Here is a 57,671-nt window from a genome sequence, read left to right on the forward strand (position 1 = left end):
GTATTAAACGATCAAACCATTATAGATATTGCTAATAAACACGATGCAACGCCAGCGCAAGTGGTTATTGCATGGGAAAATGCGAACGGCATGACCACAATTCCATCATCGACCAAGCGTAAAAACTTAGAAGATAACTTTAACGACAAGGTAAAACTTGATGATGAAGATATAGCGCGAATTGATGGCCTTGATTGCAACGACCGCCAAGCAACGCCTGACTTTGCACCACAGTGGGATCAATAACCAAAAAGCCAGAACCAAAACAGGTGCAGTTGAGCTGCACCTTTATTTTTGAAACAAGGAACACCCATGTTAACGGTAATTGCTACACTATCGAGTGAAAATAGCGATGCAGAGCGTCTATTAACCGAGCTCGAAAACTCACAACAGTCCTCGCGCCAAGAAGTAGGCTGCCTGCGTTACGAGCTATCAGTTAAAAACGATGCTGAGCAAACCACCTATTTAGTGAGTGAGCAATGGGCGTCTAATGAGCATTTTGAAGCCCATAAAAACGCGCCCCACTTTAAAGCGTTTGGTGATGCAGTAGGTGAATTTATCACCTCTATTAATATTGATGTGTATAAAACCATTGGTTAAATGACACTCAGTTAATAGCAAAGCAGGAGCTGTAACTTACAGCTCCTTTTTTGAAATATCATCTACAAATACTCCCTTCAAATATCATCCTTTTCAGCTGTTCTTTTAAACCCAATACCGTTTCATAATAAAGGCGATTTCATAATAGCCATCTTTAATAAGATACTGCTGTTTGCATCGATAGCAGTGATTTGTCTGATATTACTGAGCACACCCTTGTTGGTGTAGCTTTGCACTACCATAAACAGGCCTGAAGCTAACTACTTGTTTACATATATTTTTTGGTGGTTAATATAAATACAAAAGGAATGTATGGACATTTGACGGTTTATAAAACGACAATTTAGCTAGATTAGATTGTTGAGTTTTTTGACTCTATTGTAATCAACTAAAAGGAATTAAAAATGGCAAGTTCACTCTATGATAAATACGACCATCTTACTGATGATGAGAAGTCTTATATCAAAACACATCCTCATCATGTAACTGCGATTATGAAGTCCCGTGATATAGCGTACTCATAGACTACCAAGCGTTTTGGACATAATGGACGAAATGATAAAAGTGATGCCTTTAGGCATTGCTTTTGGTCAGCGACTCTATCACGAGATATCGGTTATAAGAATGCTTTAGAATTCACTAATGCTCATGAAAGTAGCCCTTTAAATATAGCTGAAGAGAAGACTATGGATCTTCATAATAATAGTGTCGGTCTGAGGATTGGTATTTCAAACTCAGATAATACTAAATTATCCAAAATGTGTAATGATGCGTTGAACGCTGGAAAATTAAAAGTGATTAAAAAATGAAATACATCTTAATAGCTTTTTCTTTGGTTCTCTTTGCATGCTCTGAACCAACAAAGGATTCCAGTTTAATTGAAATATCATTCAATCAGGCTATGTGGCAAAATAACATATCGAATCGAAGGGTAATGTTAAACGACTTTTTAGCTAAATATGATGTACAAAAGCAAAATCGTTCTAGTATTAAAAAGCTCCTAGGTGAGCCAGATGGCTATTACTTATATGACGAGTTTCCCGCATATAGGCTTAAAGAAAAAGGAGATTGCGTTGTTGCTTTTCCAATTGATAGAAAAACTGGAAAAGTAAAAAGAGCTCTGATTGAGCCAGAAAATTGCCTAATACAAGGTAATTAGCCAAGCACTTAAACATTAAAGGTATAATTGGCTCGAGATCTGTTAGTTTAGGCTGACTTTATTTTGCGCTTAACTCAGCGTTAGGCGTTTAGTCGAAATATTTACTTTTTGGAGAGAATATTGAGTAACGAATGGGATGAGTATGCTGAAAACTGGGATGTAGATCCTAGTGTTGAACAGTATGCAAAAAATGCATTTTCAGAGCTCTTAGATAGCATTAATATTAATGGTCTAACCGTTCTAGATTTTGGCTGTGGTACAGGCGCCTTGACTCAGCTAATGAGTCCATCGGTTGAAAGTATCGTAGCGATAGATCCATCTTCTGAAATGATAAAGCTATTGGATAAAAAGGCACTAAATAATGTAACGTCTATTTGTGATTACCTATCTAGTGAATTGGTTAAAAACTCTCCTGAGCTAGAAAATAAATTTGATCTAATAGTCGCATCGTCTGTTTGCGGTTTTCTGCCTGATTATGAAATGACATTAAGTTTATTAAAATCTTTATTAAAAAAAGACGGTCTGTTTGTTCAATGGGATTGGCTTTCTAAGGATGATTCATCGGGTATGGGGTTGTCAGAGAAAAGAGTTAAACAAGCATTTGCGGCAAGTGGCTTTGTAAGCATTAAAGTGAATAGTCCTTTTATAATGAATAGTTCAAAAGGAAATATGCCTGTTTTAATGGCTATTGGTAAAAAATGATTAATAAGGCAATAAGCTCAAACAAAGACGGATTAATTGATGTCGCTTTATTCAATATTTGAGCGCTATTAGCCTAGTAAAAAATGATAATTATCTCGAAATTTCTAAATAAGACTGAAAAAGTAGAGTATTACTTTGCAATCATGCCAGACAATATGGAACGCCCGTTTATTTTTGGAGCTCAAAGTGCTGTTCCTAAGCTGCCTTCAATTGCTCAGTGGGGGGCATCTTCAAGATTTGGACTTGATAGTCTTGATACCATTGAAGGAAAGTTATGGAAAGATTGGCGCTTTTCTTTAGAAATGCTTGGTGCCTCATGGGTAATACCAATTATTGAAGAGTCAGTAATAAAAGATGATGTATCTCATGCGGTTAATGAAATCATATCTAAATCGTAAATCTGCAATTAACAAGGCGTAGTTGTCGGACTGTTTGTCTCGTTGCACTAAAAATAAGCCGCAAAGCACAGTGTTGGCATTGTTTAATAAAACCAACAATCCATACATAGCTAAACTCCTCAGCCAAACACGACCCTTTACTTAATCGATAAATCGTATTTTAAAATAAGAGCATCAATATAGCGGCTACGTAATGTGAGTTGCTTTTCGTGATCGGCGCCATGGCTAAGGGCTTTATTTAAAAGCTTCATAGCGGGGTGAATACGGGTGCGTTCCTCTTTATCTAAACTGGCTTTACTTCGCAGTTCGGTTATATCGTCTACTAATAATCTGCCAATATCCACAGCCACAATTTCATCGATTAAGCCATTTTGGGTGAGCACGCCATATTTGCTGCATAAAAATTGTTGCCATACTTGCTGTAAATGTTCTTCTATTTCACAGCCAAACAATTCTTCGTTAAATATAAAGCCTTGCTGTGCAAGCTTTGCCAAACATTGGGTATAGTGCTGGGCAAACAGATTAAAAGCTTGGTTAGATGATTCAATTTTTTGTTTAACTAATCCTTGCCCCCAATTTACACAACCTCGGGGATAATAATCGTCGTATTCTTCACATTCATATAACCCTGAATAAGAGCTGCAGCTCATTTGATTTTTAATGCAATAACTGGGTTTAGGGAAAATGCTCTGTGCTTGCCAATTTTCAAGAGTTTCAGTGTCTATGTTGAGTGCTTGGCATAACTCATCAGTGTGATAAAAGTGAGTGCTTAAATAGTCAGATAAACGCATAGTGGCTCGCTTAATAGTAAAAAACAAAATACTGTTTATTTATACAGTTATTTATTTTGTATCATCAAACTCAATAACACAAGCCATTTTATAATTAAATACTGGCTATCACTGCAAATAGCGCGGTAAATATGGTACAAATAGGGCAAGTATTAATAACAATGATTTTTTTATGCGCACCCTAGAACAAATTAAACAAGCAAGCCTTATTACTGCAATTAAAACACCTTACTTAGCCAATGGTGAGATAGATCTTGCAAAGTATGATGAACTCGTTGAAATACAAATTGCAGCGGGTGTTGACGGTATTGTCGTTGGTGGCACAACCGGTGAAGGCCAGTTAATGAACTGGGAAGAGCATTTAATGCTAATTGCGCACAGTGCCAACAAATTTGGCGATAAATTACTAATTATAGGTAACACCGGTAGTAACAATACGCGCGAAGCAATTAAAGCAACAAAATATGGTTTTGCCAGCGGCATGCATGCCTCATTGCAAATTAACCCTTACTACGGGCGTACCTCTATTGCGGGTGTTAAAGAGCATTTTAAACGTGTGCTTGATATTGGTCCGGCGTTTATTTACAACGTAGCAGGGCGCACAGGTCAAGACCTCACCCCTGATATTATTGAACCACTGGCCCAGCATGAGCATTTTATTGGTGTTAAAGAATGTGGTGGCAATGAGCGTATAGCGCACTATGAACAACAAGGTATTGCGTGTTGGTCTGGTAATGATGACGAAGCACACGATGCACGCCATACTCATAAAGCACATGGCGTTATTTCAGTTACGTCTAACCTGATCCCGGGTTTGTTCCGTCAATTAATGGATAGCAAAAATGATGCGCTAAATAATTCATTACAACCATTAATGAACTGGCTGTTTTGCGAGCCAAACCCAATTGCCATTAACACCGCGATGATCATGACAGGCGCGGTTAACCCAGTGTTTAGAATGCCTTATGTGCCGCTTAGCGATGAGCAACAGCAACAAGGTGAAACCCTAATTAATCAGCTTAATGAGCAAGATTTTGTCGGTAGTCGAGCGCAGTGTGTGGATATTAGTAAGGTTTTGATTTTATCTTAAACTGTTAGACTATTTATTAAATACTAAATTTTCAAAGCAGCCTACTGTATACACAGAGGCTGCTTTTTTATGTCACTGCCAATAGTAGTTGAGTTTAAGCTGCCACATAGCTGAATTAGCGCGAGTGACCGCTAATCTAATATCAATATCTTGGCTTAAAGGCACTGCCAGTTCTAGTTTGGTTTGCGCAGGGTTTTTGGCATTTAAGAATGACTTTTCGTAAGATGCTTTAAGTTTAATACCTGAGTCAGTACCAGTAATAATCCCCACTTCTACCGACGAATCATAAAAGTGGCTGTTTTTAGCTAAATCACCTAAATAACCATTAATTAAGCTATAGGCTAAGGTGTTGTTGCTAAATTGCCAAGCTTGTCCGGCTCCCCCCATAACAAAGCTACGTTTACAGGTTCTGCACAGTGCTGGTTGTCTGTCGAATCCAACATTAATTTTCCACGACCACTTAGATTCATTAGCCCAAGATAATTGGTTTGGATTGAATGACTCTAAATCTAATAAATGAACTTTGTTTATGTAAGTTTCGCCATTTGTAAACATCAGCTCGGTATCTAACATTTCTAAATTAGAAAAAGGAATGCGGGCAATATCAGAGGCAAGGATATCAAAATAGCTCAGCCTAAAACCCATAGTGTACTGTGTTTGCTCAGCCGTGTGCATCGCAGAAATTGAGCTGTTAGAGGGCTTTTGGCCTTTATGTGGTGGCTGCTGGGTAAATTGAAATTTAACTTTGTTTTCGCCCATTGGCAGCTTTAAGCGCGCTTTGATTAGCGCATTTTTTAACTCACTTATTTTTACTGGGGTTTGCTTTTGAATTTGTTTTACTTGTACGAGTTCAAATAAAGCCCCAATAATGGCTTTTTGAGACTGTACTGGCAAAGCTAAAAAAGATTTGCTTTTAAGTACTGCTGATTCAGCAAAGATTTGTTTAGCAAAGCTGAGCTCTTTTTCACTTAAAGATTGAACGTGCTTGGCAAATACAGTGTCGCGCGAGGGGGTAAATGTGATATTTTTAACCGCCGATTGGCCTTGGTAAGTGGCCGTGTTTAATCTTGAAAAAATAGTGGCTGGTATTACCCAAGGAGCGCCTTCGCTGGTTAGTTGATCGCCAATAACAAGTTCAATAATTTGCGCAAGATGAAATGCACAGTTTTCATCGGCAAAGTAATAATCAAATTCAGTGCCTAAAATTTCCCATAAGTGATTAGCAATAAAAACCACATCGCGCTCGTTTAGATTGAGGGTATATTCCCATAAATCTCTTAATTCTATTTCACCATAGTTGTGCTGGTGGCGATAAAACAATTGATCTGAAAAACCGGCTTTATAACCACCAAACAAGCCCTTGAGAATATACACCAAGCCGTTTTCATTATCTGGAACGTGTGCGCCATAGTTAATACTGTAATCTAATAATTTGTTTTTTGATTCGGTCGAGCGATTAAGTTTAAGTAATAAATGACCATATAACGATGCGGGATTACTCATATAACCAGATGCAAATACTAAACTAACAGAGTGAATTGCTTGTTGCTCTCGCCATTGCTTTAATTTTGGGCACTCTGCAGCTGGCATTGAAAAGGTTAAACCTTGCTCTTTGAGCCATTGGTAACGAGCAGGGTAGCGACATGGCATTGAGGGCAGGTTATTAAAAGCATGGATTGTTGCTTTTAATTCGGCAGCCGGATCAGTACGTCCGTTATCTGCAATAAAAAATGATGCGTTAGTAATATAACTGATGGTAGCTGGTTGGTTTTTGTAATGCCCTAATTTCAACCATATTGGGTGTTTGGCTAAAACAGAGATAGATTGCGTGGCAGAGCTTGAGAAAGAGATGAATAAAAAAGCACTAATTAAATAAAATAGAGGTTTCATTGTTTAACCAAAAAAAAGGGCTGTTAAGCCCTTTAATTATTAGATTGCAGCGCATTGAGATGAAAAGTTAGTTGTAATTTTACCTTCAACTAATTCATAAAATGCTTGTGCATTGTCTATTGGCGCGTTTGCGTAATCGTTACGTACCGAAGTGATAATTTGTTGATGTGCAGTTACATCACAACCACGTACGTTAAGCATTGCAGCGATATACTCGCCTTCACCCTGTGCTATTTCTTGTTCTAATACAGGAAAAGTTTGTTGAATAAACTGCGCTGTTTTTACGTTAGCGCCTTCACAACTTTCTACTGAAGAGATGTTAGAAGACACTGCAGTTGTGCCTAAATCCCAAATAATATTAGAAATTGCTGCAGCAACGCCATTATCTGGGAAAACCATCGCGCCAATACCACATTGTTGCCATGGGTTGATGCCACTTTTTGCTTGTGACGGCATTGAAACAAAAGCGCTTACTAATACCGCAGCAGTTAAACATCTTTTTATCATTATTAATTTCCTTTAATTTATATTCACCCAATAAAATGGGCGGGAAAGTGTACCTGCTTTTTTTATTTAAATGCAAATGGTTATGTAACACAATGTAAAAGAACGGTGTAAAGTTTATAAAATCGCAATAAAGAAGTGAATAAGCGAGGATTAATATTGCGAGTTAAAATCATTTAGCTAACTCAAACAGCGTCTGATAATAGCTAATTACCCCGCATTTTATAAATTAGTGGTTTCTGGTGTTTAAAACTAACTGTTTAAGCGATTTTACTGTATAATTTGCGACCCTTGATAATGTGGCCGCAGGTTATACAGCAATGAATTTTAAATCTTTTAGTTTTGCCCCTGAACTTATTCAGGCGTTAGACGAACTTAATTACCACACCCTTACGCCCATTCAGCGCGCAGCTATTCCGGCTGTTCGTAAAGGTAAAGACGTTTTAGCGAGTGCTCAAACCGGCACAGGTAAAACCGCTGCCTTTGCACTCCCTATTATCCAAAAGTTATTTGAGTCAGATAGCAGTACTACGAATGCGCCAAGCGCCTTAGTCCTTGCACCTACGCGTGAGCTTGCTGAGCAAATAGCGAATAACTTTAAAGACTTTGCTAAGTACACTTCGCTAAAAGTAGTGAGTTTATTTGGTGGTGTTAATACTGCAGGACAAGAAATTGCACTCAAAGAAGGTGTGGATATTGTAGTAGCAACACCAGGGCGTTTACTTGATCATATTCGTTTAGGTAACTTAAGCCTTGCCCAAGTAAAACACTTAGTACTTGATGAAGCTGACCGTATGCTCGATATGGGCTTTATTAATGACATGCAAAGCGTGATAAAAAGCTGTGCTGATGAGCGTCAAATCTTATTGTTTTCAGCAACTTTCCCAGCAGCAATTAAACAATTTGCCTCTAAAGTGCTAAAGCAACCTGAAATTGTGCGTGTTGATCAAACTAACAGCACCGCAAGCACAGTACAACACGTGGTTTACCCGGTAGAAGAGCGCCGTAAGCAAGAGTTACTTTCTGAGCTAATTGGTAAGAAAAACTGGCAGCAAGTGCTGGTGTTTGTAAACATGAAAGAAACCGCAGATGAGCTAGTCACTGAGCTTAACCTAGACGGTATCCCAGCGGCAGTGTGTCATGGTGATAAATCGCAGGGTAACCGTCGTCGTGCGTTACGTGAATTCAAAGAAGGCAAAGTACGCGTTCTAGTTGCAACAGAAGTTGCAGCACGTGGTATTGATATTGACGGTTTACCGCGCGTTATTAATATTGATTTACCTTGGCTTGCTGAAGATTACGTACACCGCATTGGCCGTACAGGCCGTGCTGGTAACCAAGGACAAGCAATTTCGTTTGTTAGCCGCGAAGAAGAAAATATGTTGTTTGAAATTGAAACCTTAATTGGTCAAAAAATTAAACGTGTTTACTTAGAAGGTTACGAAGTAAGTAATCGTGAAGTACTGATTGATAAAATTGGTAAAAAGCCAGCGCATTTACGCCGCACCCGTGCTAATAAGCCATCAGGCCAAGCTACCGGTGAAGCGAGAGCGAAGAACCGTTCGCGTATTTCTAATGTACGTAAAAGCTTAAAAGGCGAAAAGCTATCACTTAAAAAGTAAGATAGCTAAGCCATTAAAAAAACCTGAGTTTACTCAGGTTTTTTTATGCCTAATACATTATCGATAATAGCAGCGTACGCATAAGCAGCCGCTTCAGCATTTTGATTAGCAATAACCGACAATCCAACCGGTAAGTGGCTTACTTTACCAACCGGTAAAGTAATATGAGTCGTCCCTGAAATGGCAGGCAATGAACTACTACTGCCTTTAAAGTTATCGCCGTTAATTAAATCGGTTTTCCATGCCGGCGAAACGGTGGGGGCAATTACAATATCGAGCTTATTATTGCTGTATAAATTGCTAATAGCGCGGTTTGCAAGTGCTTGATATCGCGCTTTGGTTTTCTGATATTGTTGTTTCTCACTCAAATCAACCGCGTTGGCTTGTTGTAAAATATCTTGCTCAAAGTAGGGCATTTCCTGCTGTTTATTTGCGCTATTAAATGCGATTAACTCATCTAAACTTTTTACGGCTACCTGTGCTGGTGTTTGGCTTAAATAGTGATTAATTTCGGCTTTAAAGTCGTAAAGCAAGATGGCGTATTCATCAACGTAAAGTGTGCTTAAATCATCTTTTACTTCAACATTGACAACGGTATGACCTGCGTCTTTTAATGCTTGTAGCTGTTTAGCGTAAAGTTTTTGTGTTTCCACAGTAAACTTACTGGCAGGTAGCGCACCTATTTTCAGTGACGGCTTAGGCGCTATACTATCAAGCTTTCTATTTACGTTGAGTGTTGATACATCATTAGGGTCTTCCCCTTGAATGACGGACAATACCGCGAGTGCATCTATTAAAGAATGTGCCATGGGGCCTACCGAATCTTGGCTACTAGAAAGTGGGATCACGCCTGCGCGCGAAACTTGTCCCATACTGGGTTTAATGGCGTACACCCCATTAACAGATGCAGGGCAGGTAATTGAGCCGTCTGTTTCTGTGCCCAGCGCAATAGGTGCAAAATTTAAAGCAACCGCGACAGCAGAGCCCGAGCTTGAACCACACGGATTACGCGTTACATCATGGGCGTTATGGGTTTGCCCACCTATTGCACTCCAACCAGATGACGAATACGATGAGCGAAAATTAGCCCATTCACTTAAGTTCGCTTTGCCTAAAATAATAGCGCCTGCTTGGCGTAATTGTTTAACCACAAAGGCATCTTTATTGGTAATGTTATTTTTAAGTGCTAATGAGCCCGCTGTAGTGGGTAATGTACCTGTTGTTTCAATGTTATCTTTTAGTAATACCGCAATACCATGTAAAGGGCCTGCCCATTTTCCGGCTTTAAACAATGCATCGAGTTGTTTGGCTTGTTCAATTGCAGTGGGCTCAATACTAATTACTGCATTATATTTAGGATTGAGCGCGTTTATTCTGTCGATATAAGTGCGGGTAAGCTGTTCAGCCGTGGTGGTGTTATTTTTATAGGCATTGTGAATGTCACTAATGGTTTTAAGCTCTGTATTGTTAGTCGCTGCGTGTAAGTTAGTTATTGTACAAACACATAAGGTTAAAAGTAGCCGTTTTATACTCATTGTTATTATCTATTTTATGGAAACACAGGTTATTTTTAGCACAAAAAAACCTCACATTGTGAGGTTTTTCGATAAAGGTCGATTAAATCGAGTTAGGCGTTTTCTAACATCGATAACGCAACCGCCTCTGCGGCTTTAATACCATCAATACCCGCTGATAAAATACCACCCGCATAACCCGCGCCTTCACCTGCAGGGTAAAGCCCTTTAGTATTAATACTTTGGAAGGTTTTATCGCGCTTGATACTTATTGGTGATGAAGTACGCGTTTCTACCCCAGTGAGTAAGCCATCATTAGTTGAAAAACCACGAATTTGCTTGTTAAAGGCTGGAATTGCTTCACGCAAGGCTTCAATCGCAAAAGGAGGTAATACGTTGCTCAAATCAGTCAGTTTTATGCCCGGCGTATACGAAGGCTGTACATCGCCTAAATTAGCCGATGATTTACCTTTTAAAAAGTCGCCAATAAGCTGTGCAGGGGCATCGTAGTTTTTACCACCAAGTTCATAGGCTTGCTCTTCTAGTTTACGCTGTAAATCAATGCCGGCTAGGGGATGCCCAGGGAAGTCTTTTTCTGGCGAAATACCCACTACAATAGCGCTGTTAGCATTACGTTCACTACGTGAATATTGGCTCATGCCATTGGTGACGACTCGGCCTTCTTCAGATGTTGCGGCAACTACTGTGCCGCCAGGGCACATACAAAAGCTATATACAGTACGGCCGTTATTACAATGGTGTACTAATTTGTAATCTGCAGAGCCTAAAATAGGGTTACCCGCATTATCGCCAAAGCGGCATTCATCAATCATTGATTGCTTATGTTCTATTCTAAAGCCCACTGAAAAGGGTTTAGCTTCAACATAAATGCCTTTATCGTGGATCATTTTAAACGTATCGCGGGCACTGTGGCCAACCGCTAATATCACATGGCGAGTTTCGAGCTGTTCACCATTAGAAAGCGTAAGCCCAGTCACTTGGCCGTTGTCTGAATGGATATCGTCAACGCGCGTGCTAAAACGAATTTCTCCACCAAGTTCAATAATACGTGCACGCATTTTTTCAATCATGGTTACCAGTTTAAAGGTACCAATATGCGGCTTACTCACGTATAAAATTTCTTCAGGAGCGCCGGCCTCTACAAACTCAGTAATGACTTTACGACCATAATGTTTAGGGTCTTTTACTTGGCTGTAGAGCTTACCGTCTGAGAACGTGCCTGCGCCACCTTCACCAAACTGTACGTTTGATTCTGTATTAAGGGCCTTTTTACGCCAAAAGCCAAAGGTGTCTTTGGTGCGCTCACGCACTTCTTTACCGCGCTCTAAAATAATTGGGTTAAAGCCCATTTGTGCCAACACTAAACCGGCAAATAAGCCACAAGGGCCAAAGCCAATTACCACAGGGCGTTCTTTAATACTGCTATTGGCGTGCGCTACAAATTTGTAGTTGGTGTCAGGGGAGACTTTAACGTGTTGGTCTTTTTCAAACGAGGTTAACAGTTGTGCTTCGTTATCCACTTCAACATCAAGCGTGTAAATCAGTAAAATGGCGCTTTTTTTACGTGCATCGTAACCGCGTTTAAACACATTGTAGCTGTGTAGCTGCTCTGGGCTTATATTTAATTTATTGATGATGGCTTGGCCAATGGCATTTTCGTCATGGTCAAGCGGCAGCTTTATTTCGGTTAAACGTATCATTAATATCTCTTTAGGTGTCATAGCGGGGATTAAATTCCGCTCACAATAAGGGGTGTGCACAAAGCGCTGATTTATAAGCGCCATATGTTACGTTAAATTGCCCACTTTTGGCACTTATTTATTGTGTTTTGGTAAGGGTTGGGTATGATCCGCAGCTGTTATTGTGAAACATTAGGTATTAAACCATTATGGCGTTTGTAGTCACCGAAAATTGTATAAAATGTAAGTACACTGATTGCGTATCAGTATGCCCTGCAGATGCATTTTTTGAAGGTCCTAATTTTTTGGCTATTAGTCCTATTGACTGTATTGACTGTGGTTTATGCGTACCTGAGTGTGCCGCTGATGCTATTTTTCAAGAAGATGAATTACCTGAATCGCAAAAAGAGTTTACCCAATTAAATGCGGAGCTAGCAGAAATATGGCCACGCATCACCCAAGTTAAACCCGCCCCGGAAGATGCCGATAGCTGGAATGGTGTGGCTAATAAATTAAAACTTCTCGACACATAATCATTCCACTTCGTTGTGTATTAGTTTTTTGTTAATTTTATTGCAAATAATAGCGCGCAACTATTAACAAATGTACCTGTATAATTTACACTCCTGAGCAAAGTTTACTTTTAACAAGTAAATAAACCTAAATGGATGTTTATGCAGTACTTTATACCTATAAAAATAACAACATTGCTGTTTTTTATCAGCTTCAGCCTCGGTTTAACTCTCAGCCCTAATGCACTTGCCGATAAGCTTAATTATCAACTCGCGCACATTAATAAAAATATTGATGTAGATGGCGTGCTTAACGAGCCACATTGGCAACAAGCAACACATGTTGCGGTAAATTACCAAGATGAGCCGAATGAAAAAGGCACACCGCCAGTAAAAACAGATGCATACCTTTATGACGATGGTCATAATTTATATGTGGCGTTTGTAGCTTATGACCCCGATCCGAGTAAAATTCGCGCGGCGCTTCGTGACAGAGATACCCTCTGGCAAGATGATACTGTCGGTTTGGTGATTGATACCTTTAACGATGAACGTACAGGCTATGAGTTTTATGTAAACCCACTGGGCGCTCAAGGTGACCTTCGCATGACGGATACCGATGAATGGGTGTCAGACTTATCGTGGGATGCCATTTGGGACAGTGCCGGTACCATAAACGAGCAAGGTTACGTAGTTGAAATGCGTATTCCGTTTAAAGCGCTGCGATTTGCGCAAAATAAAGATCAATCTACCTGGGGTTTTGCTGTAATGCGAAACTATCAGCGTGATGTGTTGTATCAATTATCAAGCACAGGCTTTGACCGTGATATTAAATGTAGTTTATGTCAGTTTGACAAAATAAGCGGATTTAATAATTTAGCACCAAGTAAAAACCTGCAATTAACGCCAACATTAACCGCACTGAGAAACGATCAAAAAACACAAGTACCTGGTGCGTGGGATAATGGCGATGTAGACACTGAGGTTGGGCTTGATCTTCGTTGGGGGGTTACCAAAGATGCAGTAATTAATGCCACCATAAATCCAGACTTTTCTCAGGTAGAAACCGATTCGTTAGAACTGGATGTAAACACCACTTACTCTATTTATTACGCTGAAAAGCGTCCGTTTTTCTTAGATGGCGCGTCTTATTTTAAAAGTAATTTATTTGAACTCCTTTATACACGTACCATAGCTGAGCCAAATATTGGCGCCAAGCTCACCGGTAAAACCGACAGTCACAGTTATGCGCTGATGTTTGCAGATGACGATAACAGTAATATTTTATTGCCAAGTAACCAAGGCTCGGGCTTTGCTAACTTAAATGATAAAACCAAAGCGGCGGTGGCGCGTTATCAATATGATATTGGCCAACAAGGCACTATTGGTGTTACTTCAACGCATCGCGAAAGTAGCGACTACCATAATACGGTGCTATCGGTTGATGGCAGCTATTGGTTTAATCAGTCAGATACGCTCAATTATCAAATAGCGAATGCTGATACCAATAACTCGCCGTTTTTAGTTGATAACTACAATTTAGCAGACACTCAATCGGATATGGCGTATGCATTAAAGCTGACTCGCGATAAGCGCGATTATAAGCTTTACGCTACCTATGACAATATTGGTGAGGATTACCGTACCGACTTAGGTTATCAAGAAAAGGTAGACTACGAAAAAGTAGGCTTTGGTGGCGGTCAAACTTGGTATGGTGATGAGCATGACATGCTAACAACCTGGTCATACACCGCCGATTGGGATAAAACCTGGGCGCAGAATGGCGAGTTACTTGAAGAAGAATACGAAGGTTACATGACCTTTCAAGGTCAAAAGCAGTCTGTATTTGAGCTGGGTTTGTTAAATCGCTATGAAAATTATAACGGCAAGTTTTATAACCAAAATATTGGTTATTTTTATACGGCTTTTAGACCGTCAAAAGATCTGAGATTATCGTTATATGCCGAATATGCAAGCCGTATAGATTACACTAATGAGCAGCTAGGCGATGTTTTAACCACACAATCGCAGGCTGTTTGGGATATTAATAACCATTGGCAGGTCGATGTTAGGCATAATTATAGCCATTTAGATGATTACCAAGGGCGACGTGTTTTTACCGCAAACCTTATTGATTTTAGGCTTTATTATAAGTTTAGTATGCGCGCTATGCTTAAACTGATTTTACAGTTTGAAGATATAGACAGAAATGAAGATGCTTATTTTTATCAGGTTAGCGAAATCAACAAAGATTACGGTAGTCAGCTGGTGTACTCATACAAAATTAACGCACAAACCTTATTTTACTTAGGGTATTCAGATAAAGGTTATCAGGATGACTCGTTAAAAAGCATTGAGCGAGACCAACGTACTTTCTTTACTAAAGTCAGTTATGCGTGGCAATTATAACGCTATAAATAATATAAAAGTAAGATTTTGCTAGGCAATAAAAAAACACGCTAACCAGTAGCGTGTTTTTTTATATTTACTAGGGTCTGTTGACCTTTGTGGATTGAAATTTGTTCAAACTAGGGGGTGTTTAATCGCGGCGCGAGGTTTGTAACCTAGTGGGCTAAGTAAAAACCGAGCAACAAAGAGTAAATCGCCCCTAGGAAGAACCCTTTGGGCATCGCCTGTTTGGCATTAATGCTATGTTATCGCCTATTTATGGGGAATAACACTACATAGGCTCTGCTTTGCCTAAATACCAAACAGGCTGCTGCAAATTCAATCTTAAAAGTACAACAGACCCTGCTAACTATTACAAATCAAATGTACGTGAGATAGCAAGTACAATTCGCTCATCTGCGTAATCGTAATCTAGGCTGGTATTCTCAGCAGCCACTTCAATGCCAAACCCTTCATAGCTCGTTTGGTATGCTAAGCGGTAGTGATAATACGATTTGTCGCCCTTAGCTTCATCCCATTGGAACTTATTGCCATCGAGTGAGTTTGAAATATCAAAGCTGGCACGAATCGCATGATTTGGCGCAAGCTCGTAAGTGTGCGCAATCATAGAAATCACATGGCCAGTATCGTAGCCAAAGTAATCCCAGCTGTACCAAAAGTTAAGCTCTGTTTGGCCGTAGTCACTGGCGTAACCAAATTTAGTATACGCTTCTGCGTAGTTACCATCGCTGTTATTACCTTGGTAAGTGTAATAAGCAATACCGTAATCCAGGCTTACTTGTTCGTTTAACTGAATGTATCGGCCTACGTAAGCATCTAGTTCAAAGTCGGTGTCATCACCAAAATCTACGTTTGATGCCCATACACCGGCATAAACACCGTTATCATACGCGTAGTCAAGGCTTGCTTGTAGTGCCGGATCGTTATCTGTTTGTGATACACCATTAAAGGTGTAATCAGATGCAGCCGTAATCGTTGTTGACCAGTTAGCCGCTGCCGTTGTTGATAAAACAGTTAATGGTAAAGCGATAAAAAGTTGTTTTAATTTATTGTTCATGTGATTTCCTAGCTGATAGTTTCTATTTTTGTGTAATCAATTTTATTCGCTTTAGGCGATCCTTCGATATTGCTGACTGTTTTAAGTTTGCTGTACGCAATAAAACCAATGCAAATAAAGAATAACCCTATAACTAAAGTACCAACCCACTGAATTTGCAAAAACTCAAGTTTAAATAACAGTGTTAATAATGATAAAGCGACGACATTCATGGCAATATACTTAAATTTACCAAAGCGTTTTACAGTTAAGTTTAAATTATCTGTGTATAGACGGATCAGGGAATCGAGCGAATTAATAACAAACACAATACCTACAAACACCATGGCAAAGTTTTTAATGCCTGCAGTTGGAATGCCCGCTTCGTGGTAGTGATATAACACACTGAACCAGGTAGCGATTGGTATTGACGGGAAAATTAACATAGCGCCGAGTACTTGATAGGTTTTTAAACCACCCACAAAACGTGATGTAAACTGGCCAATCATAATGCTCCACGCAAACCACCAAAATAGGTAAAACTCATGGTAATCATTCAGTGGTAATACAAACTCATTGATGTTGGCAAAGTAATTACCAATTAATCCGATGTTTTTAGTAAATGCAGAGAGTTCACTGTCGCCAAATAAGAAGGCATCAGCCCACATAAAGCCAATTAGGGCTATAAACAACCAAGTAGTTGCTATACTTAAAAAGCGTACATATTTAATATCGGTACTTGAATACACCGCAAAGCAAATAGCGGCAAGCACGATTAAGTAAAACGCAGGAATAACATTTGAGCCATCACCGAGTTCAGGTAAATACCACGGCAAGTTACTCAGTAATAAGTAAGCGGTAAACGCACAAGTACCAATAATGACCACGTTGTTTAAAAACTTAACCCATGGAATTTCAAAAAACTTCACTTTGGGTTCTATTACACAGAAATAAAAGCACGTAAGAAAATAAAATCCCCAAATTAAAAATCCCCAATAACCAAACTCAATTGAGAGAGGATTGGCAAATGCATATTCTGGGCTTGCTTTTATGTCTGCATAACCGGCAAATTCGGTTAAAGGAAACATAATAAGGCCAACGTCTAGGCCTGAGGTAAACAGGATTGCTATAAAAGTGAATGTTCTCACTGGTGTGACGCCTACTACGCGTACATTGCCCCATTTAATTAAAATAGTAACAATGGCAAGTAAGGTGAAAATAATGCCTGCATTAAGCCAAATAGTCATTATCGCCCTCCCAGAATGAATAAAAATAACACATATATACTCCGTTTTTTATTGTGCTTGCATTAACACAGGCATAACCTATTTATGCTTGTGAGCCACTGCAAGGCGCATAAAGGCACTCCTTAAAGCATTTTGCTTAAAAGAGTGGCCTTTATGGCAGGCTAAATTAAAGGGTTTTATTTCGTTGTGTAGTTTGCCAATTAGAGGCATTCACAACATCAACTCCTGTATGAGTTAAGGGATTATTACCTAAAATAATGTCAGCGGCTTTTTCGGCCACCATAATTGTAGGGGCATTCAAATTACCATTAGGTATGGTTGGAAAAATCGACGAGTCAACTACACGCAAGCTTTGCATGCCATGCACTTGGGTATTTGAGTTAACTACAGCCATGTCGTCTTCACCCATTTTACAAGAGCAAGAAGGGTGGTAAGCACTTTCCACTGCTTGGCGAACAAAGGCATCAATTTGCTCATCAGTTTGAACTTGTTGCCCTGGTTGAATTTCTTCACCACGAAACTCGTCAAAGGCAGGTTGTTCAATAATTTCACGCGTTAAACGTACGCACGCCCTAAAGCCTTCAATGTCGTCTTGATGCTCAAGATAATTAAACACAATCTTTGGCGGCTGCGTCGGATCAGCTGAGGCAATAGTGACACTGCCACGACTTTTAGGTTTGTTATGACCTACATGCACTTGAAAACCATGCCCTGCAAAAGCACTGCGTCCATCATAACGCATCGCTGCCGGTAAAAAGTGATACTGAATATCTGGCCACTCTACACCGGGTTTTGAGCGAATAAAGGCACACGATTCAAAGTGATTAGTTGAGCCTAAACCTTTTCGAGTAAGCAGCCATTTTGCACCAATTAAACCTTTAGAAAACAAGCCTAATTTACCGTTTAAGGTAATGGGTTGTTTACACTTATATTGAAAGTAAAACTCTAAATGGTCTTGCAAGTTTTGACCAACACCTGGTAGGTGATGTTTTACTTCAACACCTGCTTTTTCAAGTATTTGTGTATCACCAATACCTGACAGTTGTAACAGATGAGGTGAACCGATAGAGCCCGCACTTAAAATAACCTCTTTACTTGCTTTGGCTGTTTTAACTGCGCCATTGAGTTTGTATTCAACACCGGTTGCTTTTTTACCGTCTAAAATAACGCGCTGCGCAAGTGCACCGGTTACAATTGTTAGATTACTGCGATGCTTAATCGGATCTAAATATTCACGAGAGGCTGAGCTGCGCACACCGTTTTTAACGGTCATGTGCATAGGGCCAAAGCCTTCTTGTTGAGCACTATTATAATCAGCTGTAGTGGCATAACCCGCTTGAGCACCAGCATCAATAAAGGCGCTATACAAAGGGTTTTCCATGTTATTACCGTTATTAACGCCAAGGGGGCCTTTTCCACCACGATGGCTGTTTTCACCTAGATAAAAGCTTTCTGCTTTTTTAAAATACGGTAAACAGGCTTGATAATCCCAGCCATTAGCGCCATGTTGCTGCCATTCATCAAAATCTTTAGCATGGCCACGTACATACACCATGCCATTAATAGATGATGAGCCGCCAAGCACTTTACCGCGTGGGCAGTGCATTTCACGGTTATCTAAGTACTTTTCTGGCTGCGTATGAAATTGCCACGCATACTTATCGGTATTCATTGGAATCGACAGAGCAGTGGGCATTTTAATAAAGATGCTTTTATCGCTGCCGCCGGTTTCAAGTAACAATACCTTGTTACTTGAATCTTCAGACAAGCGATTTGCTAACACACAGCCTGCCGAGCCCGCGCCTACAATAATATAATCAAAAGAGTGGTTCATAATGATTCCTTAAAATGGGCTTTCTATGTCAGCCATACCAACATAAACAGACTTAGTTTGCGTGTAATGATCAAGCGTTTGTATGCCGTTTTCGCGGCCGATACCTGATTGCTTATAGCCACCTACAGGCATTTCTGCCGGCGAGTTACCGTAAGCATTGATCCAACAAATACCCGCTTGTAGCTGATGAATAACGCGATGAGCACGTTTAATGTCGCTAGTGAATACGCCAGCAGCTAAACCTAAGTGAGTGCCGTTAGCACGTGCAATTACATCATCTTCGTCATCAAATACTAAAACGCTCATTACTGGGCCAAAAATTTCTTCTTTAACAATCGTCATCTCATCGTTGCAATCAACAAATACGGTTGGCGCTACAAAATAACCATTTGGCGCAGATGCTGGTGAAAGCGTTGAACCACCCGTTAATAATGTTGCACCTTCTTTAAGGCCTTTGTCGATGTAACTCATCACTAAATCTTGATGCTTTTTAGAAATAAGCGCGCCAAAGTTAGTGTTTAAATCTTGTGGATCGCCGGCAATAATATTGTTTTCGGTGCGAGTTTTAAGCTCATCAATAAACTGCTGGTACACATTTTTGTGAACATAGATACGAGTGCAATTAGTACAAATTTCACCTTGGGTATAAAAGTTCCCTAACATTGCCGCGCTTACTGCTTGCTCAATGTTGGCGTCATCAAATACTAATAATGGCGATTTACCACCTAGTTCCATAGTCACATCTTTTAATGTACCTGCAGCACTGGCGACAACTTTTTTACCGGTACCTACTTCACCTGTAAACGATACTTTTTCAATATCTTGGTGTGCAGTAAGCCATTGGCCTACTTCACTCGCGCCTTGAACTACATTGAATACGCCAGCGGGTACACCTGCTTCAATAAACACCTCGGCTAATTTAATTGCGCCAAGCGGGGTTTCTTCTGAAGGTTTAAAAATAAATGCATTACCTGCTGCAAGGGCAGGGCCAGACTTCCAACATGCAATTTGTAATGGGTAGTTCCATGCACCAATACCAGCACAAATACCTAAAGGCTCTTTGCGTGTGTAGTAAAAGTCATCGCCAACCATTTGTTGTTGACCAACTTGTGCAGGGGCAAGGCCTGCAAAATATTCAATTACATCTGCACCTGTTTCAACATCTACGCAGTTAGCTTCTTGCATTGGTTTACCGGTATCGAGCACTTCAACTAGTGCAAGCTCATCATTACGCTTGCGTAAAATAGCAACGGCGTTTAATAAAATACGGCTGCGCTCAATAGGGGTCATGGCTGACCAAACTTTAAAGCCTTGTTTTGCACTTTCAATTGCTGCGTTTTGAACGTATTCATCGGCAACTTCAACGGCATAAATTACTTGGCCGGTTGCAGGATTTACTACATCAAATGTTTCGCCGCTTTTGTTTGCAAGGAATTGACCGTTGATAAAGTTTTGATAGATAGGTGTAGTCACGTTAGGCTCCATATTGCTTGATAAGTGAATGCACGTAGTTTTTAGCCAGTGATTCACTGTGTTTAAACTGATTTTCGTCTGATTGGCTTAATACGGCTCGTAGCCATAAACCATCGATCATTGCTGCGGTTAACTCTGCCGCGAGATTTGCTTGCGCTAAAGGCATTAATTGCTTAAATGAAACGGTTAAATTGCTTTGCAAGCGTTTGCTGTTTACATTTTGTAAACGATGAAGTTCCTTATCGTGCATTGATTGCGCCCAAAAACTTAACCACGTCCGAGTGGTGTCTTTTCGTTGTTGTACTAGCGCAAAGTTTGATTCAACAATAAACATTAACCTTTGAGTTGCTGTGGTATTTTCATTAACCTTACTAATTAAGTCGTCTTTCAAGTTCGAGAGTAAGTAACGCACAGTTGCTTCAATTAGCCCCTGTTTCCCACCAAAGTAATGGCTAATTATGCCTGATGACATCCCCGCATTTTTACTAATACTATTGATCGTAGTCGCCTGTAATCCTTTTTGAGCAACTGACTCTATAGTCGCGTCAATTAGCTGCTGACGCCTTACAGGTTCCATTCCAACTTTAGGCATAATTTTTATTAATTGATCGTTCAATAAAGATAAGCTTAAGGTAATAGCTCTAACAATTCAAGGTTCGTGCAAATGGTGAGTGTCTGAAATGTGGATAAATAATTAATAAAATAAGTCTAAAATGAAGTTATATTAACAAGCTGGATTTTTATAAAATATCATTTAATAACAATTTGTTACGCATGTTTTTTTGATTGCCCTTTTCGGTGTAATTATTTGTTTACATAATTGTTGAAACTTTTAGTGATTTATTTATTAGTGTGATAACTATTAGAGTACTAATTGTATTTTTTGTGGGCAGGTTACTTTAAAAAGCGGTAAGGCGAGTTTGTGGGAAGATCCAAGAAAAAAGATTTAGGAAGTGAAATATGAGATTAATTTACAGAAATGTTAACTTAGTGAAGAGATAAATAAAGACGCTGTTTAGGTTTCAACAACGCCTTTAAAGAGCAAAGGATAACGTCTTAAACGGTTGCCAATATAATCGTCAGCCATAATCTGCTCACAAATTTCGTCGATGTTATCAGTAGCTTCAAACACCCAATCAAAACGTTCAATCGCGAGCAAAAAACCGCGCTTTAAATGCGTTTGCGCCCGGTAATAAGCAAGGTTGTTTTTGATGAGTTGCAGTTTTTCAGGCTCTGCTTTTAATTGCGCGATAACTTGGTTAATAAACTGCAAATTGCGCGAACTGGTTGGTCTGTTTCGTCGGTGTGTTGAACGCATTACTCTTCGTTAGCTATGTTGTAAAGTTTTTTCAAAAAGTCGTCTTTGTGTTTGTCATGTTCATAATCAAGGTGATAAGTATTATGAAACCCAAAGCGAAGTAAAACACCACTGCCTTGTAAATAGACGGTATAGCCATCTATGTCAGAATATGCAGTGATCCCTTGATAAAACTTACCTTCTTCTGTGGTTTCCCCGCGTTGTTGGATACGTTCGTATACCGCTAGAATTTGTTTATTATCGATTTCATTTTTCATTGTTTGTCCCTTTTATTTAATCACTTATACGCTATAGAAGTGAGGGTCGATCATCATAAAAACAATAGCCTAAAAATTATGATATTGCTTTGTTATTTTTCATTTATAAATTATGCTCAAAGTTCACTTTTTGTTGAGCTTTTACCATGATAGACAAAGCGTTACTTTTGAAAACTCGTGAATTATCCGACCAACTCATTGCATTGCAAACACCCATTAGAATACTCGATGCAATTAATTGGGATAAACAAATTAAAGAGGAATTTTTTAGACAAAAATGTCAAAAAAACCCTTTAATTGACCGTGCTTATTATCAACAGCGCGATTTAGGGTTTGTTCCTAGCGAGTTGCGCCAAGCATTTTCAACACTGCATCGTAATATTATTAATCAGTTGGGGCAATTAAACCCAATTGCACAATATATGGGTAAAATGTGTACCGAATATAAAACGGTTCTGAGCATGCTTGAATACCGCGGTACTGCCGAATTTCACGACTTATCAGTAGAGCTATTTGGTCATCCTAAAGATTTGTTTCATGCTGGTGAGCCCTCGCTATCAGAATTGGCAAATATGCTCGAACAGCCTTTAAAAAATTTACTTGCAGCGGATATTTTGCCTGAAGATCCCAAAAATATTGATGCCAGCGACGCGGTGCGAATTTTGTCTGAACAGGTCAATGCCAGCATGCCGGGAATAAACGTAGAAGTGATGCTAAGTGATGGTATAGTCAGCGATGCGGCAGCAGGTGCCAATAATATTAAGCTCAATCAAGATGTTAAGTTTTCTCAGCGCGAATTAGATATTTTAGAAGTGCACGAGGGCTGGATCCATGTAGGCACCACTCAAAATGGCTTAGCGCAACCTTATTTAACTTGCTTGAGTAAAGGCACACCAAGCTCTACGGTGACCCAAGAGGGGCTTGCAGTACTGACGGAAATTATTACTCTTAAATCAACACCACGTCGCTTATCCAAATTAGTAAACCGTATTCAAGCGGTGACGAAAGTGATTGATGGTGCTGAGTTTATCGATATTTACCGAGATTACGTTGCTCAAGGTTTATCAAAAGACGACAGCTATACCCTTGCACAGCGCGTTTTTAGAGGCAGTACCGCAACCGGCTTACCGTTTACCAAAGATATTGCTTACATAAAAGGCTTTGTTTTAGTTTACAACTTAATTAGGGTGGCGATACAGCTTGGTCGAATTGATCAGTTGCCATTATTGCTGGTGGGTAAAATATCAATTGATGACTTTAGATTAATATCGCAATTGCATGACTTAGGTGTCATTGAAAATCCGCAATTTGTGCCGCCTCATTTTAAAGATTTAAGAGGCCTTGCTACGTGGCTCAGCTTTGGTCGATTTATTGGCGATTTGTCTTTTGAACAATTAGAAAATGACTATAAGCCGTTGTTTTTATAATTTTAAAAAGGAAAGCGGCTCCTTTTTTAGCAAAAAAACGCAGTGGGAATAAGCAACTGCGTTTAAGTTTACACACATAAGCCTGCATGCCCATAAGGGGGCAATTGATTATTCTCATTTTTTATTGTTTTATCGATACATAAAATTGTTTTAAACCATTCATTAGGCATAAAAAAAGCCCAAAAGTGGGCTTTTTAAATTCAACACATTTTGGTTATCGTGCGTTGGTGCTTTCAAATATTTTGTCTGCAGAGGCAGCGACAAAACCGGTGTAAATTTCACCGTCAGGTTTTGGATAACGAATAGCAAACTCGTAAAAACAGCTAGGTATGCGCATATCGCCATCGCTAAAGGTTACGGCGTACTCATCAGCTAATGTTGATGATTGCTCTAATAGCACCTCTGGTGAGCCTTTTACTTCGCCTCCTGAGGTATTAAGTGAAAAACCTGCATCTTTAAGAGCTTGGTTTACATCATGGATGTTATCAAACTTAGCTAAGGTATTAATGTTCACGGTGAAGTGATTGGCACGATAACCCCACGCAGACATCCACGCCGCATATTCGCTCTCTGCTAATAGCTTTTTGTAAGTATCAGTGCTTACTTGCCAATGTGTACCTGAATATAAAAAGTTATCGGCAGTCACCGCACTTTCGTCAATTTGTGCAACCATATCAGTAACAATTGCTTGAAGCTCAGGCGAGCATTTTTCAACTAATAACTCAGAAATAAACACTTTAGGTTGCGTTGGATCGCTGTGCTCGTAGTGCTTAGCGTAGAGTTTTTTTGCTTCAAAATGGTACTCACCAAATTCTTTGTAGCCAATGGCTAAAAAGTGTGCAGCTAGTTTTTCAAGGCCTACTTTTTCAATATTAAAAGTACGCAGCGCAATATGATCGTTGATTATGTCGTCTTTTTGCGTTGAGCCTAATAGGTCATGAATTTTGTCAGCCGATGGCGTTACGCTTAGGTAGTTTTGCCACAGGTTATCAAATAATGTGTTTACATCAGTATGCATGGTAAATCCTTAAATCTATTTAAATTGTTATTCAATTATTAAGCCCGGCGCGAGGGTTTGCGGTAAGTTAACTTTTTCTGACTCTACAGAGGCCACTGGGTATGCGCAATAATCTGCAGCGTAGTATGCACTGGCTCTGTGGTTGCCACTGGCACCTATACCACCAAATGGCGCTGCGCTTGATGCGCCTGTAATAGGGCGGTTCCAGTTAACAATGCCGGCACGAATACGTTTTAAAAAGTGAATGTAATCATCTTCGCTATCAGCAAGTAAACCAGCAGATAAACCAAAGCTGGTGTTGTTTGCTTCTGTTATAGCGCTATTGAAATCAGTGTAACGATATACTTTTATAAGCGGGCCAAAGTGTTCTTCATCGGCAATTTCGCTAATGTTAGTGACATCAATAATGCCTGGGCTTACAAACCCAGTGCCTGATTTTAACTGTTTAAGCTCAACAAGAATCTCAGCACCTTGTTTAACTAGCTCAGCTTGCGCTGCCACCATGCCTAATGCGGCTTTTTCACTGATCATAGCACCCATAAAAGGTTGCTCGTCCGCAAAGCTATCGTCTACTAAGATATTTTTGGTGGCGCTGATCAGCTTTTCTAAAATAGCATCGCCATTGGGCGACTTTTCAATAAATAAACGGCGTGCACAAGTACAGCGTTGGCCCGAAGTAATAAAGCCCGATTGAATAATATCGTGAACGGCTGCGCTCACATCAGCAACATCTTTAACCACTAGCGGGTTATTACCGCCCATTTCAAGCGCTAAGATTTTACCTGGATGGCCTGCAAATTGTTTATGTAATAAATGCCCTGTGTTTGAGCTACCAGTAAAAAATAAGCCATCGATATCTTGATGTGAAGCAAGTGCTTTACCTGTTTCTAGTTCACCTTGAACAAGGTTTATAACCCCTGCAGGTAACCCTGCTTTTAACCATAGTTCTAGCGTAAACTGCGCTACATGAGGAGTTAATTCTGATGGTTTAAATACCACGGTATTACCGGCTAGTATGGCTGGTACAATATGGCCGTTTGGTAAATGCCCAGGGAAATTATACGGACCAAAAATAGCGACCACACCGTGAGGTTTGTGGCGAATAAAGGCTTTTGCACCAGGCATTGGGTTTTCGGTTGTACCAGTACGTTCATTGTAAGCACGAATAGCAATAGCCACTTTGCCTGTCATCGCGCCCACTTCTGTGCGTGTTTCCCATAGCGGTTTACCTGTTTCACGAGCAATAATAGTGGCAAACTCTTCGCTGTGTTCTTTTAGTTGGGCTACGAAGTTTTCTAAAATAGTAATACGTTGCTCAATTGGCATATCTGCCCATTGAACTTGCGCGGCTCTTGCCGCTTTAATGGCACTGTCAACTTGCTCTGCGTTGGCGCCATTACCTTGCCATACAATTTCACCATTACTTGGGTTAATAGAATCAAACGCAGGGCCTTTTCCTGCAAGCCATTGATTATTAATTAGTTGTGTGTTCATAAATAATGTTACAGGCGGAAAAATCGCGCTGCATCTCCTTGTTTTAAATGAAGTGCATCAGCTACTTCTTGGCTGATGATTAAGGTGTGCTTTGCCTGATTGTAATGAGCATGTTTGGTGAATGTGGCTCTGAAATCACTAACCCCTTGATTACAAATAGCAAGGGTGTCTGAGCTTTGCTCATTGATATGTTCAAGCTCGCCAATAGTAATAGGGCACACCTGTGAATCACGAATACTGCGAATATTACCGAGCTTTGCTTCTACTGTGGGGCCTGCGTCAAATAAATCAACGTATCCGCGGTGTTCAAAACCTTCTTTTTCAAGCAGTTTAAGTGCTGGTTTGGTTTTATCATGCACATGGCCAATCACCGCTTGTGCTTTTTTGCTCAGTAAATTCACATAGATAGGGTATTTAGGCATGAGTTCGCTAATAAACACTTTATCGCCTAACCCCACTAAATGGTCGGCTTGTGGGAATTCAATGCTAAAAAAGTGTTCCTGCAACCATTGCCAAAATGGCGAGTGACCGTCTTCATCGCTAACACCACGCATCTCAGCAATTACTGTGTCGGCAAAGCGCTCACTGTGTTGCGCCATAAATAAAAAACGTGAACGTGATAAAAAACGTCCCGTTAAGCCTTTTCTACTGTCTTCACGTAAAAATAAAGTACATATTTCTGAGCAGCCAGTGTAGTCATTACACATACTCAAAATATCTACGGTATTGTAAACGTTTAAAGTGGGTGAATGGTGAACGGTTTTACCTAGATGATAATGATACAAAGGTACAGATAACCCGACGGCCGCTTCTATGGCGGTAGTACCAATTACCTTGCCGGTTTCACTGTCTTCTAAAACAAATAGATAGCTTTCGTCGATGGGCTTATCTACGTTTTTAGTAAAACTGTTTTGCGCACGATCAATTTTTTCTTGTAGTTGCCCATCATCGACAGGTAAAGAGGTAAAGCCATGGCCAGACTCAATAGCAATCTCTTTAAGTGCTGCAAAATCATTGACAGTAATAGGACGTAATACTTGCATTAACTACTTGCTCCAACAACATATAAAATCCTGAGGTAAACGTGTGTTTGCCTCAGGACTTAGTTATGTTTTACTTAGTTATTAACCGTTTACTACATCGCTTACTGCTTTTTCAAAGCGAGCTAAGCCTTCTTTAATGTCCTCAAATGGGATCACTAATGAAGGTGTAAAACGAATAACGTTCATACCGGCTACTAAGTTCATTAAGCCGTTATTTGCACTTGCTACTAAAAAGTCACGAGCACGGCCTTCAAATTTCTCATTTAATACCGCACCGATTAGTAAGCCTTTACCACGGACTTCGCTAAATACATGGTATTTTTCATTAATTGCATTTAAACCATCACGGAACATTTGTTCACGCTCTTTTACGCCATCTAATACAGCAGGCGTATTAACAGTATCAAATGCCGCTTCTGCAACAGCACAAGCTAACGGGTTACCACCATATGTAGAACCATGCGTGCCTACTTTTAGGTGTGCTGCAATTTCAGTGGTGGTGATCATAGCGCCAATTGGAAAACCGCCACCTAAGGCTTTAGCCGTCGTTAAGATATCAGGAACAACATCTAACCCTTCGTATGCGTATAAGTGACCTGTACGGCCAACGCCGGTTTGCACTTCATCAAAAATAAGTAGTGCGTTGTGTTTAGTGCACAGTTCACGTACTTTTTGTGCAAATTCATTAGTTGGTGGCACAATGCCGCCTTCACCTTGTAATGGCTCCATCATTACCGCACAGGTATCATCACCAATTAAGGCTTCAAAAGCGGCAATATCATTGTAGTCACAATGCACAATATCAGCAGGTTTTGGACCAAAACCGTCAGAATAAGCAGCTTGGCCACCCACTGTTACAGTGAAAAATGTACGACCATGAAAACCTTTATTGAAAGCAATAATTTTAGTTTTTTCAGCACCAAATTTATCCAGTGCAAAGCGACGTGCTAATTTTAATGCTGCTTCGTTTGCTTCAGCCCCTGAGTTTGCAAAGTAAACTTTTTCAGCAAACGTGGCATCAACCATTTTTTTAGCTAGACGAAGAGCTGGCTCATTGGTCATTACATTTGATAAGTGCCAAATTTTCTCGCCTTGCTCTTTAAGTGCACCGACTAATGCAGGATGGCAATGCCCTAAACAATTAACTGCAATACCACCGGCAAAATCGATAAATTCGTTATTGTTCTGATCCCACACACGTGAGCCTTCACCGCGAACAGGAACAACAGCTGAAGGGTTGTAATTAGGGACCATTACGTCGTTAAATAAATCTCTGGTTACTTGCATTTTTACACCTAAATTATTCACATAAAAAATACGTTGCTGAAAAAATAACGATAAGGTCAGGATGATTCAGCAATACAATGTGTTTTACTTGTTAAAAAAGTCATTATCAAAGGTTATGAATGAAATTTGCAGTGCTATTTTGTGAAAAATGATTAGAATAATAGTCAAATTAACGAATTTAATTAGCATTATGATAACTCCCCAAGACGAAAAACTACTGTCAGTATTAAAAATGAACGCCCGTGCTAGTATTTCTGACTTAGCAAGGCATTTAAATTTATCTCGTTCAACGGTGCAAAGCCGCATGCTGAAATTAGAGCAAAGTGGGGTCATTAAGGGATATAGCGTTGACTTTGGGGATGATTTTTTAAACAGCTTGGTCTCTGCGCATGTTTCAATAAAAGTAAAACAGAAGCTAACAACAAAAACTAATATTGAATTAAAGCAAATTGATGCGATTTCTCAGCTGTACGCAATTAGTGGAGAGTTTGATTTAATTGCCGTTGTTGAGGCTCAAAACCTTGAGCAGTTGAGCCATTTACTGGACGATATAGGTAATTTAGATGGGGTAGAGCGCACTCGTTCATCGGTTATTTTAGAGACTAAATTTAAGCGTTAATTCGATTTATTTAGTACATTCAGTGAGCATTAATTATTTGCATTTAAGCTAACTTGATTGTAGTCTACTTGATATTAGGAACAAGGAATGTTTTTAACCAAATCAATAGGTTTATTGCCCTGCATTTGTTGCAATCTTCCATTACTTAATAAATCTCATCAATACAGTTATTAATCTTATTAGCATTGGCTAATAAGGTGTGAGTGAAATAGGACGTTTTTGGCACCACTGGGCTAAGACTTTACAAGGAAATGTTATGAAATACACAACAATGGCTGCTGTGGTATTATTAATAGGTGGCTCATATTTAAGTGCAAAAGCGACTTTATTTGACCCTGCACAGAGCATAACGGTTGAAACTTACAGCGATATATTCTTCAAATTAGAATCCTCTCCTGTCAGCATTAATGAAATTATTACCGGGGCGAGTCAATTTGCCGATAGCTTGTGTGATGAAAGCATCTACCAAGAAGTAATTGGTGAGTCGGTAAACTCATGTAAGCAAAAATTCAAACAATCTCAAGCACAATGTGCTGAATTTATAATAAAAAATAACGAGCCTATGTACACTGATAAAGTGGCAATAACACAGCTCTCTGAGAAGTTTATTAATTGCATGACCAATAGCTAAAATAGCGCTTACAGTTCTTAATTTATTAAAAATGCGGCTCCTAAACTGGATGAGCATTGATGCTTTAATTTTTATTTAGCATATTCCACTGCGTGGTCTATGCTAAATTTTATTAATGCTCAAACGCCCAGTTTGCTTTAGGGAGTACAATGCAAGAAAATTTACTGAATTCAGTCATCAAAATAACAAAAAATAGAGATGTAGATTCTCTTGAATATAGTTTGATATCGACCATCCAAGAATTTATAGGCTGTAAAGAAGTCTCAGTTTATAAAGATATAGAAGTTCAAGGTCAACTGACTATTGAGCAAAGTCTTTGCTTAAAAGCCACGGGTGAAAAGCAATTCGAGTGGGTACAACGACAAATTGTTGCACAGCCTGAGGATTAACTTCTATCGTGTTTACGTTCTGCCTGTATTATTACTGTTCAGTCTGCCGATGGAATTGAACGCCGTTGGCTCCCCATTACCCGCCAAGAAAAAACAGTTGCTGCCATTTCTGTGGTTTCAAAAAGTTTAGATAGTTCGGCTCAAGTGATGCTAAATGCTTTTTGCCGCATATTTGAAAACTATTTAGTGATACTCCATGAAAACGAAAGAGACAAATTAACGGGTCTGTTAAATAGACAGACCTTTGAGAAAAAAATAAAACAGCTAATTGAAAAACAAGTATTAAAAATGCATGGTTCATCCCGAGATAAGGATAAAAGGCAACAAAAACAGGCGTCAACATCTTGGCTGGCTATTTTAGATATTGATCATTTTAAAAATATAAATGATCAATACGGTCATATCTGTGGAGATGAAGTGTTACTCGTATTAGCGCAAAAAATGCGTCACTTTTTTCGCTCAACAGATTTAATTTTTCGTTTTGGTGGGGAAGAATTCGTGATTGTTTTTGAGCCCACAGATGCTGACTCAATCAGTAATAAAATGGCTGAATTTATACAGCTCATTAGAGATACATCGTTTCCTTTTGTTGAAAATATGACGATCAGTGCTGGTTTAGTGCGTATTAGTCCTTATGATTTTCCAATTGCAGTGCTAGAAAGCGCAGATAAAGCGCTTTATTATGCAAAAAATAATGGCCGAAATAAATTTTGTATCTATGAAGATTTACTTGCCGAGAACTTAATCAGTGTACAAGTTAATTCCTCAGAAATAGATTTATTTTAAACTACTGCGGCTGAGGATGGCTTCGCTGCACTTTCACTTTGGTTACTTGGTCGAGCTTTATAAAATAAACATTGCCGCCAATGCCTTTAAACTCCTCATCGGTAAAGGCGATGGTATTGTCATCATAAAAGGTGATTGCCTCTTTTTGGGTTACAATACCTAAGTCAATTTTAAATACATCGCCAGAGAAAAACTTATCGTCTTTAAAGTTTTCAAACAGCCAAATACTGGTTGAATCTAATAATGCGAGCTTTTTTCTATCTGGGCTAAGTGCTGCGGATGTGATCCAGCAAAGCTTTTCCATGGTGGTGCACGTTTTAAATGAATCTATCAGCTGGGCATCAAAATTCGCTGCATGGTCGCCTACTTTGTAAACGTTAGTAATTCCATCAAATGGCTCTGTGCGATTTTTAGTAAACAAGTATAAATGTCGACCAAAAGCCACAAACGCTTCTAAGTCATAATTACGTTGATCAGGTTGTATTGGGCTGCCATCTAATTCTGGGTAGGTAAACTTTATAATTTCAGCTTCTGTTGTATTGGTTTTTATATCTATAGGGTTTTCTATTTTATAAATTGTTAGCCATTTACGTTCATTTTTATTATTACCAAAGTCGCCTAAAAAGAAATGACCAAACTTATTTTGCGTCATATCTTCCCAATCTATATTTTTTGCATTCGTGACGAGTACTTCTTTTGCAATTGAACCATCGTCATTGAGCCTATAAAGCTTAGGCTCGTCGCCACTGTCGTTAATAGCCCAAAGCCGTTTATGTTTATCAAACTCAATGCCTGAAATTTCTTTTAGTTTTGGGTCTACAGAGACCACCTTTTTACTATATAGTGTATAAATTGAACTGCCTACAACAGCCGTAATGATGTTAAAGACGATAACAGAAGTAATAAGGATGCTTTTTTTCAACATTGTATTTAAGTGTTCATCGGGTTGGCTGAGTAGATAGTTATTATCGCTGATGATGTTGTTAAGCTAAAGGTTTTTATAGTTTTAATGTAGTAATAAAAATTAATAAGTATGTGTATAAGGACAAAAGCAAATTAATTAGCTGTTATGGTGTAGTTGGTTTAAAAGTTGCTCAGTTGCAGTGCTTACTTAAAAATCAGTTTTAATGGTTAAAATTGCACCAAACCAGTGCGGTAAAATAAATAACGCACTGTAATAATGCGTAAATAAAGTTTTGATTAACTTTAAAGCTGTTTTTATGTGAATGAATGGATTCCACATCGCCTTTTTAAGCTGTTTGGCCTGTGGCAAAGATGAATAACCCTTATGGTTTAGTTGGAGCCTATTATGTTGAATAAACGCTTTTTTAAAACAAAAAATGAAGCAGAAGTAACCTTTGAATTTTCTCACCCAGATGCAGATGATGTCTGTTTACTTGGAGAATTTAATGATTGGCAGCCGGTGCCAATGAAGCACAACAAAAAGCTTGGCGTATTTAAATGCAAGCAACGTCTTCCCGTTGATAAAGAGTTTCATTTTCGCTATTTAATAAATGGTAAACAGTGGGATAACGATCATCAGGCCGATGGGTATATTGCTAATAATTTTGGTACAGAAAATAGTATAGTAAATACACAACGCATTAATTAAGGTCGCTGAATGGACGCACTATCGCAATTGTTTTATTTGCATGGTATTGGTTACGAATACACTAAGTATACGGGTGAACACGTTATATTTAGCGAAGACACCCGTAAATCTGCTTTGCACTGCTGTGGCGTTGACACACGTGATACGGCGCAAATAACCCAGTTAAATTATCAATTGGATGCGGCTACATGGTTAACACTCGCACCTGCTGTTAGCATAATAGATCAGGCTAGTAATGTGCTAAAGGTGCGTGTTAATGAAGCTGATACGCATCATAAAATTACATTAACTGTGGCAGCATTAAATATAAAGCTGCAATTTGAACACATTGCTCAGTATGCAGCATTAGGTGAGTACTTTGTAAATGGGTGTCGTTATATAGAAATAGCGCTACCACTGACGCATTTACCAACCGGCTATTATGATGCGTTATTAACGATGGGTGAGCAATCAGCTAAAACACAAATTTGGTCTACCCCTGAACAAGCCTACCAAATAGCGGATAAAAAACGCTTTGGCTTATCAATTCAGTTATATACATTAAAAAATAAAGCCGGACTCGGGATTGGCGATTTTAGTGATTTACTTGAGTTGGCAACCTTATGTGCAAAGCAAAATATGGACTATATTTTACTTAACCCATTGCACTTATTGTTTGCAGATAACCCTGAGTGCGCCAGCCCCTACAACCCAAACAATCGTGCCTTACTCAATCCGCTATATATCGCAATTAATTTATCGCCAGACAGCTTTAACAATCCGGATTTAACTAAGTTGTTATCTGCTAATACCTCAAGTAAATACAGCGACCAAGGTGTAGCCTTTATTGATTATAAAACGGTTACTGAGTTTAAATATGCTGCTTTTAAGCTGCTTTTTAAGCATTTTCAACAACAGGGCAGTCAAGCACGGCAAAACGAATTTACTGCGTTTTGTAAACAGTACAGTGATGTACTGGCTCTGTTAGAAACCACAGAACCCACATTTGAATATTACCTCCAATGGCAAGCACACAGCCAACTTACGCAATGCCAACAGCATTGTATTGACCAAGGGATGGCGATTGGTTTAATTAATGATTTAGCGGTGGGCTGTGCTAATGAGGGCACTGAATTTAAATATCAGCAGGGATTATTTAGTCAAGATGCAACCCTTGGTGCACCACCAGATCCTTGGGCACCTAACGGCCAAAATTGGGGGCTGCCAGCAATAAACCCGCAGCGCCTTGCTGACAATAACTATCAGTTTTATCGCTCACTTATACGCGCAAATATGGATGCAATAGGCGGGTTACGAATCGACCATGTAATGGCGATTAGGCGTTTGTGGTGGTGTTTCATAAACAATAATACCCAAGATGGCTGTTATGTGTACTACCCATTTGAGCATTTATTAGCAATTTTAAAAATTGAATCTCATCTTAATCAGGCCATCGTAATAGGCGAAGATTTAGGGGTTGTTCCACCGGAGGTAAAAGAGGCACTGGTTGATAGTGGCATTTTCTCAAACAGCTTATTTTATTTTGAAAAACAACAAAATGATGAATTTGTAAATAGCGAAGACCTTAGCGATCAATGCCTGCTGATGATAGCCAATCATGATGTACCGCCATTTGTGGGCTGGTGGCAGCATAGCGATTTAAAAATTAAACAGCAGTATGGGCTGATTGATACTGATGAGTATCAGCAGTTAGTTCAGCAGCGAGAGCAAGAGCAACACCGGTTATTACGCTTTTTAAATCCACAAAACACTTCCTTTTCACTTAACACGGATGCTTTTGACGTTTATAGCGCTTTGGCTGTATGTTTAGCTAAATCGCCGTCTCGTTTATTTGCATTACAGCTTGATGATTTAGACAAGCAACACTACCCAGTCAATATTCCTGGCACCGATAAAGAGTATCCTAATTGGCGACGGGTACTCACACATACATGCGACGATATTTTTAAAGATAATGCTGCTCTTTTGGCTGCAATACATTCAATAAGGAATGCGTAAATGGGCAGTACTAAAAATAGGGTATCAACGCAATTAGTTGATTATGACGCACAGGTAAACGCATTAACTGCAGGGCGATTTAAAGACCCGTTTAGTTTTTTAGGCGCGCACAACACCCAAAGTGGCACTGAAATACGCGTGTATTTGCCAGCGGCATTACGCGTCGAACTGTTAATTGATGGTCAAGTTATTAGCGCGTTACGCTATAAACACAGTGATTTATTTATCGCTGAGTTATCAAGCATGCCTAGCAGTGTTTACCAATGCCAGGTTAGTTATGAAAATAGCGATGTTACATTTTATGATGAATACAGTTTCAGCAGTACATTGGATGAACAGGCTATGTACTTGTTTAACGAAGGTAGCCTTGAGCATGCTTATACTCACCTAGGTGCGCAATTTACTACACAACAAGGGGTAGAAGGTGTTCGTTTTTGTGTGTGGGCGCCTAATGCCGCCAGTGTATCGGTTATTGGTGAGTTTAATTTTTGGCAAGCGAATCGCCATTTTATGCGATTTCATCCGGCAAGTGGGGTATGGGAATTATTTATCCCCGACTTAAGTGCAGACATGTGCTACAAATTTGCTATTACTACGCTCAGTGGCGAAGTTTTAGATAAAGCCGATCCTTTTGCATTTAAAATGCAGCAAGCACCGGGTACTGCCAGTATATTACAGTACAAACCAGCGCCTATTTTGCTAAGTGAACAAGCGATTATAAATCGCCAAAAGCGTAATCATATTGATGCCGCTATTAGTATTTATGAAGTGCACTTAGGCTCTTGGCAACGCGCTGAGCATAACCGTTACTTAAGCTACACCGAGCTTGCAGATAAGCTTGTAGGCTACGTGATTGAAATGGGGTTCACGCATTTACAACTTTTGCCGATCAGTGAATACCCGTTTGATGGCTCTTGGGGTTATCAGCCAGTAGGGCTGTTTGCACCTACGAGCCGCTTTGGTGATTACAACAGCTTTAAATACTTAGTTGAACAATGCCACAAAGCTAACATAGGCATATTACTTGATTGGGTCCCTGGGCACTTTCCAAGCGACCCACATGGCTTACATTGCTTTGATGGTACCCATTTATACGAGCACGCTGATATGCGCCAAGGGTTTCATCCTGATTGGAACACCTATATTTATAATTATGACCGCCCTGAAGTAAAAAGCTTTTTAATTTCTAATGCGATGTATTGGCTTAGCCAATTTGGCATAGATGGACTGCGTGTAGATGCGGTGGCGTCAATGCTTTACCTTGATTACAGTCGTAAAGAAGGACAGTGGGTAGCTAATTGTTATGGCGGTCGAGAAAACTTAGGGGCAATAGAGTGCCTAAAACAAGTGAACTTACGCAGTTATAAAAATAACCCCGGCATTATGATGGTTGCCGAGGAGTCAACGGCTTGGCCTGGGGTCACGCAAAGTGTTGAACACAATGGCTTAGGTTTTGGTTATAAATGGAATATGGGCTGGATGAATGACAGCTTAGATTATATGCAGCAAGATCCGTTATTTAGAAAATATCACCATCATAAAATGACATTTTCTATGGTGTATGCATTTAGTGAAAATTATATTTTACCGCTCAGTCATGATGAAGTGGTGCATGGTAAGGGATCACTACTAAACAAAATGCCCGGTGACGATTGGCAGCAGTTTGCAAACTTACGTGCTTATTATGCGTTTATGTGGGCACATCCAGGCAAAAAATTACTGTTTATGGGAGCCGAAATAGCACAGCGTAAAGAGTGGGATCATGACCATTCATTGGACTGGCACTTGCTTGAGCATCAAAGTCATCAAGGTATTCAGCATACGGTTAAACGCCTTAATCAAGTGTATCAAGCGCATCCATCTTTATATGAGCTTGATAGCTGTGCAACGGGCTTTTCATGGATAGATAATAATAACAGCCAGCAGAGTATGTTTAGTTTTATTCGTTATGCTAAAAATGCTGACCACTTTATGGTTATTGTCGCTAACTTTACACCAACGGCTTATCAACACTACACCTTAGGTGTGCCAGCGAAGGGCACATATAAAGTGGTATTAAATACCGATGAAGTTTGCTTTTTTGGCTCAGGTTATCGTGTCACAGAGGATAAAAACCAGCTTATCCATTCAGTCGTTCAGCCAAGTCATGGGTTTGATCACAGTATTACAGTTAATATTGGTGGCTTAACCACACTTTACTTAGAAAAGGTGAATGATGAGTAATTGCTTTGAGGTTACTCAGGGTGCGCCTTTGCCACTGGGTTCGAGTGTACAAAACCAAGGCGTTAACTTTGCCTTGTATGCCCCTAATGCAAGCCAAGCTTTTGTGTGCTTATTTGATAAAAGTGGTCATACAGAAATATTAAAAATAGCCATGAATATTAATGAAGGCGGCGTATGGAGCATTCACATAGCCCCATTAAGCACAGGCGCATTGTATGGCTTTAGGGTTGATGGCGAATACTGCCCAGAAAAAGGCATGTTGTTTAATGAGCATAAATTACTGATTGATCCGTATGCAAAAGACTTGTTTAACGAATTTACTTGGAGCGAACGTCATTACGGGCAAATGCCCATTGGCACTAAAAGCGTGGTTAATAATGCGATAGATATGCCTAAATCAAAAGTGACTGCGCCGGTTGCTTATTCAAATAATAAGCCACAGCATAGTTGGGCCAATACCGTTATTTATGAGTGCCATGTTAAAGGTGCTACCTGTCGCCATCCTGATATCCCTAAAGCGCTACAAGGGACATTTTTAGGTTTGAGTCATCCCAGTTTTATTGAGCATTTAAAAAGTTTAGGGGTAACGGCTATTGAGCTTTTGCCTGTGCATGCTTTTATAAGCGAACAGTTTTTAACCGCTAAAGGACTGCAAAATTACTGGGGCTATAATAGTCTTAATTTTTTTACTCCTCATAAAGACTATTTGGTTAATGACGATATAAACGAATTTAAACAAATGGTGAGCGAGTTACACGGTGCCAATATTGAAGTTATTTTAGATGTGGTATACAACCACACTGCAGAGGGAGGAAATGATGGCCCTATTTTATCTCTGCGAGGGCTCGACAACCTGACATATTACCGCACCATTGACGGGCAACCCCATGTTTATATTAATGATACAGGCTGTGGCAATACGTTAAATACCGATCACCCTAAAACCTTACAATTGGTACTCGACAGCTTACGTTACTGGGTTGAAGTTATGGGCGTTGATGGCTTTCGATTTGATTTAGCCACCATTTTAGCGCGTTCAAATACGGGGTTTAGTGCGTCTCACACGTTTTTACAAGCAATTGCCCAAGATCCGGTGTTAAATAAAGTGAAACTGATCAGTGAGCCGTGGGATATAGGCCCTGGTGGTTATCAGCTTGGTGCATTTCCTTCACCTTGGCGAGAATGGAACGATCAATATCGTGATGTGATTAAACGCTTTTGGCAAAGTGAAAAAGGCATTATTAGTGATGTGGCAAAGCGTTTACATGGCTCGTTTGATATTTTTGAACACAGTAACCGAGGCCCGCTAAACAGCATAAACTTTATTACCAGCCATGATGGGTTTACGTTAGCCGACCTAGTCAGTTATGAGCAAAAACATAACCAGGCCAATGGTGAAAACAACCAAGATGGCCATAGCGCTAATTACTCGTTTAACTGCGGGGTTGAGGGATTTACCAGCGACCCAGAAGTAATGAGTTTGCGCTTACAACAGCAAAAAAACTTTCTACTCACCTTATTACTCTCCAAAGGCGTGCCAATGATAGCCGCTGGCAGTGAGATGGCGCACTCGCAAGGCGGTAATAATAACGCCTATTGTCAAAATAATCGCACCAGCTGGCTTGCATGGAAAGACTCACAACTGAATCATTCATTGATTCAGTTTATTGATGATGCGCTAAAAATCAGGCGTGGTCACAGTGCGTTTAAACACAGTGTGTTTTTGGATGATATTGATGAGCGCTTCACCGTTAAGTGGTTTACCGAGCAAGGTAAAAAAATGGATGAAACTCATTGGCATGAAGATACACGACAATTTTTAATGTATAGCTTACTTGATAAGCAAAATAAGCATGCGTTATTAATTATTCTTAATGCCAGTAAACAGCATGTGGTCTGCCAATTACCACAATCGCCCATTATCGCGCCATGGACGTTAGTGTTATCAAGTGTAAATAACGCATCAACCGTTCTTCAAGAAGATGCAACCGTGAATATTTCAGCACAAAGTAGTTGGGTTTTTAGTGCCAATTTAGAAGGCGATGATTATGAGTAAGCAAGACGAGCAAGTGTGTGTAGTAAAAGGCTGGCAAGCAGGCCCAGTGATTGACGAAAGTACCTTAAGTGATGATTTAACACGGCATTTTTATTACACTTTAGGGCGTGATGTGGTGGGCGAGTCACAGCTGTATTTGTATCATGCATTAGCACTGACGATCAGAGATAGATTAGTGGCTCGTTGTCGAGAAACCAATCAACAAATAAAACAACAAAAACGCCGTAAAACAGCCTATTTATCGTTAGAGTTTTTAATGGGCAGAGCGCTGGGTAATGCAGTATTAAATTTAGATTTAGAATCACAAGTTACAAAGGCACTGCAAGCTTACTGTACTGAGCTTGAAAGTGTGGAACAAGCTGAGCATGATGCCGGTTTAGGCAATGGCGGCTTAGGGCGACTAGCGGCTTGCTTTTTAGATAGCTGTGCCAGTTTAGCGCTACCAGTGGTCGGTTACGGTATTCGCTATGAATACGGTATGTTTAATCAGTCAATAAAAGAAGGCAATCAGATTGAGCAACCAGATAACTGGTTACGAGAAGGTCATCCTTGGGAATTGAGCGCACCGGAGCAAGCTAAACGAGTTAAGTTTTCTGGTTATGTACAAAGCTACACCGATAAATTTGGCCGTGAGCATCGCCAATGGATCAGTTCTCAAGATGTATTAGCAGTGCCTTATGATGTACCTATTCCGGGCTATAAAAATAATATTGTTAATACCCTTAGACTTTGGAAGTCTGAAGCAACGGACGAATTTAATTTAACAGAATTTAATGCCGGAAGTTATTCTGAAGCAGTAGCACAAAAAAATCTCGCTGAGCAAATAACCATGGTGTTGTACCCTAACGACAGCAGTGAAAATGGTAAAGAGCTGAGATTACGTCAACAATACTTTTTATCATCGGCAAGTATTCAAGATGTACTTACACAATGGATTGAACAATACGGTAATGATTTTACTGAATTTGCTCAGCATCATGTGTTTCAGCTTAACGATACCCACCCAAGTATTGCGGTTGCCGAGCTGATGCGAATTTTAGTTGATGACCATGAACTGGATTGGGATCAGGCATGGAATATCACCACCAAAACCATGGCGTACACAAATCATACCTTACTACCAGAGGCATTAGAGAAGTGGTCGGTATCGTTATTTGCTAAATTATTACCGCGTATTTTAGAGATTATTTATGAAATTAATGCCCGCTTTTTAGCCGAGGTGGCCATGCATTGGCCAGGTGATGTGCAAAAACAACGGGATTTATCATTAATTGAAGAAGGGGACGAGCCGCAAATACGTATGGCCTTTTTAGCCATTGTCGGCAGCTATTCTGTTAATGGTGTGGCAGCGCTACACACGCAGTTATTAACCGCGGGTTTGTTTAAAGATTTTTACGCGTTATGGCCTGATAAATTTAACAACAAAACCAATGGTGTTACTCCACGGCGCTGGCTTGCATACTGCAATCCGAGTTTAAGCCAGATCATTAGCGAAAAAATAGGCAAAGACTGGATAGGTGATTTTGCACAAATTAGCCAATTACGTCGTTACTACGATGACCCGCAGTTTCATATAAAGTGGCAGCAAGCAAAACAGCAAAACAAACAACGCTTAGTTGATTTAGTAAAACAAAGATGTGGCGTAGAGTTTGATATCAACATGCTATTTGATGTGCAGGTAAAACGTATTCACGAATATAAGCGCCAGTTACTTAACATTTTACACGTTATTCATTTATATGACCGCATACGCCGTGGCGACACACAAGGCATGGTGCCTCGTTGCGTTTTATTAGGTGGTAAAGCAGCACCGGGTTACATGATGGCTAAAAAAATCATTAAACTTGTTAATAATGTTGCTGAGGTGATCAATAAAGACCCACAGGTATCTGCTTTTCTAAGAGTCGCGTTTTTACCTAATTATAATGTAACCGCCATGGAAACCATTTGCCCTGCAACGGACTTATCGGAGCAAGTATCAACCGCGGGCAAAGAGGCCTCAGGTACCGGCAACATGAAGTTTATGATGAATGGCGCGCTAACAATAGGCACCCTAGATGGCGCTAATATCGAAATACGTGACGCTGTTGGGGCTGAGAACTTTTTCTTATTTGGCGCACAAGCTGAGCACATTGACGATATAAAAGCGCATTATAACCCCAGTGAAATAATTGCGAATAACCCTGATTTGAATAGTGTGATGCACTTACTCGAAAGTGGCCATTTCAATCTATTTGAACCTGGCTTATTTGACGATGTGATTAATGGCATTAAAAGTAACAACGATCCTTGGTTAACCGCCCATGACTTTGCCAGCTATATAGCTGCGCAACGTGATGTTGATAAAGCCTATGCAGATCAAACATACTGGACTCAAATGAGTATTTTAAATACTGCCGCCAGTGGCTCATTTTCTAGTGACAGAACAATTAGTCAATATTGTGATGATATATGGCATTTAACTCCACTAGATACCACACACCAAACAGTAAAAACAAACACTGACACTAACAGCTGACACTAAACGGAGAGAGTAATATGCCCAGTTATGCAAATCGTTATATAAGTAATTTAACAAGAGAAACCTACGCTTTAATTCTTGCCGGAGGTCGCGGTTCTCGCTTGCATGAGCTAACCGACTGGCGTGCTAAACCCGCCGTTTATTTTGGTGGTAAACATCGTATTATTGATTTTCCACTATCAAATTGCATTAACTCAGGTGTAAGACGTGTCGGAATTGCAACGCAATATAAATCACACTCACTGATTCGCCATGTAAATCGAGCGTGGGGGCATTTTAAAAAGGAATTAGGTGAGTCAGTTGAAATATTACCTGCGTCACAGCGCCATGGTGATGAATGGTATTGCGGTACTGCCGATGCGGTATTTCAAAATATGGATATTATTCGCCATGAGTTACCTAAATATGTGATGATTTTATCTGGCGACCATGTGTATCGTATGGATTATGGCGGGCTGTTGGCAAAGCATGTAGAAAATGGCGCTGACATGACGGTATGCTGTTTAGAAGTACCGGTTGAAGAAGCTGCGGGTACCTTTGGTGTGATGACGGTTGATGAAGAAAGTCGTGTATGTCGGTTTGACGAAAAACCTGCCGAGCCCAGCTCAGTGCCTGGTAAACCAGGCACCTGTTTAGCATCAATGGGAAATTATGTATTTAATACTGAGTTTTTATTTGAGCAGCTACAAAAAGATGCGCAAACAGAGGGCTCAGGGCGTGACTTTGGCCATGATATAATTCCGGCCATTATTGAAGAACATAATGTGTTTGCCTACCCGTTTAGAGATCCCGCACAAGTAGGACAGCCCTATTGGCGCGATGTGGGGACTTTAGATTCGTTTTGGGAAGCAAATATGGAACTGGTTATGCCGGAGCCTCAACTGGATTTGTACGATCCTACTTGGCCAATTTGGACTTACCAAGAGCAGCTTCCTCCTGCCAAATTTATTTTTGATGATGATGATCGTCGAGGGATGGCGGTTGACTCAACGGTGTCGGGTGGGTGTATTGTTTCTGGCTCTTTAGTGAGAAAGTCATTATTATTTTCTAATGTACATATTCGTTCATATTGTACCATTGAGGAGTCGGTCATTTTACCCGGTGCTATTGTTAATCGAGGGTGTAAAATTAAGCGAGCAATTATAGATAGAAGCTGTGAGATCCCGTCTGGATTAGAAATTGGCTTTGACCGTAAAACCGATGAAGCGAATGGATTTAGGGTATCAAAAAAAGGGATTGTACTGGTCACCCGCGATATGCTGACAAAGTTAGACAATAAGTTACATCGTTAATAAATAATAATTAAAATAGCAAGGCGAAAGCCTTGCAGCTAACTATAAGAGTATTTGAATGCATGTATTAATGGTTGCTGCAGAGAATGATGCGTTACCAAATGCCAAAGTCGGTGGTGTTGCCGATGTTATTCGTGATGTACCTAAAGCCTTAGCGGCGCGGGGGCTAACGGTAGATGTGGTTATTCCTGATTATGGCTTTGAATTGGGTCAGCGCCGTTTTATTGGTGAAGTGAGTGTGGCGTTTAAGTCAGAGACCCACGTTTTATCATTGTTTGAAATTCCACAGGCGCAAAAAGGGGTGAGACAAATAGTCATGAGTCATCCTCTTTTTAGCCAATCATTAAGTGTGTATTGTAACGACAACGATAATAGACCATTTGCTACCGATGCGACCAAGTTTGCACTGTTTAATGCCGCTATTTGTGAAGCCCTGATACAGGGCGTATTAACACAACCCAACACTTTACATTTGCATGATTGGCACAGTGCCTGTGTGGCCGTGTTACTTAAATTTAATCCTCGTTATGGCAAGCTTGCTAAGCTGCGCTTGGTATATACGGTGCACAATTTAGCTTTGCAGGGTATTCGTCCTTTTAAAGGGGATGATTCCAGCTTAGAAGCATGGTTTCCCTCGTTAAGTTACGACGGGCAACGATTATGTGACCCTCGTTATCCGCATTGCTTTAACCCTATGCGCAGTGCCATTAATTTAGCCGACAAAGTACATGTGGTTTCACCGAGTTATAGCCAAGAAGTGCAAATAGCAAGTAATGACGCCCACGGATTCTTTGGTGGCGAAGGACTTGAACGAGATTTACAACAAGCGGCTGAGCAAGGCAAATTAATTGGTATACTCAACGGCTGTGATTACGCAATTCAAGACGAACATGAAGCAACCTATAGTCAGCTATTAGAGCAAATAGAATCGACTTTGTTTAGTTGGATGGCAAAAAGCGCGCAATTACACAGCAGCCACTATATTGCCCATCAGCGTGTTTTACAATTTATGGCGTGTGATAAGCAAGGGCCACTTGTAACAAGTGTAGGGCGGCTCACTGAGCAAAAAGTATTGTTACTTTGCCAGCAACAAAGCAAAGACCTCACTATTGATTCAGTGTGTCAGATCATTAATCAATTTAAGGGGCGTTTACTTGTGCTGGGCTCAGGCGATAGTAAACTTGAACACCTTTTTACCTGCGCCATGGCACGTAATAACAATTTTTTGTTTTTAAAAGGCTATGGGCAAGGTGTTGGCGATTTAATGTATCAATTAGGTGATTTATTTTTAATGCCGAGTTCTTTTGAGCCCTGTGGGATTAGCCAAATGCTGGCAATGCGAGCCGGCCAACCTTGCTTAGTGCACAGTGTCGGAGGTTTAAAAGATACCGTAGAGCATAATGTCAGTGGATTTTGTTTTAACGGCGATACACTAAGTACACAAGCTGATGCACTATTGCAGAGTTTAACTGGGGCACTTAGCCTATATCAAACAAACCCTAAGCAATGGCAAGCAATAAAAAGGCGAGCTGCTGATGCACGATTTAGTTGGGATAGTGTGGTAACTGATTATATAACATACTTATATTAAAAAATTTTATAAAGTTCAGTGACACCCGTTCTTATTTACGCTTTAATTACTTAGTCTGGTGGAAATAATATAAAGTAGGTAATGTGTCTGTATTTGTGGCAAGGCAAGCAATACTAAATCGAAATCAAAATGTAGTTGCTTATGAACTGCTATTTCGCGATAGTCCTGAAAATTGCTTTCCTGGTGTATCTGATGGTCAAGCAACGGCGAGGCTTATCATGGAAAACCAGCTTAATCTAGGTACTCGTCACATTACCTCGGGTAAAAAAGCATTGATCAATATTGGCCCTGAGTCGTTAAAACTTGATTTGTGTGATTTTTTACCTTGTAAAGATGTTGTCATTGAATTACTTGAAACCATAGAGCCCACCGACGATACCTACGAGCTATGTCGCAAACTATTTCACAGTAACTACAAATTAGCCCTGGATGATTTTGTTTATACGCCGCAGTGGGAGCGCTTTTTAAAGCTGGTCAACTTAATTAAATTTGATATTCGCCTTACTCCACTTGCTGAAATTCCGCTGGTGGTTAATAAGCTTAAAAAGTACAAAAATATTAAACTACTAGCCGAAAAAATAGAAACCGATGAAGAATATAAATTGGCCCGTAAAATGGGCTTTGATTATTTTCAAGGTTATTATTTTGCGCGCCCAGTGATGATAGAACAAAAAGATATTCACTATAATTACGGCCTAGTGATCGCTATTTACTCAGAAGTAATGAAGCCAGATCCTGATGTTAAAGTGATCACCGGTTTATTTGAGCTTGATGCGGCATTGGCCTACAAGTTACTGCGTTTATTAAATAGCGGTGTGTTTCCGCTACAAAGCCAAATTTCGTCGTTAAAACAAGCGTTAGTTTACCTCGGCCAAGCACGTTTAAAAAAGTTTGTTAGCCTAATTGTTACAGCACACACCGCGCGCACTAAGCCGATAGAGCTTATGCAAATGTGTGTTATTCGCGCTCGCTTTTGTGAATTAATAGCCAGCAAAGTCGCCAAACAAGTTCAAGGTGAGGCATTTTTAACTGGGCTGTTTTCTTTGCTTGATGCTATTTTAGATAAGCCAATGGGCTTGTTGGTTGATAAACTGCCATTCCCAGATGAAATTAAAGCAGCACTAACCGGCGAGAAAAATGATTTATATTATATTCTTGAAACGGTAAAAGCATATGAAACCGGAAGTTGGTGGGCGCTTGAGAAAGCGGTATCACTCATTAATTTAGACAGTGCTTTTTTACCAAAATTATACAAACAAGCTGTAAAATGGGCCGATAGCTACAAAGATAATATTTAAAAGGATAGGGTTTGCGCAATTATAATATGGACTTTATAAGGGGCATAGCAGTACTTGGACTGGTATTTATTAACTGCTATTCCTTTGCAATTTTTGAACTCAATTACACTCCACTTACCACACCTCCAGCTAGCGATAATTTTTTACACACCTTAAGCCTTATATTTGTTGAAGGGCGGTTTCGCACATTATTTACGTTATTATTTGGTGCTGGTCTTTATATTCAGTTTCAGCGTCAGCAATGTATTGAGCCATTAAAAAAACGCCTATATTGGCTTATTGTGTTTGGCTTAATACATGGGTTGTTACTGTGGGCGGGTGACATTTTGTTTTTATATGGGGTGTCAGCATTACTGGTATTACGCTATTTAGATTACACGGACGAAGAGCTTAAAAGCAAAGCGGCCTTTTTTACTTTTATCGCTTTACTTGCCACAGCAATGTTTATGTTAGGGCTTAATGAAGAACCACTCTATAGGGATTCTCCCGAGTTTTACCAGATATATAATAGTTATTACCAAAGTATTGGTGCGCATTTTAGCCAAAATATAACAATGAGCATTTATATGTTGCTAACAGTGCCTATTTTATTACTGTGGGCAAGTGCTGGCTTTATGCTAATTGGTATTGTTGCCTACAAATGTAATGTGTTTAGTGATGGATTTAGCAGGTCGGGGCTAATTAAACTTGCTGTGTTAAGTGTGTTGCTGACTAGCTTACGATTAGTGTTAGAGTCATATGAACAAGGTATTGGTTATGCGTTACAAGAGCCTGTTAATGAACTGGCTGCTTTATGTGTGGCGCTGCTTTATATTCATTTAATCGTTAAACTATGCAATAACAGCGCGCAAATAGGGGGGCTCATTCAACACGTAGGGCGGTTAGCGTTTACTTTATACATAAGCCAAACCATTATGCAGTTATTATTGTTTAAAGTGCTTTTCCCTCAGTGGGCGCTTAGTTTTAACCGCATTGATTATTGGCTTGTTGCTATTTGCTTAGTGGTTGTACAGCTTATGTTTACTGCACTCTACTGTCGTTATTTTAAGCAAGGGCCTCTTGAATACCTATGGCGTAAATTAGCGCAAATTAAGCGCGAAAAAATAGCTTGAGTAGTTTAAACTATGCGCCTTTATATTTAAGAAGATTTGCCATATGACAGACTTAAAGCGTTTAAATAAATTTATTAGTGAAACAGGGTTTTGCTCACGCCGTGAAGCCGATAAATATATTGAGCAAGGTCGTGTTACGGTTAATGGCGAATTACCCGAAATGGGTGTTAAAGTTGCCCAATCAGATGTAGTTTTGGTTGATGGTAAACCATTAAAAGCACCACCTAAACGTGTGTATATTGCTTATAATAAGCCTGTGGGCATTACCTGTACCACAGAGCGTAAAATTCAAAGTAATATAGTTAAAGCCGTTAATTACCCTGAACGTATATTTCCGATTGGTCGTTTAGACAGACCCTCAGAAGGGCTGATTTTTTTAACCAATGAAGGCGATATCGTTAATAAAATTTTGCGAGCTGGCAATAACCACGAAAAAGAATATGTGGTTACTGTAGACAAACCACTTAATCGTCAGTTTGTAAATAAAATGGCGAACGGTATTCCTATTTTAGATACCGTGACTAAAAAGTGTAAAGTTACTCAGACTGGTGCGCAGCAATTTAGCATTATTTTAACCCAAGGTTTAAACCGTCAAATTCGCCGTATGTGTGAATACTTAGGTTACGAAGTGGTTACACTAAAACGTGTGCGTATTATGAACGTAACCCTCAAAGGCTTAAAAGTAGGGCAGTGGCGACATTTAAGTGACGCTGAAATGGCGGTCATTAACGACTCGATTGCTGATTCAGGTAAAACGCAAGAACACTCACTTTATGATGATGCTGAACAGCGCAATTACACTGAACAAGCTAAAAATAGTCACGCTAAACCTGCTCATAAGCGTGATTTTCAGGGCGGAAAACCACGTCGTGAAAATAATGACGAGCAACAAAAGCAGGCTAAAAAAAGTAGTCGAAATACCCCTTATCAAAAACGTTCTACTACTTATGTAGGTAAATCAAATACTCACAAAGCAAATACTGCCACAGGAAACAAAACCCGCAGCAGTGGCACGTTAAGCTTAAAAAAGTAATTAAGCTTGTGTAAAAAAGCAAATAAAAACGCAGACTTAGCTGCGTTTTTTTGTTAGCCTACTGTTTAGGGTAATCAATCCTAAATACTACAGTGTATAAAACCGGCACCACAATCAGGGTTAGTATGGTGGCAAACCCTAAGCCAAACATAATGGTGACCGCCATCGACTGAAAAAATACGTCGAATAGTAATGGGATCATGCCAAGTATTGTCGTGATAGCGGCCATGGCTACAGGGCGCACACGGCTTACGCCTGAGTCAAACACTGCTTGATATGGCGATTTACCTTCACTGAGCTCTAAGTTTATTTGATCAACCAGTACAATGCCATTTTTGATTAACATGCCGCTTAAGCTTAATAAGCCCAGCAGCGCCATAAAGCTAAACGGCGCATTCATCACTAATAAGCCTGCACTTACACCAATAATAGCCAGCGGTACAGTTGCCCAAATAACCAAAGGCTTTTTCACTGAGTTAAACAGTAATACTGTTACCGCAAACATCGCTAAATAGCCCAGTGGTAACGAGCCAAAAATGGCCTTTTTCGCTTTGCTTGATGATTCGAACTCGCCGCCCCATTGCATTTCATAGCCACGGGGTAAATCAATTGCTTCAACTTCAGTGCGAACCCGAGCAAATAATTTTGCAGGTGTTTCATCACCCAATACATCATGATCTGCCATTACCGTTATGGTACGTTTACGATCACGACGCATAATTAAGCTGTCTTCCCACTCAACAATAAATTCATCAACTACTTGAGTTACCGGCACAAACACGCGTAATACTGGGCTATAAATTTGTAAATCGTGAACACTGTCTACATTTAAGCGCTCGCTGGCTGGTGAGCGGGCAATAATAGGTAACAATTGCGTACCATCACGATAAACACCCACTTGCTTACCCGACAGGCTCGTTAACAGAACTTGGTCAAGGTCAAACTTGGTGATCCCCAAGCGGCGTGCTTTTTGTTCGTTAAATTGGGGGCGAATCATTTTAGTGCGTGCACGCCAATCATCGCGAATGTTAAAAGCACCGTCGTCTTTGGCGATAATTTCTTTTGCTTGAGATGATAGCTGTCTTAATATCACCGGATCGGGGCCTGAAAACCGCGCCTCTATTTTAGCATCGGTTGACGGGCCAATTTCCATTGGTTTTACTTTTAGCTTTGCTGACAGCGGATGTTGCTGTGCGTAATCACGCACTTTTTGCATTACTTTAGCGACCGCATCACGGTTGGTGACACGAATAATTAACTGCCCATAAGCAGGATAAGACTTTTCTGGCGCGTAAGTTAGCATAAAGCGCGGCGCACCTTGGCCAACCGTACTGGTGATTTCTGTGACCAGTTCATTCTTTTGTAAATAAGCTTCTAGCTGCTTAATGCCCTCAAGGGTTGCGCGAATATCAGCGCCTTGATCTTGCCAGTAATCGACATAAAACATCGGGGTATTCGAGGCTGGAAAAAATGATTGCTTCACAGCACCAAATCCCACTACAGCGCTGCATAAAAGAGCAACCATAAGGACTAAGGTTGTTTTTCTAAAGCGCATAGCTAAATTTAATATCGCTTTATAACCATTGAATATGATGCCTTGGTAAGGGTCTTCATGCTCTTGATTATGTTCGTGTTTAAATTCGGTTTCTTTAAACATTAAGTGGGCAAAAAACGGCGTGAGCGTAATTGCGGTGATCCAGCTTAATAGCAATGAAATAAACAGCACCCAAAATAAGCTGCCAGCAAATTCACCACTGGCATCTGAGCTTAAACCAATAGGTGCGAAAGCGGTTATAGCAATGACCGTTGCGCCAAGTAGTGGCCACTTAGTTTGATCGACAATATTAACTGCTGCTTTAAGCTTTGTTTGCCCGCGCTTAAGGTTAATGAGGATACCTTCGGTAACAACAATGGCATTATCAACCAACATACCCAGTGCAATAATTAGCGCACCTAATGATATACGTTGTAAATCAATCGCAAACAGCTTCATAAATATAAAGGTGCCTAATACGGTCAGTAATAAAATACCGCCGATTAAAACCCCACTTTTAAAGCCCATAAAAATCAGTAGCACTACAATGACTATTGCAATGGCCTCTATTAAACTAACAATAAAGCCATCTACCGACTGCTCTACTTCTTTAGGTTGGTTATACACTGAGCTAATATCAATACCATGCGGGCGTTGATACTCAAGAGATGCTAAGTGCTCATCTATGTGTTTACCCACATCAACAACATTAACCCCAGACATAAACGACACACCAATAAGCAGAGCCTGTTGTTGATTGTAATGAATCACATTGGTCGGTACTTCAGCATATTCACGGTAAACCTTTGCAACATCGCCTAGATAAATGAGTTCGCTGGCACCTGATTTTGAAATTAATAAGGTTTCAAGTTCTTTTACATCTTTAAATTCACCAGTAGGGTGCAAGCGAATAGACTCATCACCCACACGAATACGTCCAGCGTTAGATACGGTGTTTTGTGATTGCAGTAAATCATAAATATGACTAGGCGCAATACCGAGTTGGGCAAGCTTTTGCGTCGATACCTCAACCATTACTTGTGGCTGCTGTTGTCCCGCAATTGTAACTTTACTCACTCCTTTGACTAAAACAAGTTCTCGTTTTAAATAATCAACATAGTCTTTTAATTCATCATACGAGTAGCCATCGCCCGTGACGGCAAACATAACGCCGTAAACATCGGCAAAATCATCAATCACATTACTAGGGTAAACACCACTTGGCAGCGACGGGCTAAGGTCGTTAATTTTACGACGCATTTCATCCCATATTTGTCTAAGCTCTTGTTTACGATAGGTGCTTTTCATTTCTACGGTAATTTGTGATTTACCATTGGATGAAATAGAGGTGACATAATCCACATAGGGGAGCTGTTGAATGGCATTTTCAATCGGAAATGTGACTTCTTCTTCTACTTGCTGTGGAGAGGCGCCCGGGTATAAAGTGATCACCATGGCTTTTTTTAAAGTGAACTCAGGGTCTTCTAGCTGGCCTAAATCAAAATAAGATACACTGCCGCCAATTAACAGCAACAGCGTAAACATCCAGCTAATGACTTTTTTCTCAATAGATAGTTGCGCAAAGCCCATAATTATAAGCCTCGCTCTTTATTCCAAGGGCGAACAGACATGCCCTCTTGTAAAGAGTGAACACCGGCAGAGACAATTTGTTGGCCTTCTTTTACGCCGCTAAGAACTTCAATAGTGTCGTGATGCAATTGACCCACTTGTACTGCTTGTTTATGCACAGTGCCAGATTCCTGATTAAAAACCCACACATAGGCATTATCGCTTAGGCTTTTATTAGGATCTGAAAAGACCGACTCAATAGGTAAAATAGTGTAGGGGGTTTGTGAGCGTGTGACTTTGCTTAAATCTATCATCACTTGTCCCGACATACCCGCAAGTAAGTTAAAATCTTTTGGCACCGGTAATGAAAACACCACTTTATAGGTGAGTGTTGCAGGATCAGCTTGGGTGTCCCATTCTTTTAGCGTGAGTTTGTATTGCTTGTCGTGATAGCCATCAAATTCAACCATAGGTTGGTATTGGGTATCTTTTTGAATGCGCGCCACGATTTTTTCAGGAACCTGTATTTCTACATCCATAAAATCGCGGGTTTCTAGGCGCAGAACATTTTGTTTTGCTTGAATACTCTCAAAGTTTTTCACAAATACTTTGGCTACTATGCCAGCAAAAGGAGCGCGAAGCTCGCTGTACTCTAAATTCGTTTCTGCAATTTTAAAAGCTGACTCAGCGACTTGCTCATTGGCAACGGCTTGATCAAGCTCGGATTGACTGGTGATGTTTTTATCGAATAGTTGTTTTATACGTTTTAGCTGCGACTTAGCCAGTTCATAACGCGCTTTGCGCTCATTATATTGTAATTGAAAATCTTCAGGGTCTAATTTAGCCAATAGCTGCCCTTTTTTTACCTGCTCACCGGCTAATACCGGAAATTCAACCAACTCACCATTGACCCTAAAAGCTAGGTACGAGCCTTGGTTTGCAACGACTTCTGCAGGGAAACTGCGTATGTTTGTTTGCGAATCATGACCAATATTAAATAATTTAACAGGGCGAATAGGCTCTTCTTTAACTATTTTCTCGGGCTCCGAGCAGCCTATTAAACTTAGTAATGTCGCAGATAGTAAACATAAGCGAAACAGTGGCATGATATCTCCATGATAAAAAAAGGCTAAATAAGTCAGTGCAGCATACGCTGCAAACATATAAAATAAAATTCATTAAATTTTAGAAACTCAATAAGTTTTACTTATAATGTGCTGGGCTGACTATGAAACTTAATCAATTACAAATTTTAGATGCTATTGTGCAAAGTGCGAGCTTAAGTGGCGCTGCATTAAAGCTACATAAAACTCAGCCTGCATTGACACTGGCGATTAAAAACTTAGAGGCGAAATTAGGTTTTGATCTACTCGACCGTTCTAAATACCGATTACAACTTACCGAAAAAGGACGTATTTTTCATCGTGAAGCTAAACAGCTTTTAAACGCGAATGAGCAGCTTACACAGCTTGCAACCGAGCTGGCGCTGGGGAATGAAGCACAATATAGAGTTTGCTATGAGCAAATTTGTCATGTGCAAAGTTATAACGAGATCATAAGTAATACTTTTAAGCATTTTTCTAGTACAGAATTTCGTTTAACCAGTGGTAAACGGTTTGTATCTTTAGAGCAAGTTAATACCGGCCAAGCCGAGCTTGGGATTGGCCCATGGTTTGATTTATTTCATGCCACCGGCGATTTAGAAAGCTTACCGATAGGCAAGCTAGATATAGGTATTGTTGGCGCAAAAGGGATTTTACCTAAGCAGCTTACCTACGATGAGTTACAACTTTACCCGTGTTTAGCGATGTTTGAAAGTGGCTTGAGCATAGACAGCGACAGGTTGTCTTATTCTAAAGGGGCTGCGGTAATGAAAATAGATGACATATCTACCCTAAAGTCGTTTTTATTGTCAGGTGCAGGATGGGCAATGATGAGCTTAGGCCACTGTAAAAAAGAAATTACCGCGGGCTCATTACAGCAAATAATAGTAACAGACAGGGAGCATCAGTTTAGCGCGCAAATTCGTGCTTTTCGTCAACATGCTATGCATCATGGCCCTGTTGCCCGTAAAATTTGGCAGCAATTTGAATTACTCAGTCAGGAGTACTTAAACAATAATGGACGTTAATAAAGAAACGGTTATTTATACTATTATTGCGAGTATACCCTCAGGGTGTGTTGCCAGTTATGGCCAAGTAGCGGCGCTTGCAGGGTATCCTAATAATGCAAGGCTAGTTGGCCGATTATTAAAAGAGATGCCTAAAGATTCTACTATCCCATGGCATAGAGTGGTTAACAGCCAAGGTAAAATAGCGTTTGCACAGGGCTGTGCGCAGTATCAAACGCAACGAGAAAAGCTACTTTCTGAGGGTGTTACTTTTAACAATCAACGAATCAATATGGCAAAACACCGCTGGCAATAAACTAATTATCCATTTTTTGTAAGTCAGTTAAAGCCCAAATTTCATCTGCGGTCCATTCGTCTAGCCAAATAGGAATATCTTCGGCTTTCATTGGCTTAGCAATACCATAGCCTTGTGCTAGATAACAGCCAAGTAGCATTAGTGTTGCTGCATGCTCAGGGGTTTCTACGCCTTCAGCTATAACGCTTCGTTTAAACGAATTAGCCAGTGCAATAACGCCTTTTACAATTGCTAAATCGTTCGAGTCTTCAAGCATATCTCTAACAAAGCTTTGATCTATCTTTATTAAGCTTGCAGGTAAACGCCTTAAGTATGTGAGTGAGGAGTAACCCGTACCAAAGTCATCTAGTGAAAACTCAACGCCCAAAGCTTTACAATCTTGCATGGTTTTAGATACGTGGGCCACATCTTTAAGTGCACTGGTTTCAAGTACTTCTAGCTCTAGGTTTCTAGCATCGACCTGTGGATGAGCCAATAGTAATTCAGTTAGCCGCGCTGTAAATTCAGGCTGCTGTAATTGAACTGCGGCAACATTAACGCTCACTTTTATGTTTAAACTAGGTGTTAAAATTTGCCAGTGGTTAATTTGAGATAATGCAGCGTTAATAACCCATTCGCCAACGTCTATCATTAGCGCGTTGTTTTCAATTACCGGTAAAAATTCAATAGGGCTAAGCAGACCGCGCTCCGGATGTTTCAAGCGTATTAATGCCTCAACACCAATCATACTGCCCGTTCGCATATCTACTTTTGGTTGATAATAAAGTACAAACCAATTATTGGCTAAGGCTTCACGGATAAGTGAAATACCGGTTTGCTGTAATTTAACTGTATCTCCTTGACTCGTATCAAATAAATGATAACGATTTTTGCCCATTTGTTTGGCAATATACATGGCTTGATCGGCATGGCGCATCAATTGTTCAGCATCTAAATTATCTTCTGGGTATATTGTTACGCCAATACTGGCAGAGACATTCAAAACAATATCGTTAACAGTGACAGGTTTAGCTGCTGCGGCCAGAAGCCTCTCAAGTACGGGCACGCAATCGGCAACTGATCCTAAATTAGTCAATACAGCAACGAATTCATCGCCACCAATACGGGCCAAGCTATCACCTTCACGAAGTGCATCTTTTAAACGAATAGAAAGTGCAATTAATAATTTATCGCCAATATCATGGCCATGAGAGTCATTAACCTGCTTAAATCCATCTAAATCAAGAAACACCACAGCCAGAGAATTGTTAAGGCGACGGCATTGCAACATGGTTTGACTGAGTCTATCGGCAAGCAATACGCGGTTTGGCAAGTTAGTTAATAAATCATAATGTGCAATACGACTAAGTTGCTCTTGTTGGCGTTTAGCTTGGGTGATATCGGTAAAAATTCCTAAGTAAAAAGTAACGTTGTTGTCGTCTTTTAAAACTGAAATATTGAGTAGTTCAGCATACAGTTCACCGTCTTTTTTGCAATTCCATACTTCACCTTGCCAATGACCATATAGGCTGAGCTGTTTCCATATGTTTTTGTAAAATGACTCAGTTTGTTTGCCCGAATTTAAAAATGATGGATTGCGACCTATAACTTCATCATGGCTATAACCGGTTATATGACAAAAGGCAGGATTAACATCAACAATAACTTTATCAGCATTTGTAATAATAATCCCTTCGTGGGTGTCTCTAAAAACACGAGAGGATAAATGCAGTTTTTCTTCAATTAATTTACGTTCAGTAATATCAACCGACACACCCAACATGGTTATTGCGCTACCAGAGCTGTCTCTAACAAGAGTCCCTTTAGTATTAAACCAACGAACGTTACCCTGCTTATTAATAATACGGTGATCAATATTATATTCTTTCGCATCGTCAATACATTGATTTATATCGCTTACGATATTGGCACGATCATCTGGATGAATGCTGGCTAGGTATTCATTTTTAGTCATTTCTAATTGTTTAACATTGCCGGTAATTAATCTAATACCATGTTCAGAAAAGCGGATTATATTGGTTTTTATGTCCCATTCCCAAGTCGCAATTCCCCCCACTTTTTGGCTTAAAAGAAGTCGCCTTTCGGTATCAGTTAGTGCTTTAATATTATTTTGTAATGCATGAGTACGTTGCTCAACTTTTTTTTCTAATTTTAGCTGGCTCGCTCTTAATCGGGTTATCAGATAAGATGAAAGCGTAGTTAAAAAGATAAACAGTATAGAAATAGCAATACCTAATAGCAGCATACTACTGTCTTGCCAGCCCCTGATAGGGTAGGCTTTAAATACCCAAACGCCGTTTGGTACTTGTATGTTAAAGTCGACCGTATTTTTTGTTTTTTGGTTGTGTGAGGTAACAATGATTTGCACATCATTTGTATTGGGCATGACTTTTGAAAGCTCATAACCAATGCCTGCCTGTGGCAGTTGGGCTAAATTAACGCTTTGAATAATATCCGGAAAACGAATAAGCGCAGTGGCAAATCCCCAAAACTGGTTTCCCTGTGGGGTATCTAGATACACAGGCAACCTAGCCGCTGCACCCATACCACCTTGAAATAACTCGAAAGGGCCTGCAAGAGTTAATTTACCTGTTTTTTTGGCTAAAAATGCCTCTTGCGTTCGCAGTGGGTTCTCTAAAACATTATTACCGATAGCACTTTCATTGCCCTTAAGTGGAACAACGTGTGTAAGAATACCGTTTTTATGAAGTTGTAAGGCGTCAAGACCAGGATAAAGACTTAACATTTCAGAAGCGAGTTCTTCAAAGCCTTTAGTCTCGCCATTTTGAGTACGAATTAATGCCGCAATTGGGTAGGCTGCAGAAAGTGCTTGGTTAAGGTTATTTCTAATATGGTTAACGTAGCTACCCGCCACCTTTCTAATAGAGTTTTGCTTTTGCTGATAAATGTATTGATCAAGTAAGGAGATTGAATACACAGAGGCAAGCGTTGAGATTAACAATGTGATCAACACCAGTCTTGCTTTTATAAACAAGCTCAGTATCTGTGGTCGAGTATTAGATGGTGACAATGTAAATAACACCTAGCGTTGTTTAAGCTGCGTCCATTTAGATCAATGGCGTTTTAAGTTCCTGAAACAGTATAGCAAACAGTCATCTAAAGCATTAGGGAGATTTAATTATACTTTAAAATAACCACCGTGATTTACTAAAGCTTGAGTAAAATAATAGGCTACATTGTGAGATTAGCTAGGAAGGCACTATGTGTATTTAGTTAATACACATAGTGAGTAATGGCAATATAATGACTTACACAACCGCCAATGACAAAAAGATGCCAAATAGCGTGGCTATATTGAGTGTTTTTAGCGCTGTAAAACAATGTACCCACGCTATAAAATAAACCGCCAGTAAGTAGCCAGTATAGTGCGTTGATAGGTAAGTTTGAGTAAAGTGGGTATATAATTGCCAGTGCAAACCAGCCCATTAATAAATAGGTAGCGAGTGACACTTTTTTATTGCCATTTTTAACAAGCAGTTTATAAGCAACACCGGCTAAAGCTACTGTCCAAATAAATACCAAGGTGGCCCAAGACCAAACTCCAGACAAAGAGAGTAATAAAAAAGGGGTATATGTGCCAGCAATAAGCATGTAAATAGCACAGTGGTCACATTTTTTATAAAACGCTCTTAATTTAGGACGAACACTGGCGTGATAAAGTGTAGAGGACAAAAATAAAATAAATAAGCTGCTGCCATAAACGGCTGTGCTGGCGTAACCTTTTACAGAGTTAGCTTGATTAAATAAATCCCAAATTACAAACGTAGCAAATAAAATACCCAAAGCATGGCTAACAACATTTAATAGCTCTTCTTTTTTAGAATAGGGCGCTTCAACAGACATAACAGATCTTACCACTTATAATTTGGTGTTTAGTGTACAAGTGTGCGCTGAAATTATCAATTGAGAATTGATTGACATGGTGCTGCCAGTTTATGGATTACGGTATGTTAAAAAATACACTACTATTTGGTTATATTTTTTAAATTGTTAGTTAAATTAACTAACCCATATTTTGTAAATCTTAACCTTTTTATTTTATATCTTTATAAAACAAAGATTTATTGATTTTTTTCTTTATGGCACAGCCCTTGATTGTATCTAGGTGTATTAACCAATAAACAAACAAGGAGTAACATTATGAAAACTTCAATTAACATGACACTGGCTAGTTTACTTTTATTAGGTTCATCTCAAGTACATGCAACAGAGGTCGATTTAGATATTACAGATATGTTGACTAAAACGGTGACGACTTATGTATCACAAGCAACCCATGAACTTGAACAGTCAGTAAAAGAAGCCGTTTCTTTTGATGCCCAAGCTATTTTAGATGGTTTACTACAAACCAACCCAGTTGTTGATAATAGTGGCATTGATGAAAAGCAACTTGTAGTAAAAACACAACAAAAGCGATAAAAATAGGGAATAAGTGATGAACAGCGAGTTCGAATTGTTAGCCCTGATGTTGGCGCCAGTGGCAAGTGTACTGAGTGTATATTACATCGCTTACATGATAAAAAATGTGGGAACGAGGTTTAATTAGCGAATGCACTTACACGGTAAAACAATCGATGTAACTAAAGCTGATCGACTTCAATAGAGCGCACGTAAATAAAGGCAGAGTGTTTGAAA

At 39.8% G+C, this 57,671-nt stretch carries 46 protein-coding genes and 2 pseudogenes (1 of these 48 cut by a window edge); 27 read left to right on the plus strand and 21 right to left on the minus strand.

Going from position 1 to position 57,671, the window contains the following annotated elements; translation table 11 throughout:
• From dkgB to ND6B_RS02340, 6 genes and pseudogenes are all read left to right on the plus strand, one after another.
• On the plus strand, positions 1–246 hold the final stretch of the coding sequence (gene dkgB / locus ND6B_RS02360; RefSeq protein ID WP_033104185.1) for a 2,5-didehydrogluconate reductase DkgB. It extends 570 nt beyond the left edge of the window; the window shows 246 of its 816 coding nt (coding positions 571–816); its start codon lies beyond the left edge, outside the window; its stop codon occupies positions 244–246.
• 66 nt (positions 247–312) lie between these two features.
• Positions 313–600 (plus strand): putative quinol monooxygenase, encoded by a 288-nt coding sequence (locus ND6B_RS02355; protein ID WP_033104186.1) that lies wholly within the window; start codon positions 313–315, stop codon positions 598–600.
• 539 nt (positions 601–1,139) lie between these two features.
• Positions 1,140–1,409 (plus strand): annotated as a pseudogene (locus ND6B_RS20570) (DUF6973 domain-containing protein); the annotation flags it as partial.
• Complete coding sequence (locus ND6B_RS02350; RefSeq protein ID WP_033104187.1) at positions 1,406–1,759, plus strand: hypothetical protein; 354 nt, start codon at positions 1,406–1,408, stop codon at positions 1,757–1,759. The pseudogene ND6B_RS20570 and the gene ND6B_RS02350, both read left to right, overlap by 4 nt.
• 120 nt (positions 1,760–1,879) lie before the next feature.
• A complete protein-coding gene (locus ND6B_RS02345; RefSeq protein WP_081844578.1) occupies positions 1,880–2,461 on the plus strand; it encodes a class I SAM-dependent DNA methyltransferase in 582 nt (193 codons plus the stop codon).
• A 143-nt stretch (positions 2,462–2,604) separates the two neighbouring features.
• Positions 2,605–2,859 carry a hypothetical protein gene (locus tag ND6B_RS02340; protein ID WP_033104236.1) on the plus strand — a complete coding sequence of 85 codons (255 nt, stop codon included), beginning with the start codon at positions 2,605–2,607 and terminating at the stop codon, positions 2,857–2,859.
• A 137-nt stretch (positions 2,860–2,996) separates the two neighbouring features.
• Here the strand turns inward: ND6B_RS02340 and ND6B_RS02335 are convergent, their stop codons facing one another.
• Positions 2,997–3,650 carry a DUF6058 family natural product biosynthesis protein gene (locus tag ND6B_RS02335; protein ID WP_033104189.1) on the minus strand — a complete coding sequence of 218 codons (654 nt, stop codon included), beginning with the start codon at positions 3,648–3,650 and terminating at the stop codon, positions 2,997–2,999.
• 172 nt (positions 3,651–3,822) lie between these two features.
• Here ND6B_RS02335 and dapA point away from each other — a divergent pair, with 172 nt between their 5' ends.
• Positions 3,823–4,740: a 4-hydroxy-tetrahydrodipicolinate synthase gene (gene dapA / locus ND6B_RS02330; protein WP_033104190.1), complete on the plus strand. Its 918-nt coding sequence runs from the start codon at positions 3,823–3,825 to the stop codon at positions 4,738–4,740.
• A gap of 72 nt (positions 4,741–4,812) precedes the next feature.
• Here dapA and ND6B_RS02325 read toward each other — a convergent pair whose 3' ends face one another.
• Both ND6B_RS02325 and ND6B_RS02320 read right to left on the minus strand, forming a co-directional pair.
• Positions 4,813–6,630, minus strand: a complete 1,818-nt coding sequence (locus ND6B_RS02325; RefSeq protein ID WP_033104191.1) for an Lnb N-terminal periplasmic domain-containing protein — start codon at positions 6,628–6,630, stop codon at positions 4,813–4,815.
• Between the two features lie 39 nt (positions 6,631–6,669).
• Positions 6,670–7,137 (minus strand): DUF3015 family protein, encoded by a 468-nt coding sequence (locus tag ND6B_RS02320; protein WP_008115277.1) that lies wholly within the window; start codon positions 7,135–7,137, stop codon positions 6,670–6,672.
• Positions 7,138–7,454: 317 nt separating this feature from the next.
• Between ND6B_RS02320 and ND6B_RS02315 the strand changes: the two genes are divergently transcribed.
• Positions 7,455–8,756: a DEAD/DEAH box helicase gene (locus tag ND6B_RS02315; RefSeq protein ID WP_008114027.1), complete on the plus strand. Its 1,302-nt coding sequence runs from the start codon at positions 7,455–7,457 to the stop codon at positions 8,754–8,756.
• Between the two features lie 29 nt (positions 8,757–8,785).
• Here the strand turns inward: ND6B_RS02315 and ND6B_RS02310 are convergent, their stop codons facing one another.
• Together ND6B_RS02310 and ND6B_RS02305 are read right to left on the minus strand one after the other, a co-directional pair.
• Positions 8,786–10,291 (minus strand): amidase family protein, encoded by a 1,506-nt coding sequence (locus tag ND6B_RS02310; RefSeq protein WP_033104192.1) that lies wholly within the window; start codon positions 10,289–10,291, stop codon positions 8,786–8,788.
• Positions 10,292–10,383: 92 nt separating this feature from the next.
• Positions 10,384–11,991, minus strand: coding sequence for an NAD(P)/FAD-dependent oxidoreductase (locus ND6B_RS02305; RefSeq protein WP_033104237.1), 1,608 nt, complete (start codon positions 11,989–11,991; stop codon positions 10,384–10,386).
• A gap of 188 nt (positions 11,992–12,179) precedes the next feature.
• On the opposite strand from ND6B_RS02305, the gene fdxA reads away from it, so the two are divergent.
• Together fdxA and ND6B_RS02295 are read left to right on the plus strand one after the other, a co-directional pair.
• Entirely contained in the window at positions 12,180–12,503 is a 324-nt protein-coding gene (fdxA, locus tag ND6B_RS02300; protein ID WP_008114035.1) for a ferredoxin FdxA, read from the plus strand.
• Between the two features lie 141 nt (positions 12,504–12,644).
• Positions 12,645–14,891 carry a carbohydrate binding family 9 domain-containing protein gene (locus ND6B_RS02295; protein ID WP_033104193.1) on the plus strand — a complete coding sequence of 749 codons (2,247 nt, stop codon included), beginning with the start codon at positions 12,645–12,647 and terminating at the stop codon, positions 14,889–14,891.
• A gap of 352 nt (positions 14,892–15,243) precedes the next feature.
• Here the strand turns inward: ND6B_RS02295 and ND6B_RS02290 are convergent, their stop codons facing one another.
• From ND6B_RS02290 to ND6B_RS02260, 7 genes are all read right to left on the minus strand, one after another.
• Entirely contained in the window at positions 15,244–15,948 is a 705-nt protein-coding gene (locus ND6B_RS02290; protein WP_033104194.1) for a TorF family putative porin, read from the minus strand.
• 8 nt (positions 15,949–15,956) lie between these two features.
• The gene (locus ND6B_RS02285; protein WP_033104195.1) at positions 15,957–17,174 is read right to left on the minus strand and encodes a BCCT family transporter; all 1,218 of its coding nucleotides are present in this window, start codon (positions 17,172–17,174) and stop codon (positions 15,957–15,959) included.
• Positions 17,175–17,340: 166 nt separating this feature from the next.
• On the minus strand, positions 17,341–19,008 hold the full coding sequence (gene betA / locus ND6B_RS02280) for a choline dehydrogenase (RefSeq protein WP_033104196.1): 1,668 nt from the start codon (positions 19,006–19,008) through the stop codon (positions 17,341–17,343).
• Positions 19,009–19,017: 9 nt separating this feature from the next.
• Positions 19,018–20,481 (minus strand): betaine-aldehyde dehydrogenase, encoded by a 1,464-nt coding sequence (betB, locus tag ND6B_RS02275; protein WP_033104238.1) that lies wholly within the window; start codon positions 20,479–20,481, stop codon positions 19,018–19,020.
• Position 20,482: 1 nt separating this feature from the next.
• On the minus strand, positions 20,483–21,058 hold the full coding sequence (gene betI / locus ND6B_RS02270; RefSeq protein WP_081844589.1) for a transcriptional regulator BetI: 576 nt from the start codon (positions 21,056–21,058) through the stop codon (positions 20,483–20,485).
• Positions 21,059–21,496: 438 nt separating this feature from the next.
• Positions 21,497–21,799: a hypothetical protein gene (locus ND6B_RS02265; protein WP_051686682.1), complete on the minus strand. Its 303-nt coding sequence runs from the start codon at positions 21,797–21,799 to the stop codon at positions 21,497–21,499.
• The gene (locus ND6B_RS02260; protein WP_033104197.1) at positions 21,799–22,056 is read right to left on the minus strand and encodes a DUF3081 domain-containing protein; all 258 of its coding nucleotides are present in this window, start codon (positions 22,054–22,056) and stop codon (positions 21,799–21,801) included. The genes ND6B_RS02265 and ND6B_RS02260 overlap by 1 nt, the downstream gene beginning before the upstream one ends.
• Before the next feature lie 146 nt (positions 22,057–22,202).
• On the opposite strand from ND6B_RS02260, the gene ND6B_RS02255 reads away from it, so the two are divergent.
• Complete coding sequence (locus tag ND6B_RS02255; RefSeq protein WP_033104198.1) at positions 22,203–23,483, plus strand: flavohemoglobin expression-modulating QEGLA motif protein; 1,281 nt, start codon at positions 22,203–22,205, stop codon at positions 23,481–23,483.
• A gap of 214 nt (positions 23,484–23,697) precedes the next feature.
• Here the strand turns inward: ND6B_RS02255 and ND6B_RS02250 are convergent, their stop codons facing one another.
• The 4 genes from ND6B_RS02250 to ND6B_RS02235 all read right to left on the minus strand — a co-directional run bounded on the left by ND6B_RS02250 (position 23,698) and on the right by ND6B_RS02235 (position 28,325).
• Positions 23,698–24,501: a DUF1338 domain-containing protein gene (locus ND6B_RS02250; protein WP_033104199.1), complete on the minus strand. Its 804-nt coding sequence runs from the start codon at positions 24,499–24,501 to the stop codon at positions 23,698–23,700.
• Positions 24,502–24,528: 27 nt separating this feature from the next.
• On the minus strand, positions 24,529–25,995 hold the full coding sequence (gene astD / locus ND6B_RS02245; protein WP_033104200.1) for a succinylglutamate-semialdehyde dehydrogenase: 1,467 nt from the start codon (positions 25,993–25,995) through the stop codon (positions 24,529–24,531).
• An 8-nt stretch (positions 25,996–26,003) separates the two neighbouring features.
• A complete protein-coding gene (gene astA, locus ND6B_RS02240) occupies positions 26,004–27,038 on the minus strand; it encodes an arginine N-succinyltransferase (RefSeq protein WP_013463229.1) in 1,035 nt (344 codons plus the stop codon).
• An 81-nt stretch (positions 27,039–27,119) separates the two neighbouring features.
• Positions 27,120–28,325: an aspartate aminotransferase family protein gene (locus ND6B_RS02235; protein ID WP_033104201.1), complete on the minus strand. Its 1,206-nt coding sequence runs from the start codon at positions 28,323–28,325 to the stop codon at positions 27,120–27,122.
• Between the two features lie 190 nt (positions 28,326–28,515).
• On the opposite strand from ND6B_RS02235, the gene ND6B_RS02230 reads away from it, so the two are divergent.
• From ND6B_RS02230 to ND6B_RS19725, 3 genes and pseudogenes are all read left to right on the plus strand, one after another.
• Positions 28,516–28,944 carry an Lrp/AsnC family transcriptional regulator gene (locus ND6B_RS02230; RefSeq protein WP_033104202.1) on the plus strand — a complete coding sequence of 143 codons (429 nt, stop codon included), beginning with the start codon at positions 28,516–28,518 and terminating at the stop codon, positions 28,942–28,944.
• 256 nt (positions 28,945–29,200) lie between these two features.
• Complete coding sequence (locus tag ND6B_RS02225; protein WP_033104203.1) at positions 29,201–29,575, plus strand: hypothetical protein; 375 nt, start codon at positions 29,201–29,203, stop codon at positions 29,573–29,575.
• A gap of 149 nt (positions 29,576–29,724) precedes the next feature.
• A pseudogene (locus tag ND6B_RS19725) lies at positions 29,725–30,750 on the plus strand (GGDEF domain-containing protein).
• A 1-nt stretch (position 30,751) separates the two neighbouring features.
• On the opposite strand, the gene ND6B_RS02220 reads toward ND6B_RS19725, so the two are convergent.
• On the minus strand, positions 30,752–31,675 hold the full coding sequence (locus tag ND6B_RS02220) for a hypothetical protein (RefSeq protein WP_033104204.1): 924 nt from the start codon (positions 31,673–31,675) through the stop codon (positions 30,752–30,754).
• A gap of 384 nt (positions 31,676–32,059) precedes the next feature.
• Between ND6B_RS02220 and ND6B_RS02215 the strand changes: the two genes are divergently transcribed.
• The 10 genes from ND6B_RS02215 (at position 32,060) to rluF (ending at position 47,486) form a co-directional block, all read left to right on the plus strand.
• The gene (locus tag ND6B_RS02215; RefSeq protein WP_013463235.1) at positions 32,060–32,362 is read left to right on the plus strand and encodes an isoamylase early set domain-containing protein; all 303 of its coding nucleotides are present in this window, start codon (positions 32,060–32,062) and stop codon (positions 32,360–32,362) included.
• Between the two features lie 9 nt (positions 32,363–32,371).
• Positions 32,372–34,360, plus strand: coding sequence for a 4-alpha-glucanotransferase (gene malQ, locus ND6B_RS02210; protein WP_033104205.1), 1,989 nt, complete (start codon positions 32,372–32,374; stop codon positions 34,358–34,360).
• Positions 34,361–36,583 (plus strand): 1,4-alpha-glucan branching protein GlgB, encoded by a 2,223-nt coding sequence (gene glgB, locus ND6B_RS02205; protein ID WP_033104206.1) that lies wholly within the window; start codon positions 34,361–34,363, stop codon positions 36,581–36,583.
• Positions 36,576–38,639 carry a glycogen debranching protein GlgX gene (glgX, locus tag ND6B_RS02200; protein ID WP_051686681.1) on the plus strand — a complete coding sequence of 688 codons (2,064 nt, stop codon included), beginning with the start codon at positions 36,576–36,578 and terminating at the stop codon, positions 38,637–38,639. Before glgB ends, glgX begins: the two co-directional genes overlap by 8 nt.
• Positions 38,632–41,157: a glycogen/starch/alpha-glucan phosphorylase gene (locus tag ND6B_RS02195; RefSeq protein WP_033104207.1), complete on the plus strand. Its 2,526-nt coding sequence runs from the start codon at positions 38,632–38,634 to the stop codon at positions 41,155–41,157. Before glgX ends, ND6B_RS02195 begins: the two co-directional genes overlap by 8 nt.
• Before the next feature lie 20 nt (positions 41,158–41,177).
• Positions 41,178–42,452 (plus strand): glucose-1-phosphate adenylyltransferase, encoded by a 1,275-nt coding sequence (gene glgC, locus ND6B_RS02190; protein WP_033104208.1) that lies wholly within the window; start codon positions 41,178–41,180, stop codon positions 42,450–42,452.
• A 58-nt stretch (positions 42,453–42,510) separates the two neighbouring features.
• On the plus strand, positions 42,511–44,043 hold the full coding sequence (locus ND6B_RS02185; RefSeq protein ID WP_033104209.1) for a glycogen synthase: 1,533 nt from the start codon (positions 42,511–42,513) through the stop codon (positions 44,041–44,043).
• Between the two features lie 83 nt (positions 44,044–44,126).
• Positions 44,127–45,341 (plus strand): EAL and HDOD domain-containing protein, encoded by a 1,215-nt coding sequence (locus tag ND6B_RS02180; RefSeq protein ID WP_033104210.1) that lies wholly within the window; start codon positions 44,127–44,129, stop codon positions 45,339–45,341.
• Positions 45,342–45,367: 26 nt separating this feature from the next.
• A complete protein-coding gene (locus ND6B_RS02175) occupies positions 45,368–46,453 on the plus strand; it encodes a DUF418 domain-containing protein (protein ID WP_033104211.1) in 1,086 nt (361 codons plus the stop codon).
• A 43-nt stretch (positions 46,454–46,496) separates the two neighbouring features.
• Positions 46,497–47,486 (plus strand): 23S rRNA pseudouridine(2604) synthase RluF, encoded by a 990-nt coding sequence (gene rluF / locus ND6B_RS02170; RefSeq protein WP_033104212.1) that lies wholly within the window; start codon positions 46,497–46,499, stop codon positions 47,484–47,486.
• A gap of 58 nt (positions 47,487–47,544) precedes the next feature.
• Here the strand turns inward: rluF and ND6B_RS02165 are convergent, their stop codons facing one another.
• Positions 47,545–50,610 carry an efflux RND transporter permease subunit gene (locus ND6B_RS02165; protein ID WP_033104213.1) on the minus strand — a complete coding sequence of 1,022 codons (3,066 nt, stop codon included), beginning with the start codon at positions 50,608–50,610 and terminating at the stop codon, positions 47,545–47,547.
• Between the two features lie 2 nt (positions 50,611–50,612).
• Positions 50,613–51,695: an efflux RND transporter periplasmic adaptor subunit gene (locus ND6B_RS02160; RefSeq protein WP_033104242.1), complete on the minus strand. Its 1,083-nt coding sequence runs from the start codon at positions 51,693–51,695 to the stop codon at positions 50,613–50,615.
• A 122-nt stretch (positions 51,696–51,817) separates the two neighbouring features.
• Between ND6B_RS02160 and ND6B_RS02155 the strand changes: the two genes are divergently transcribed.
• Both ND6B_RS02155 and ND6B_RS02150 read left to right on the plus strand, forming a co-directional pair.
• Entirely contained in the window at positions 51,818–52,720 is a 903-nt protein-coding gene (locus ND6B_RS02155; RefSeq protein ID WP_013463247.1) for a LysR family transcriptional regulator, read from the plus strand.
• The gene (locus ND6B_RS02150) at positions 52,710–53,015 is read left to right on the plus strand and encodes an MGMT family protein (RefSeq protein ID WP_033104214.1); all 306 of its coding nucleotides are present in this window, start codon (positions 52,710–52,712) and stop codon (positions 53,013–53,015) included. The genes ND6B_RS02155 and ND6B_RS02150 overlap by 11 nt, the downstream gene beginning before the upstream one ends.
• 1 nt (position 53,016) lies before the next feature.
• On the opposite strand, the gene ND6B_RS0119480 is transcribed toward ND6B_RS02150, so the two are convergent.
• Positions 53,017–56,046, minus strand: a complete 3,030-nt coding sequence (locus ND6B_RS0119480) for a bifunctional diguanylate cyclase/phosphodiesterase (protein ID WP_235420577.1) — start codon at positions 56,044–56,046, stop codon at positions 53,017–53,019.
• Between the two features lie 203 nt (positions 56,047–56,249).
• Positions 56,250–56,879, minus strand: a complete 630-nt coding sequence (trhA, locus tag ND6B_RS02145; RefSeq protein ID WP_033104215.1) for a PAQR family membrane homeostasis protein TrhA — start codon at positions 56,877–56,879, stop codon at positions 56,250–56,252.
• Positions 56,880–57,176: 297 nt separating this feature from the next.
• On the opposite strand from trhA, the gene ND6B_RS02140 reads away from it, so the two are divergent.
• On the plus strand, positions 57,177–57,455 hold the full coding sequence (locus ND6B_RS02140) for a hypothetical protein (protein ID WP_033104216.1): 279 nt from the start codon (positions 57,177–57,179) through the stop codon (positions 57,453–57,455).
• Positions 57,456–57,671 lie beyond the last annotated feature (216 nt).

This window comes from Pseudoalteromonas sp. ND6B (assembly GCF_000764215.1).
GTDB lineage: Bacteria > Pseudomonadota > Gammaproteobacteria > Enterobacterales > Alteromonadaceae > Pseudoalteromonas > Pseudoalteromonas tetraodonis.

What these genes read in the sequence shown, in the direction of transcription:
- ND6B_RS02150 (WP_033104214.1), top strand. Translation starts at nt 52,710, where the DNA reads ATGGACGTTAATAAAGAAACGGTTATTTATACTATTATTGCGAGTATA.
- ND6B_RS02155 (WP_013463247.1), top strand. Translation starts at nt 51,818, where the DNA reads ATGAAACTTAATCAATTACAAATTTTAGATGCTATTGTGCAAAGTGCG.
- ND6B_RS02290 (WP_033104194.1), bottom strand. Translation starts at nt 15,948, where the DNA reads ATGAACAATAAATTAAAACAACTTTTTATCGCTTTACCATTAACTGTT.
- ND6B_RS02285 (WP_033104195.1), bottom strand. Translation starts at nt 17,174, where the DNA reads ATGACTATTTGGCTTAATGCAGGCATTATTTTCACCTTACTTGCCATT.
- ND6B_RS02315 (WP_008114027.1), top strand. Translation starts at nt 7,455, where the DNA reads ATGAATTTTAAATCTTTTAGTTTTGCCCCTGAACTTATTCAGGCGTTA.
- glgC (WP_033104208.1), top strand. Translation starts at nt 41,178, where the DNA reads ATGCCCAGTTATGCAAATCGTTATATAAGTAATTTAACAAGAGAAACC.
- ND6B_RS02325 (WP_033104191.1), bottom strand. Translation starts at nt 6,630, where the DNA reads ATGAAACCTCTATTTTATTTAATTAGTGCTTTTTTATTCATCTCTTTC.
- trhA (WP_033104215.1), bottom strand. Translation starts at nt 56,879, where the DNA reads ATGTCTGTTGAAGCGCCCTATTCTAAAAAAGAAGAGCTATTAAATGTT.
- ND6B_RS02160 (WP_033104242.1), bottom strand. Translation starts at nt 51,695, where the DNA reads ATGCCACTGTTTCGCTTATGTTTACTATCTGCGACATTACTAAGTTTA.
- ND6B_RS02250 (WP_033104199.1), bottom strand. Translation starts at nt 24,501, where the DNA reads ATGCATACTGATGTAAACACATTATTTGATAACCTGTGGCAAAACTAC.
- ND6B_RS02295 (WP_033104193.1), top strand. Translation starts at nt 12,645, where the DNA reads ATGCAGTACTTTATACCTATAAAAATAACAACATTGCTGTTTTTTATC.
- fdxA (WP_008114035.1), top strand. Translation starts at nt 12,180, where the DNA reads ATGGCGTTTGTAGTCACCGAAAATTGTATAAAATGTAAGTACACTGAT.
- glgB (WP_033104206.1), top strand. Translation starts at nt 34,361, where the DNA reads ATGGGCAGTACTAAAAATAGGGTATCAACGCAATTAGTTGATTATGAC.
- ND6B_RS02185 (WP_033104209.1), top strand. Translation starts at nt 42,511, where the DNA reads ATGCATGTATTAATGGTTGCTGCAGAGAATGATGCGTTACCAAATGCC.
- ND6B_RS02350 (WP_033104187.1), top strand. Translation starts at nt 1,406, where the DNA reads ATGAAATACATCTTAATAGCTTTTTCTTTGGTTCTCTTTGCATGCTCT.
- betI (WP_081844589.1), bottom strand. Translation starts at nt 21,058, where the DNA reads ATGGAACCTGTAAGGCGTCAGCAGCTAATTGACGCGACTATAGAGTCA.
- ND6B_RS02335 (WP_033104189.1), bottom strand. Translation starts at nt 3,650, where the DNA reads ATGCGTTTATCTGACTATTTAAGCACTCACTTTTATCACACTGATGAG.
- malQ (WP_033104205.1), top strand. Translation starts at nt 32,372, where the DNA reads ATGGACGCACTATCGCAATTGTTTTATTTGCATGGTATTGGTTACGAA.
- ND6B_RS02320 (WP_008115277.1), bottom strand. Translation starts at nt 7,137, where the DNA reads ATGATAAAAAGATGTTTAACTGCTGCGGTATTAGTAAGCGCTTTTGTT.
- rluF (WP_033104212.1), top strand. Translation starts at nt 46,497, where the DNA reads ATGACAGACTTAAAGCGTTTAAATAAATTTATTAGTGAAACAGGGTTT.
- astD (WP_033104200.1), bottom strand. Translation starts at nt 25,995, where the DNA reads ATGAACACACAACTAATTAATAATCAATGGCTTGCAGGAAAAGGCCCT.
- astA (WP_013463229.1), bottom strand. Translation starts at nt 27,038, where the DNA reads ATGCAAGTATTACGTCCTATTACTGTCAATGATTTTGCAGCACTTAAA.
- ND6B_RS02195 (WP_033104207.1), top strand. Translation starts at nt 38,632, where the DNA reads ATGAGTAAGCAAGACGAGCAAGTGTGTGTAGTAAAAGGCTGGCAAGCA.
- ND6B_RS02305 (WP_033104237.1), bottom strand. Translation starts at nt 11,991, where the DNA reads ATGATACGTTTAACCGAAATAAAGCTGCCGCTTGACCATGACGAAAAT.
- ND6B_RS02265 (WP_051686682.1), bottom strand. Translation starts at nt 21,799, where the DNA reads ATGCGTTCAACACACCGACGAAACAGACCAACCAGTTCGCGCAATTTG.
- ND6B_RS02310 (WP_033104192.1), bottom strand. Translation starts at nt 10,291, where the DNA reads ATGAGTATAAAACGGCTACTTTTAACCTTATGTGTTTGTACAATAACT.
- ND6B_RS02175 (WP_033104211.1), top strand. Translation starts at nt 45,368, where the DNA reads ATGGACTTTATAAGGGGCATAGCAGTACTTGGACTGGTATTTATTAAC.
- ND6B_RS02260 (WP_033104197.1), bottom strand. Translation starts at nt 22,056, where the DNA reads ATGAAAAATGAAATCGATAATAAACAAATTCTAGCGGTATACGAACGT.
- ND6B_RS02215 (WP_013463235.1), top strand. Translation starts at nt 32,060, where the DNA reads ATGTTGAATAAACGCTTTTTTAAAACAAAAAATGAAGCAGAAGTAACC.
- ND6B_RS02165 (WP_033104213.1), bottom strand. Translation starts at nt 50,610, where the DNA reads ATGGGCTTTGCGCAACTATCTATTGAGAAAAAAGTCATTAGCTGGATG.
- ND6B_RS02355 (WP_033104186.1), top strand. Translation starts at nt 313, where the DNA reads ATGTTAACGGTAATTGCTACACTATCGAGTGAAAATAGCGATGCAGAG.
- ND6B_RS02255 (WP_033104198.1), top strand. Translation starts at nt 22,203, where the DNA reads ATGATAGACAAAGCGTTACTTTTGAAAACTCGTGAATTATCCGACCAA.
- glgX (WP_051686681.1), top strand. Translation starts at nt 36,576, where the DNA reads ATGAGTAATTGCTTTGAGGTTACTCAGGGTGCGCCTTTGCCACTGGGT.
- ND6B_RS02230 (WP_033104202.1), top strand. Translation starts at nt 28,516, where the DNA reads ATGATAACTCCCCAAGACGAAAAACTACTGTCAGTATTAAAAATGAAC.
- betA (WP_033104196.1), bottom strand. Translation starts at nt 19,008, where the DNA reads ATGAACCACTCTTTTGATTATATTATTGTAGGCGCGGGCTCGGCAGGC.
- dapA (WP_033104190.1), top strand. Translation starts at nt 3,823, where the DNA reads ATGCGCACCCTAGAACAAATTAAACAAGCAAGCCTTATTACTGCAATT.
- ND6B_RS02220 (WP_033104204.1), bottom strand. Translation starts at nt 31,675, where the DNA reads ATGTTGAAAAAAAGCATCCTTATTACTTCTGTTATCGTCTTTAACATC.
- ND6B_RS02225 (WP_033104203.1), top strand. Translation starts at nt 29,201, where the DNA reads ATGAAATACACAACAATGGCTGCTGTGGTATTATTAATAGGTGGCTCA.
- ND6B_RS02340 (WP_033104236.1), top strand. Translation starts at nt 2,605, where the DNA reads ATGCCAGACAATATGGAACGCCCGTTTATTTTTGGAGCTCAAAGTGCT.
- ND6B_RS02235 (WP_033104201.1), bottom strand. Translation starts at nt 28,325, where the DNA reads ATGCAAGTAACCAGAGATTTATTTAACGACGTAATGGTCCCTAATTAC.
- ND6B_RS02140 (WP_033104216.1), top strand. Translation starts at nt 57,177, where the DNA reads ATGAAAACTTCAATTAACATGACACTGGCTAGTTTACTTTTATTAGGT.